Here is a 56,582-nt window from a genome sequence, read left to right on the forward strand (position 1 = left end):
CAGAGCCCCTGTTTGCTAACGCAAACAGGGGCTTTGTTTTGGGCGGTCGAAAAGCGCAGGTGCAAGCGTGCTGGCAACGAACGCCAGCAAAACGCGCATTCTCCGAATAACGCGAACGCTCTGGTATCGAACGAAAGCCCAACCTTCTCCCCGAGATCGCCAATATCAGCGAACGCTCCGTCAGCCCATTATTCGCGCCGCATGCCGCAACCGCCCCTTGACCAGTGGGTCAATCCCGGCCGACAAATTTGCACAGTTATTTCTGAACCAGACCATTAGAATAGGCACCTAACCTTTTTTAGAGTTCGAGCCCTAACTATGCCCGATCCGGTTGATACCCCAGCGGTGTCGGATTTACCCTTGGACGATCTGGTGGCATGCCATGAGTGCGACTTGCTGATGCGCAAGCCCACGCTCGCTCGAGGCGAAAAGGCTCAATGCCCACGCTGCGGTTACGAGCTCTATGCTCACCGCTACAATGTCGTTGAGCGAAGCCTCGCCTTGGTAATTGCCGCGTTATTGCTGTACATCCCTGCGAACTTTTTACCCATCATGCAGCTCAATCTACTCGGGCAGTCCTCAGAGGACACCGTTTGGAGCGGCGTTGTAGGTCTGTTCGATACCGGCATGCAAGGCGTCGCCGCAGTGGTGTTTCTGTGCAGCATGGGCATCCCATTGCTCAAATTGCTCTGCCAATTGGCTGTGCTGCTGAGCATTCGCTGGAAGATCGGCCGCAGCTATGGGTTGTTGCTCTACCGCATTTACCATCACTTGAAAGACTGGGGAATGTTGGAGGTCTACCTGATGGGCGTGCTCGTGGCGATCGTCAAACTCGCCGACATGGCCTCCATCACGGTCGGTCTGGGGCTTATCTGTTTCGTCAGTTTATTAATGGTTCAGGTGCTGCTTGAGGTGGTGATGTCGCCCCACCAGATCTGGCAAGCGTTGTCAGGAGAGGATGATCATGCGGGCGATTGATGCAGGCATTCTGATTTGTACCGAATGCCACGAGCTGAACAAGCAAGAGGCCGACACCGATGAGCAGCTCTGCACCCGTTGCGGTGCGCTGATCCACGCCCGTCGTCCCAACAGCCTTACGCGTACCTGGGCGTTACTGATCACGGCGGCGATCCTGTATATCCCCGCCAACCTGTTACCAATCATGACCGTTAACTCCCTTGGCCAGGGCGATCCAAGTACCATCATGGCCGGCGTGATCCAGTTGGTGCAGCACGGCATGTTCCCCATTGCTGCTGTGGTGTTTATTGCCAGTATTCTTGTACCGACATTCAAGCTGGTGGGCATTGGCCTGCTGCTGTTCTCGGTGCAGCGTCGCCAGCCGCTGTCCGCGCAACAACGCATTATCATGTACCGCTTTATCGAATTCATTGGCCGCTGGTCCATGCTGGATATCTTCGTGATCGCCATCCTGGTAGCGGTTGTTAACTTTGGGCGACTTGCCAGTGTCGAGGCTAATCTCGGTGCTGCAGCGTTCGCCAGTGTGGTGATCTTGACGATGCTTGCCGCAGTAACTTTTGATCCCCGACTGATTTGGGACAACACGGAGTCGGACGACGACCATGAGTGATTTGCCAAAAGCTAAAACCCGCCCGGCCTCCAACTGGTCGGCCATTTGGGTGTTGCCCCTGATTGCCCTGATCATCGGTGGTTGGCTGGGATGGCGTGCCTATTCCCAACAAGGCATCGAGATCCAGGTGCGCTTTGAAAGCGGCGAGGGCATCCAGGCCAACAAGACCGAAGTGGTTTACAAAGGCATGCCCGTGGGCAAGGTCAAGACCCTGGCCCTGGACGACGAGGGCAACAATCGCGGGGTGATCGCCACCATCGAGATGAACAAGGATGTGGAGCAATACCTCAAGACCAACACCCGTTTCTGGCTGGTCAAACCCAGTGTCAGCCTCGCCGGTATCACCGGCCTGGAAACCCTGGTCTCGGGTAACTACATTGCGGCCAGCCCTGGCGACGGCGAGCCGTCCCGCAAATTCAAGGCCCTTTCCGAAGAGCCGCCTTTATCCGACGCCAAGCCCGGCTTGCACCTGACCATCAAGGCTGATCGCCTGGGCTCGCTCAACCGTGGCAGCCCGGTGTTCTACAAGCAGATTCAGGTTGGCCAGGTCAAAAGCTACTTGTTGTCCGAAGACCAGAGTACGGTCGAGATCAAGGTCTACATCGAGCCCACTTACGCCAGCCTGGTGCGCAAACACACGCGCTTTTGGAACGCCAGCGGCATCAGCATCGACGCCAACCTCTCCGGCGTGAAGGTGCGCAGCGAGTCTCTCTCGAGCATCGTTGCCGGCGGCATCGCTTTCGCTACACCCGAGAACCGCAAGGACAGCCCTCCCACCGATCCAAGCCTGCCGTTTCGCTTATACGAAGACTTCGACGCAGCGGCGGCCGGTCTCAAGGTCAAGGTCAAACTCACCGACTTCGAAGGTCTGCAGGCCGGGCGCACACCGGTCATGTACAAAGGTATTCAGGTCGGTAGCCTGAAAACCCTGAAGATTGACCCCGACCTGTCCAGCGCTAATGCCGAGCTGACCCTCGACCCGCTTGCCGAAGACTACCTGGTGCAAGACACCCAGTTCTGGGTGGTCAAACCGTCCATCTCGCTTGCGGGTATCACCGGCCTGGAAGCGCTGGTCAAAGGTAACTACATCGCCATTCGCCCTGGCGACAAAGGCAGTGCGCCGCAGCGCGAATTCGTCGCTCGGGCCAAGGCACCACCGTTGGACTTGCGTTCCCCCGGCCTGCACATGGTGTTGTTCACCGACAGCCTCGGCTCGCTGGATGTCGGCAGCCCGATCCTCTACAAACAGGTCAAGGTGGGTTCGGTACAGAGCTACCAGTTCTCGCGCAAGAACAAGCAATTGGTGATCGGTGTTCACATCGAGAAGGAATACGAAAACCTGGTTAACGGTTCGACGCGCTTCTGGAATGCCAGCGGCGTCACGCTGACGGGCGGGCTCACCGGGGGCATCCAGGTCAAGAGTGAATCCCTGGCCAGCTTGATGGCCGGCGGTATTGCCTTCGAGACCCCGGAACCGAACGTGCCGCTGAAAAAACGTATCCCGCGCTTCCGTCTGTTTGCTGATCGCGAAGCCGCCAATCAACACGGCACGCTGGTGACCATCAAGGTCGATCGCGCCGACGGCCTGCGCCCCGGCACCGCGGTACGCTTCAAAGGCCTGGACGTGGGCAAGATCGAGAGCGTCGACCTCAGTGCAGATATGCAGTCGGTGTTGCTCAGCGCGCGCATCACCCAAGTGGCCGATCGGATCGCCCGCGCCGGCAGCCAGTTCTGGGTGGTCAAGCCTGAATTGGGCCTGATGAAAACCTCGAACCTGGAAACCCTGGTCACGGGCCAGTACATCGAGGTGCAGCCATCCGCGAAAAACGCCGGCCCACAAAAGAGTTTCGTTGCGTTGGACAAGCCACCGGAGGCGGCCCGTCAGGAGGAAGGCCTGAGCCTGGTACTCAGCGCGGCACGCCGTGGCTCGTTGAAGGAAGGCGTTCCGGTCACCTACCGTGAGGTCACCGTCGGCAAAGTCACCGGCTACGAGCTGGGTCAGACCGCCGACCGCGTGCTGATCCATATCTTGATCGAGCCCAAGTACGCGCCACTGGTGCGCAGCGGCAGCCGCTTCTGGAACACCAGCGGTTTCGGTCTCGACTTCGGCCTGTTCAAGGGCGCGACGGTGCGCACTGAATCCCTGGAGACGCTGGTCGCCGGCGGTATCGCTTTCGCCACGCCAGACGGCGAGCGTATGGGCAATGCCGCCCGGCCGCAGCAGACCTTCCCGCTGTTCGACAAGTTTGAAGATGAATGGCTGACCTGGGCGCCTAAGATTTCGCTCGGCAAATAAACCGAGGCGCGGCCATCGCGGGCAAGCCCGGCTCCCACATTCAAGCGCATTTATCCTGTAGAAATGCGCTCACCTGTGGGAGCGGGCTTGCCCGCGAAGAGGCCATCACAGGCGAAAAAAAAGGCCCCTGGGTGCTCACCCAGGGGCCTTTTTTAATTTCAGCTCAGTGGATCAAACCTCATCCAGCTCCGGCTCATCCGCCTGCACATTCACGGTCGCCTTCACCGCATCGTGACGACGGATGTACTTCCAGTCCGCCTCATCAATGTAGATGCCGTTCGGTCCACTGCCACCTTCCAGGTCAATCGCCACCTGGGCGGACACCTGCGGCTTCACACTGGCCAGAATCGGCACAAAACCCAGCTGCAAACTGGTTTCCAGCAGCGCCGCCTGGTTCTTCTCATCGATGTCCGCTGCCTCATCGAGGTAATACGGCAAACGCACACGCCCGGCCTGATCACGGTCCATCAAGTGCAGCAACAAGTACATGTTGGTCAGCGCCTTGATGGTCATGGTGGTGCCGTTGGATGCCGCGCCGTCGATGTCGGTGTGAATCACCGGCTGGCCATGCACCTTGGTGATCTCGAACGCCAGCTCGAACAGGTCCTTGAGGCCCAACTGGTTATGGTTGGCGGCTACCAGGCGCGCCAGGTACTCCTTGGCCTCCTCGTTCTTGTTGTCCTGTTCGGCGCTCTGGCTGAGGTCAAACACCGACAACGTCTCGCCTTCTTCATATTGACCGGCACTGTGGATGATCTGGTCGATATGCTTGAGGGCTTCCTTGTTCGGCGCCAGCACAATGCGGAAGCTTTGCAGGTTGGACACCTGACGCTTGTTGATCTCGCGGTTGAACAAGGCCAACTGGTGTTCCAGGCTGTCGTAGTCGCTGCGGATATTGCGCAGGGTGCGCGCAATATCGGTGACGGCTGCACGGCGCGCCTTGCCCAAGGTCAGGGCTTCGTCAGTGCGGTGCGCATACGCGTTGATCAGCAGTTGCAGGCGACGTTCGACGTCATCCTCGCTGTCAAACTTGGCCACGCCTTTAAGGCGAACCTGCGCATACAAGGCTTCGATCTGGCCATCGGCGCGCAGTAAACCCTGCCAGCTGTCCTGATAGTCATTGAGCAGCGGCAGCAGGTTATCCATGGAGTCGTCGACCGGGTCCATGAACGGCGTGCCGAACGGCAAGTCCGCCGGCAACAGCTGGCGACGGCGCAGTGCGTCATCCAGGGTGCGTTGCTTGGCTTCCATGTCGCCAATCTGGCGCCCAACCAATTGCAGCTTGGCCGACAGTTGCTGCACACGCTCGGTGAAGGCGTCGCTGGAGCGCTTCAACTCATCCTGGGCGGCTTCCATTTGCGCCAGGTTTTCCAGCTTCTCGCCTTCTTCAGCGCTCAGGGTCTGAGCACGACGGAAGTCTTCCAGTGCCTTCTGCGCATCCAGCACTTGCTGGTACAGCGCTTCAGTCTGGGTCTTGCTCGCTGCGCGGTCGGAGGCCACGGCTTGCTGGGTCTTGAGTTGCTTGAGTTCTTTTTCCAGGCGCTCTTTCTGGTCGCGCAATGCCGCGCGGTCCGCCAGGGCCTGCAACGCCGGTGGCTCGATGTGCGAGATGTCGATGGACAGCCCCGGCACTTCGAAGCGCTCGCCTTTGAAGCCGTCGAGGATCTGCTCCAGGGATTTGACCCACTGGCCGTCCTCATCCAGCGTGATGCCGTGCTCGCCCAATGGCAGGCTGAACAACGAGCTGTTGAACAGGCGCATCAGACGCTCGACATCCTGCTGCGAAAACTCTTCGCGCAGTTTGGCGTAGCTGCTGTTGTCCGCGTGGTCGAGCTGCTGCTTGACCGACTTCAAGCGTTTTTCCAGATCGCGCAAGCGCTCGTCCAAATCCTCGGCGCTGAACTGCCGCGACTGCGCCAGGGCGCCCGCCAATTCATCGTGAGCATCCTTGGCCGCCAGCAGCTGCTGCTCCAGCACCTTGACGTCATCCACCAGGGCGAAGCGATGCTTGAGCACCGACAGCTCGCCCAGCCAACGCTGGATGCCGCTGATTTCGCGCTCCAGGCGCATCAGCTCCTGGGTGCCACCGCGCTGATCGTTTTGCAGCGCGTCCTGCTCATTGCGGTAATGCTCGGCCTGGATCGTCAGCTCTTCCTTGCGCGCACTGGCGTAGTCCGACCAGGTGCCCAGCAACGAATCCAGCAAGGGCGACAGGCGATGCAGTTTGCCGCGCAGAACATCGCGCTGCCGAACGCCATTGGCCAACGCCTCAACCAATGGGCCTGCGGCCACCAGCGAGTTGTAATCCTGCTCCATGCGTCGTACATCGCGGAAGGCTTCTTCGCACGCCGCGATGTAGTCCACGCTGCCGGAACGCAGGCTGTGTTCGAAGGCATCCAGGAACAATTGCTTGAGCTTGGCGGCGGTGATTTCGCGCATGTGCAGCAGGTTGATAAACAGTGCGCGGAAGGTCTTCAGGCTCTGCTCGCTGGTAGAGCGCAGTGGAATCAGGGTCAGGTCCAGCGGGATCGACGTGTGGCCGCCCACCAGCAAGCGGCGCAGTTCGTCCGGCTTGAGCTCGTAGGCTTTCAGGCCTTCGCGCTCAAGGTTGGTGAACAGCTCTTTCTGACGCAGGCAGGTGTCGTTTTTCTGGTAATGCGCCAGGTCCAGCTTGCCGGCATAGGCAAAGAACTGGTGCCCGAAACCACCGCCGGGGCCACGCCCGACCACGCCGATCACGTGCGGGCCGTGGGGCAGCGAGACTTCCACGAGGATGTAGCTGGTGTCGGTGGCAAAGTAGAAGCGCCGCGATTGCTCCAGGGTGTACTTGCCGAAACTCATGTCCGACATGCGCGCCAGAATCGGGAACTGCAGGGCGTTGATCGAGGCGGATTTACCCAGGTTGTTCGCGCCGTACACCGACAGCGGTTCTTCCAGCGGGAACAGGCCCAAACTGTAACCGGCGGTGTTCAATAGGGCGAAGCGGCGGATGCCGTAGCGTTCCTTGCTCATGCGTCGGTCTCCTGTTCTTCGGCAATGGCGCGGGCCAGGGCGTCTTCTTCGCTTTCTTCGTCAAAGTCGCTCAAGTCCAGCGGATCGTCGGTCTTGAGCAGTTTTTCATCGCTGTCTTCGTCGATGATCACCGGCACCGGCAAGGGCAGCACGCTGTGCACACTGGCGGCGAGGTCGCGGTCCTGCTGCACCGACAGGCACACGTCGAGGAAACGGTGCATCGGCGGCAGGAAGCGATACACGCCGTTGTCTTCGCTGGCAAAACCCAATTGGGTCATACGGCGCATGATTTTTTCTTCAAGTTCTTCCTGGGTCTGCACTTCGGCCTGGATAAACAGGTCGCGGTACTTCTCCAGCAACGACGGCAATTCGTCACGGCCCAGGCTGCCGCCGTCGAGCACGGCGATCGGGTCGCGACCCTGGTCGGCCAGGTGCTCGACAAGGATGAAGGTGAACAGCGCCAGGCGCTGGGCGGTCTTGTTCACTTGCGCGCTGGCTATCGCCGAGTCCGGCACAAAGTAATAGAAGCCGCGTGTATCGCACACCAGTTCAAAACCCAGCGCCTTGAACAGCGTGCGGTACTGGTCCTGGAAGTTTGACAGTTGCGCGTACAGCTCCGGGTCGCGGCGGCTGACGTGGTAACCCTTGAACAGCTCGCGAAAGATCGGCGCCAGCTGGGACAGTTCGGATAGATCAAGATGCATGAGGTGTACTCGCAGAATTCTCGGCCATATCAGCGCCGGCCGGGAGCAGGGCGAATGAGCGCAGGCTGACCTGGTGCTCGTGTGTGTGGTAGTCGCGGCGTTCCAGACGTTCGCGCTTGAAGCGTTTTTCGCGGGACAGGCGTGAGAACCAGTACAACAATTCGTCGGTGGCGCCGTCCGGTTCCTGCTCCAGCAGCCAGGTCATCAGGTCTGGCATCGGCAGCGCGTCTTCGCAGCGCTCGAGCATTTCCTTGACCGTGCGCGGTGCACGCTGGGCGTCGCCCTTGTGGGATTTGTGCGCCTTGGGGAAACGCGCCGGTTTCGGCTCGAAATTCGCCAGCGCGTACACATAGGCCTCGACCTGGCTGGCACTGCCGAGGAAGGTGCTTTGCGGCCGCGTGAACATCGGCATCGCCGCTTGCGGCACGGCGTCCAGGCCTTTACGGCGGATGGCCGACAAGGCCAGCGCGGCGCCACGGGTCACGGCGTTGTGCCGGCGCGCTTCTTCACGCAGCGGCAGCAGCAATTCGCGCGCATGACGCAAGGTCAGTTGGGCGCTGGTCTGCATTTCGAGGATGCGCGCGTGGGTGCGCAGCAGCATGTCGTCATCGACCAGGTGGCCGAGGCGTTGTTGCTCGGTGAGCATGCGCAACAGCACGTTTTCGACCTTGCGCACGCCTTGCTCGAAGGCGCCGTCGGCGTTTACCAGTTGGATCATCGGCTCGACGTATTCGTCCCAGGTCGCCAGCACTTCGGCGTAACGCTGGCGCAACGGGATCTGCCGGTCGCTGGTCTTGGCGCGGTCGGCCACGGCGGCGAGGGCTTGCTCGTCGTTGGCGAGTTTTTTCAATACATCGCGTACGCGCATGTCCAGCAGGCGCAGCTGGCGGGCCAGGTCGTGGCCATCGCGGATGTCGAAAGCGTCCTGAATGTAGCCGGCCAGGCGCTCGAGGTGGCGCAGGTAGGCTTCGATTTCCAGGCACAGGCCAAGCCGGTGCTCCTTGCGAAGATAGGCCAGGAAGTCGTGGATCTGTGCGTTGAGCTCGAAACGGTTCGGGCTTTTGGCGACAGGCACCAGGATATCCAGGCGAATCCACACGTCCAGCAGGCTGGTGATGTCCTGGGGCGTGCTGTCCAGTTGTTGGGCGGCCAGTTGCGCGCGCAGTTCGCCAAGGCTCAAGGTGCCTTGGTCGAAGTGTTCGCACAGTGGCTCAAGTAAGGCCCAGTGTTCGGCGAGGGCGCGCAGGACGCGCTTGGGTTCGATCATGGGAATGGCCGGCTGGTTGGCGATTAAAAGTCGCGATTGTACTGCATCAGGCGCGGGATTTATCCACAGCCGGTCAGTGCGCAGTGGGCGATTGTTACCGAACAGCGGTAGAATCCCCGCTCTTTAGTTATCCACAAGTGGCCGAGCTGTGCTTATCGAGTCCCGACGTCGCGCTTACTTGACCGCCATGCAGGTGGTCAACTGGCTGCCCCGCACCGAACTGCCGTTTGCCGCCCCGTCGCGGCCCGAGCTGCTGCAGGCGCTTGAGCCTTATGAGGCGTTCGACGTGTCGGGGGAAGAGGCGGCTGCGCCGGTGGCCGTGGTCAAGCCCACACCCGAATCGCGCCCTGTCGTCGAGCGGGCGAAGGTCGAAGTGCCGCGCCCGGCACCAATGGCCAAGCCAGTGGTGGCCGAAACGGTTGCGCCGGTGGCCAAGGCGCCCGTGGTGCCGCCGCCGCGCTTTGCCCTGCAATTGCTGCGCGCCGGGCGTTGCCTGCTATTGGTGGAGTTACCCACAGGCGAGCGTTTCCAGACCCGCGACCCGGCTTACATGCTGCTCAAAGACATGCTGCGCGCTGCCGGCTTGCCCGACAGCCCGCAAATCGTCGGCGACCCGGTGCGCTGGCCGCTGCTGGTGCGTGGCAACATGGACCAGGGCCCGGAAGCCGCGCGGGATTTTGTGCAAGGTTTTGTTTCGGCTCGCCTCGAAGACGAGCCGTGCGTGTGCCTGTGGCTGATCGGCCTGCCCGCCGTGCGGTTTGCCGGCGAGGCGAATGCCGAGGCCTGGTACCGTGAACTGCAGGTCGAAGGCCTTGGGTCGGTGTGGGCCCTGCCGGGCCTGGAATTATTAATGGAAGAGCCACAGCGTAAGGCTGATGTATGGCAAGCCATGCGCCGGCTGATGGCGCGCTGGAAAAGTACCGATGAGTGAAGCTTTGTCTTTCCGCCCAATGACCGAGGCGGACCTCGACGCTGTACTGAAGATTGAATACGCGGCGTTCAGCCATCCCTGGACCCGCGGGATTTTTCTCGACGGCTTGGGCAAGTACCAGATCTGGTTGATGTTTGAAGGTGAGCAGCAGGTAGGCCACGGTGTGGTGCAGATCATCCTCGATGAGGCGCATCTGCTGAACATTACCGTCAAGCCGGAAAACCAGGGCCGGGGTTTGGGCCTGGCGTTGCTGGAACACTTGATGTCCCGCGCCTATGCCGCCAATGCCCGGGAATGCTTCCTGGAAGTGCGCGACAGCAATACGGGGGCGTTTCGCCTGTATGAGCGTTACGGCTTCAATGAGATCGGCCGTCGGCGCGATTACTACCCTGCGGTAGGTGGCCGCGAAGATGCCGTCGTGATGGCCTGCACGCTGGTCGATTGAACCCAAAACTCCCTGTGCAAGCAGGCCTCTGTGGGAGCTGGCTTGCCTGCGATAGCATCACCACGGTGTCACTGAGACACTGAGGCGCCTTTATCGCGGGCAAGCCCGGCTCCCACAGAAGGCGGTGCTTACTGTTGGGGCCGTGTTGTGTCAGCGGTTACCGTCGACCGGATCGATATCGGCCAGCTCAGCCTCATCCATCCCATTGCCGCCACCAATCTCATCTTCATCGACGATGCTCAGATCGTAATCCGCCGGATTATCCTCGCCTTCCTCCCGCGCATCCCGCGCACCGTCCTCATGGATCAGTGTTTCCGGGCTCATATCATCATCAGTCGGCTCATGGTCCGCCGTCGATGCGCCAGTCATGCCCGCTTCGCGCACCCGTTCGTCGGGCATCAATTGCTCGCGCTCTGCCGACGGAATCTCATCACCGATTTCCGCGGTCGGTTCTTCCTCGTCAAAATCCAGCTCGCGTATCGAGCCCATGCGGTCTTCGTTGTCGTCAATCGGTTCCGGCTGCGTAGCGCCGTAGGGACGTCGTGATTCAGTCATGGCTAATCCTCATACTGTGGGGCTTATAGTGTGTGGACAGGCACGGCGCCCTAAAGATTCAAGCTAATTACGGCTTGGCGTGACCCGGACGAGCGGTTGTGTGTCACACAGCTGCGCATCATTCCTGAGGCTTTCCCTGATGAACGAACTACAAGACCTGCTTGATAACAACGAACGCTGGGCGGACGCGATCAAACAGGAAGATCCCGAATTCTTCGCCAAGCTTGCCCGCCAGCAAACCCCGGAATACCTGTGGATCGGTTGCTCCGACGCCCGCGTACCGGCCAATGAGATCGTCGGCATGTTGCCGGGTGATCTGTTCGTGCACCGCAACGTCGCCAACGTGGTGCTGCACACCGACCTCAATTGCCTGTCGGTGATCCAGTACGCAGTCGACGTGCTCAAGGTCAAACACATCCTCGTCACCGGCCACTATGGCTGCGGCGGTGTGCGCGCGTCGATGCAGGACCGCCAGTTCGGCCTGATCGACGGCTGGCTGCGCACTATTCGTGATCTCTATTACGAAAACCGTGACCTGCTGGCGCAGCTGCCGACCGAAGAAGAGCGCGTCGATCGCCTTTGCGAGCTGAATGTGATTCAGCAGGTGGCCAACGTCGGCCACACCAGCATTGTGCAAAACGCCTGGCACCGTGGGCAGAGCCTGTCGATTCATGGCTGCATCTATGGCATCAAGGATGGCCGCTGGAAGAGCTTGAACACCACCATCAGTGGGTTTGAGCAGTTGCCGCCGCAATACCGCCTGCGCCCGTTGGGCGAAGCTTAAGGTCTTTTGCGTTCACGCCATCGGGCCATGAACGCCTGACCTTCGCTGTTTAACGGCTCCTGGCTGCCGGTGATCCAGCCCCTGCAGTTCAGCTCGCCGCACAGGCAAGCGAACTGCTGGGGCAGCGCGTCCTCGGTACTGGCGTAATCCAGCGTCAGCAAGGTGCCGGCGGCGATGGGCTGTACGGTCCAGAGCTCCAGGTCTGTGGTGTCGAAAAACACATTCGGGTCGCAGGAGTGCAACAACAGGCCGCAGAACCAGCAGTCATACAAGTGGATACGGGGCGACAGCTGCAGCGTATGCGGGCGCCGCTCACCCACGGCATAGCCGGAAACCTTGGCGATGCGCACACGGCTGTCAAAGGCGATGCGCGCCTTGACCCCGGCGGGTAATCCGTTAGCGTCCTGAATGGGCTGGAATTGCTCGGTCGACGGATAGCCCGGTTCAAAAAGCAGGGTTTTGAAGGGGTAAAGGCAGTCCTTTGTGCTGGTTTTAGCCTTATCCATGGCTTGAGTTTTCATAACTCTCCTGGCCTAGGCTGCATCGACCTACTGAGTTGTCTGACTGCCAGTCTTGCAGCGAATGTGTGCGGCCCCAGACTCGCCCAAGTTGAATTCGATTTCTACTGTCAAATCTGACAGTAGAAACCGTTCTGTTTGTGCGCTTTATAGCGCTGGCGCGGTAAGAGATGCTGCCGGCACGACGCCCTTCAACTGTTTCAACTGGGCCTTGATCGCAGGCGTGGCGCATTTGGCGTTGGCCTGTTCCGGGGTCAGGTTGCGTACCGAGGTGTAGAACAACTCACAGGTCTGCTCCTTGCGCGTGACCTGCCAGGTGTTCATGCACGCCTTTAGCAACACATTTGGATCGCTGGCGGGCTTCTGTCCCATGCCGGCTTGCCAGCAGGCAGCGCTCAAATCCTGGCCCATCACCTTCAAACCGGCTTCGTCGGCTTTTTGTTCATTGCCGTCGTAGGTGGCAGGGTCTGCCGCATACCAGATGTAGCTGGGGTGGTTGGCGCCCAGCACCGACACGGGTTTGCCCTCGGTGGGGCTGATCTGCGCCAGGCCCAACACCGCCACCGTCTGACCGTATTGTTGTTTGATCCAGCTGCGCACCGGCGCACCGAACGCCACCATCGGTAATGAGCCGTTGGCGTGCAGGCTCAGTTCCTTGACCATGCGGGTCTGATAGTCGGTGAAATAGCTGTAAACCGTTTCCAGGTCCTTGCCCGCGTTGGACGGCGCGGCGATGGGGGCGATATCGATGATGGTCTGGTAGGCCGGGGTTTCGGTGGCCGGGATGCCGTTGTCGGTGAGCAACGTGGCCCAGCGATCCGTGGTGGCCGATTCCAGGTAATCCTGGGCCTGGGTCAGCGAGTAATCCGGCGGGAAGTGCAGCAGCTCGATGCTTTTGCGGTTTTCCAGCGCCATGCCCAGCGGCAGGAACAGGTACCAGTTGTAGGCCCATTTGCCGTCGCTGTTGAGTTTGCTGGCGCCTTGGTAGGCCAGGTCAGCGGTGTTGAGCAGCGTGGTGAGGGGCTGGCCGTAGTGGTCGGGTACGCCGCTGAAGGTCGCCACGACCTCGCCGTCATGGGTTTTCACGCTGACCTTGGCGCGGCTGTACCCGTCGCGCTGCAAGCTCTGGTTCAGGTAGTGCTCGGCGGTCTGCTCCAGCGTCCATGGCCGAAAGCAGATCACGTTGCAGTTATTGGGAAACGCGAACACTTGGGTGACGCGTTGCGTGCTGCCCAGTGGTACTTCGATATCGGCGTGTACGAGCGCACTGGCCAGCAGTGCGACCAAGGTGAAGGACAGCCTGGTCGGTTTGAACATAGTTGGTTCCTTGTCAGCGAAAGCCCGTCTGCGCGGGGTGAAAGCCCACCTGCACACAGTAGCGGCTGACCAGGAAAACCGCGTGCTAAATCGCCAGGCGTGTCGTTATTGGATAAGAAAACCTACAGTTTGAATTGCAATGCATTGCTCAAATCGCCCATGGGCGTCTGGCCGCGGGAAATCATCGCGTCATCGCGCTGCTTGAGGCCGTCCAGTTTCTCCAGCTGGAACACCCTGGTGATCAAACGCAGGATCGATGCCGTGTCGTAAACCGTGTGGTCCACGGTGCCTTTGCGCGCAAACGGCGACACCACCAGCGCCGGAACCCGCGTGCCCGGGCCCCAGCGGTCGCCCTTGGGCGGTGCCACGTGGTCCCACCAGCCGCCGTTCTCGTCGACGGTCACCACCACCACCATGTTTTTCCACTGAGGGCTTTCCTGCAGCACTTTCAAGGCGCGAACGATGTGGCGATCGCCCGAGGCTACGTCGGCGTAACCGGCGTGCATGTTCAGGTTGCCCTGAGGCTTGTAGAAGCTCACGGCCGGCAGCTTGCCGGCCTGGGCGTCGGCGAAGAATTTATTGGTGCTCGCCTCATCACCCAAGCCGCCATCGCGCAGGCGTTTATCACGCTCGGCACGGTTTTCTGGCCCTTGTTGCTTGAAGTAGTTGAACGGCTGGTGGTGATACTGAAAGTTGGGGATTTTCGGAATGCCGCCCGAATCCTTGAATTGGTCGAGGGTGGCTTGCCACGCACCGGCGTACCAGGCCCAGTCGATGTTCTTTTTCGACAGCTTGTCGCCGATGTGTTCGTGGGTCTGCGGCACCAGCACGTTGGGCAGGTCGGGTTTGGAGTAATCCGGGTTGTCCGGGTCGCGAATCCAGGTCGGCCAGTACGGCGGGGCGAGGGTGTTCACGCCGTAGCCGTCCGGTGTCAGTGCGCTGGGGCCAAACTGCGGTGGGCCGGTCATGGCGCTGGCGGGTGACTTGTCCAGCGGCTTGAGACGCGGGTCGGCTGGGTCATCGCTTTGCAGCGTGGCAATCTGCGCTTTGGCCACTGATTGTGCGGCGTTCGGATAAAACGGCGCCGTGGCGCTGATCAGGTATTGGTGGTTAAGAAACGAGCCACCAAATGCACCCTGAAAGAAGTTGTCGCACAGCACAAACTCCTTGGCCACATCCCACAGGCGCAAGGAATAACGGCTCTGGGCGTAATGGCCCATCACCAGGCCACCGGAATCGCCCCAGGCCACAAAGTTGTCGTTCTTGCCGCCGTTGATCTGCATCTGGTTCTGGTAGAACACGTGCCACAAATCGCGCGTGACCAGGCTCAAAGGCAGGTCTTCGGCGTTCGGGCCTTTGAGGGCGAACGGTGCGTTGGGCAGGTTTTCCTGGAATTGCACTTCGCTGGGGTAGGTCACCCCGTCGACACTTTGCGGGCCGACTTGCAACACACCGCCCCAGGTTGGCGGCAGGCTGGTCAGCAGGCTGCCGTCGCGGTCGCGTTGCTGGGCATCGGCGCCGGAGAGCGCCGACAGTGGTTTTTCCACGCCAGGGAAATCAGCAAACAAATTGTTGAAGCTGCGGTTTTCGGCATAGATCACCACCACGGTTTTCACCTGGTCGTGCAAGGCCTTGTCCAGCTCTTGAGGTGTGAGCGGTCGCGTCACCGGTGTGGTCGGTGTTTCACCGGTGTTGCCGCAGGCACTCAAGGTCGCGCCGACCCCCAGCACTGCCGCGCCCCCCAGGAAACGCCGGCGGCTGGTGTCCACCGGCGGTTGGGCGATGGAATCGGGAGAAGGGCGGTCTTCGTGCTCGTCACTCATTGCTGGGAGTCCCTGCGCGGTGGTTGTTTCAAGATATTTCGCAGGACGGTAGCAATGCAATGTGACGAAAAGAAGACAGTCGGGTTAAAGCCTCAGGTCGAAATGTGGCAGCGGGCTTGCTCGCGAAAGCGCTGTGTCAGTCAACCGTTTCCGTCACTGACCCGCGGGCATTTTCGCGAGCAAGCCCGCTTCCACCCTGACCGTGTTAGGGCATGACGGGCGGCAAATACTTCAACGTCGTCCCCAACGCCCACAGCAGGAACAACACCAGCGGCGTATGCACCAGCAACTGCACAAACGAAAAGCCGATCAAATCCCGCGCCTTGAGCCCCAACACGCCCAGCAGCGGCAGCATATAAAACGGGTTGATCAGGTTCGGCAGCGCCTCGGCCGCGTTGTAGATCTGCACTGCCCAGCCCAGGTGGTATTGCAGGTCGTTGGCCACTTGCATCACGTAAGGCGCTTCGATGATCCACTTGCCGCCGCCCGACGGAATAAAGAAGCCCAGCACCGCCGAGTACACGCCCATCAACAGCGCATAGGTGTCGTGTGAAGCAATAGAGGTGAAAAAGGTTGAGATATGGTGCGCCAGGGTTTGGCCGTCGCCGCCCTTGACCACCGTCATCAGCGCCGCGATGGAGCCATACAGCGGAAACTGGATCAGCACGCCGGTGGTGGTCGGTACGGCGCGCGCCACCGCATCAAGGAAGCTGCGCGGGCGCCAGTGCAGCAGTGCGCCGACCATGATGAACAGGAAGTTGTAGGTGTTGAGCCCCGATATCGCACTGATCGCCGGCTTGGTCGAAAACTCATGGAACAGCCAACCGGCCGCCAGCAACGCCAGCAGAATAGTCAGCAGCGGGCTATGTTCCAGCCATTCGCCCGGGCGGGTGGGCGCTTGAAGCTTGGGCAGGTTGAACGCCGGGTCGACGCCGCAGGCCTTTGCATCACGGGCGCTGTTCGGGCCGGGCGCGGTGGCGTAGGCGATGATCAGCGAGACCACGATCAGCGCCAGTAACATCACCCCGGATTGCCACAGGAAAATCGTGTCGGTGAACGGGATCACCCCCGTAATCGACAGGATCGATGGCGGCAAGCTGGCCGGGTTGGCCTGCAACTGCGCGGCCGACGACGACAGCCCCAGCGCCCACACCGCGCCCAGGCCCAGGTAGGCCGCAGCGCCGGCTGCGCGGTAATCCATGCGTAAATCCGTGCGGCGGGCCAGTGCGCGCACCAGCAACCCGCCGAACACCAGCGACAAGCCCCAGTTGAGCAGGGACGCGACCATGGAAATCAATGCGACCCAGGCCACTGCCGAACGGCCGTTTTTGGGGATACGTGCCAGGCGGTCAATCAATCTCACCGCCGGTGGCGAACTGGCCACCACGTAACCGCCGATCACCACGAAGGCCATCTGCATGGTGAACGGGATCAGGCTCCAGAACCCGTCACCAAAGGCTTTGGCGGCTTCGGTGGGTGCGGCGCCCATGCCCAGGGTCGCCACGGCGACGATGATCACCGCGAGGGCGGCAAACACCCAGGAATCCGGAAACCAGCGTTCGGCGAAGTTGGAGCAGCGCAGGGCAAATCTGGCATAGCGGCTTTCTTCGATAGCATCGGCCACGAGTCATTCCTCTTGTATTTATTATGGTGTTGGCAGTTTTACGGCATGTTCCGCTACGGCCATTGATATGGGAATGCAGTTATCTTCATCGATCCATGAGTAAAACAAATATATCTGCCGTGATTGCCATCACCGGACTCAACTCATAACCTGCACGCCATTTTGTTTGTCTGCCGAGCTTGCACATGACTGCCACCTTTTCCCCACGGGCGCAGCGTTTTTCCCGCTCCGACTACAAAACCCTGGGCCTGGCCGCCCTCGGCGGCGCCCTGGAAATCTACGATTTCATCATCTTCGTATTCTTTGCGCTGACCCTCAGCCAACTGTTTTTCCCGCCCGAAATGCCCGAGTGGCTGCGCCTGCTGCAAAGCTTCGGCATCTTCGTGACCGGCTACCTGGCGCGCCCGCTCGGCGGCATCCTGATGGCGCACTTCGCCGATCACCTGGGTCGCAAACGCGTGTTCAGCCTGAGCATCCTGATGATGGCGCTGCCGTGCCTGCTGATCGGGATCATGCCGACCTACGCGCAAATCGGCTATTTCGCGCCGCTGATCCTGCTGGTGCTGCGCGTGCTGCAAGGCGCCGCAGTGGGCGGCGAAGTACCCAGCGCCTGGACCTTCGTCGCCGAGCACGCACCGCGTCACCACCGCGGCTACGCGCTGGGTTTCCTGCAAGCCGGCCTGACCTTCGGCTACCTGCTGGGCGCACTCACTGCCACGCTGCTGGCGCAAGTCTTCACCCCAGCCGAAATCCTCGATTACGCCTGGCGCTTTCCGTTCCTGCTCGGTGGCGTATTCGGCGTGATCGGCGTGTGGCTGCGCCGCTGGCTCAGCGAAACTCCGGTGTTCCTCGACATGCAGGCCCGCCGCCAGGCGGCCGCCGAACTGCCGCTGCGCACCGTGCTGCGCGACCATCGCGCCGTGCTGCTGCCGGCGATGATCCTCACCTGCGTACTCACCTCGGCCGTGGTGGTGCTGGTCGTCATCACCCCGACCCTGATGCAAAAAACCTTCGGCATGAGCCCCAGCCACACTTTCGCCTTGAGCGCGCTGGGCATCGTTTTTCTGAATATCGGCTGCGTCCTCGCCGGCCTGCTGGTGGACCGTATCGGCGCCTGGCGCGCGGTGCTGGTCTACAGCCTGTTGCTGCCAGTCGGGATTGCGCTGCTGTACGCGAGCCTTATCAACGGCGGCCTCTGGCTGGGCGCGGCGTACGCCGTGGCGGGCTTGAGCTGCGGCGTGGTGGGCGCGGTGCCGTCGGTGATGGTGGGCCTGTTTCCAGCGCACGTGCGAGTGTCGGGGATTTCCTTCACCTACAACATTGCCTACGCGTTGTGGGCGAGTACTACGCCGTTGCTGCTGATCGCGCTGATGCCCACGCGCCCGTGGATTTGCGTGGGCTATTGCGTGGTGATGGGCGCGGTCGGGGTGGCGAGTGTGGCGCTGTTTGGCAAGCGCCACCCAGTAAACGCTGTTACAAATGGCACTTAGGGCCATTAATTGACGGTTAGGAAGGTCGCTCCTATAGTCACGCCCAATCTTGACGAGCACACTTACCTCTATGTCTCAGGTCGCCTATGTCAACCCTGCAATCCTGTCCTGGTCTCGCCAGCGAGCAGGGCTATCTGAAGCGCAGGTTGCCAAAGGTCTCATGGTCAAATTGGACCGGCTGAAGGAGTGGGAAGGCGGCCAGAGTCTTCCCACCTTCTCCCAGGCGCAAAAGTGGGCTGCGATTGTGCACGTGCCTTTCGGCTATCTCTTTCTCAGGGCTCCTCCACCAGAGCATTTGCCTCTTCCAGACCTGCGTACTGTGGGTGGCGTTTTTCCAGATGAGCCCAGCTTGAACCTGATGGACACAGTGAGAGACGTGCTCCGTAAGCAAGACTGGTACTTGGAGTACTTGCAGGATCACGAACGAGCCCCGTTGCCCTTTGTTGGACATTTCAATAGCCACTCGCCGATCAAAGACGTTGTTGCAGATATTCGTCGCGTACTTGGCGTGACGGATGCATTTGCTCGAATGGGTTACGAAGACTATGTGAGGGCTTTGGTGAGTGGTGCGGAAGAGGCCGGAATTCTCGTCATGCGAAGTGGTGTTGCCTTGGGCAACACCCACAGGAAACTCGATGTCAGTGAGTTTCGAGGTTTTGCGATCAGCAATCCGATGGCCCCGGTGGTTTTCATCAACAGTGCGGACGCGCCCACGGCGCGGCTTTTTACATTGATGCATGAACTGGCGCATATATGGATTGGTAGCACGGGCGTGTCTGGTGGCAGCAGTCAAAGCGCCCGTCAGGAAGAGGCCTTCTGCAATGCGGTGGCTGGAGAGTTTCTAGCGCCGGAACTCATTTTCCGAGCGCATTGGGTTGCCGATGTTCACTGGGAAGAAAACCTGGGGCCTTTGGCCGGACGCTTTCGTGTCAGCGCATTGGTGATTGCACGGCGCGCCCGTGATCTTGGCTACATCAGTAATGATCAATACGGCGCTTACTACCGCCGGATCTTGCAGGAGTATCGAGATAAAGACGGCAGTGGAGGCGACTACTACCGCACAGCAGCTATCAGGAACAGCACTCGGTTTAGCAAGGCCGTTCTCGCAGAAGCACAGAGCGGGCGAATTTTGTTGCGGGACGCAGGAAAATTGCTGGGTGTGCAGCCAGCTAAGCTGAAGACTTATGGGATGAAACTATCGGCATGAAGCATCTATTGGATTCGAATACATTAATCGAGGCCAAGAACCGTTATTACGGGATGACGATCTGCCCAGGCTATTGGGCATGGATACTTCAGCAGCATCAGGCCTTGGAAATTGCCAGTATTGTTCCAGTCAGAGACGAACTAGCCAAAGGCAACGATGAGTTGACGCTGTGGGTAAAGGGTAATGCTGGACTGTTTGAAGACTCGAGTGATCAACAGACCCAAGTGGCCTTTGGGAATATTGTCTCAAGAATTGCCGAGCAAGTACCGGTGATGAAGGCCGGAGCACTGGAAGAGTTTCTTGAAGGGGCAGATGCTTGGCTAATCGCCAAGGCGATGACGACGGGGGCTGTGGTTGTCACACATGAAGTCTACAACCCTGACATCAAGCGCAAATACACCATTCCCAACGTGTGTGCTCTGTTTGGCGTTCCGTACATGAACACCTTCGAGTTGCTCAGTAAGCTCGACGCTCGTTTCGTTTTACATCACTGACAACGTGAAGGGGAGCGCGCCCCCCCCCCCGTTACAAGATCTTCAGGTCAGAAAGTGCCAGAGCAACAGCGTACCGACCAGGCCGACCACGGAAACGATGGTTTGCAGCACCGACCACACCCAGATCGTCTGCTTCAATTGCAAGCCAAAGTACTCGCGCACCATCCAGAACCCGGCGTCGTTGACGTGGCAGAAGAACACCGAGCCGGCGCCAATCGCCAGCGCCACCAGTGAACTCTGCGTCGCCGCCAAACCCGCCATCATTGGCGCGAGAATGCCCGCCGTGGTTGTCGTGGCGACGGTCGCCGAACCGGTGGCCTGGCGCAGGGCCACGGCAATCAACCAGGCCAGCAGCAGATACGGCATGTGCGCGCCTTCGGCGACTTTACTGATGGTCTGGCTGACGCCGGCGTCCAGCAATGTTTGCTTGAGGCCGCCGCCGGCGCCGATGGTCAACAGCAACACGGCGATGGGCGCGAGGGCTTTGCGCAGCGTGTTGCCGACCTCGGCGCGTGGCATGCCGGCGGCCCAGCCCAGGCAGATCACGGCGGCGATGACAGCCAGGCCGAGGGCAATCAGCGGTTCACCGAGGAACTTCAAGGTCAGTGTCAGCGGGTTTTCCGGCGCCATCGCGACTTTGGCCAGGGTACTGCCGAGCATCAAAATCACCGGCAACAAAATGATCAGCAACGACACCCCGAAACTCGGCTGGCGCGGTGCCTTGGGCGGTGCGCTGAACAGCGCGCCGATGTCGGCCGGTTCATCCACCTGCATGCGCTTGGACAGCCAGTTGCCATACAGCGGCCCCGCGAGAATCACCGCTGGCACCGCCAGGCAGAAGCCCAGCAACATGGTCATGCCCAAGTCGGCGTGCAATGCGCTCACCGCAATCAGCGGCCCCGGGTGCGGTGGCATCAGGGCGTGCAGGGTGGTCATGCCCGCCAGCGCCGGAATGGCGATTTTCAGCAGCGGCTGATTCGAACGTTTGGCCATTACGAAGATGATCGGCACCATCATCACCAGCCCGACTTCGAAGAACAGCGGCAGGCCGATCACCATCGCCACCAATGCCATCACCCAAGGCAACGACTTGCCTTTGCCCAGCCCGAGCAAGGTGGTGGCGATACGGTCGGCGGCGCCGGATTCGGCCATTAATGCACCGAGCATCGAGCCCAGAGCAATGATGATCCCGGCCTCACCGAGGATCGCCCCGGCGCCTTTGCTGAAGGCCTTGGCGACCTCTTCCGGCGGCAGCCCCGCGCCGACGCCGGCGATAAACGTACCGATCAGAATCGATAAAAATGGCGGCAGCTTGGTCGCGCTGATCAACACAATGATGCTGGCGATGGCCAGCAGAACGCAGAACATGAGACGGGTGTCGTGAACCATCCACGCGGCAGTCGATAACTCCAAAACGGGACTCCTTATCGAACAGGTTGGCTAATTTGTTTCTTTTTGTTTCCTGCTCGAAAAGCATACCTGATAGAACTGTTGCAGCGCGTCCATGTGCGATTTTGGTGCGCGCGATATAACGAAGAGCTGTCCCGCGGATGACAAATTTGCAACCCCTGCGCGGGGATCTGGCCTATAGCTCTATGATCAACGAACCCCACTTATCGAGGAATTTTCATGAGCGCAGGACATAACCACGGTCAGGTACGCGCCGGTCACGAGCGTCTTCTATGGATCGCCCTGGGGCTGACCAGCAGCTTCATGATTGCTGAGGTGATCGGCGCGTTTATCACCGGCAGCCTGGCGCTGTTGTCCGATGCCGCGCACATGATGACCGACGCCCTGGCGCTGGCGATTTCTCTGGTGGCCATCCAGGTCGCCAAGCGCGCGGCCGACCGCAAGCGCACTTTTGGCTACGCGCGTTTCGAGATCCTCGCGGCGGCGTTCAATGCGCTGCTGTTGTTTGGCGTGGCGTTTTACATTCTGTATGAGGCCTATCAACGGCTGCAGGCACCGGCTGAGATCCAGTCCACCGGCATGCTGGTGATTGCGTTTTTGGGGCTGATCGTCAACCTGATCTCGATGAAACTGCTCAGTGCCGCCAGTGGTGAAAGCCTGAATGTGAAGGGCGCTTATCTGGAGGTGTGGAGCGACATGCTCGGTTCCATCGGCGTGATGATCGCGGCGGTGGTGATCATGTTCACCGGGTGGGGCTGGGTTGACTCGGTGGTGGCGGCGGCGATTGGTTTCTGGGTGTTGCCGCGCACCTGGACGCTGCTCAAGGAAAGCATGAACGTGCTGCTGCAAGGCGTGCCGGACGGCATCGATATCGATCAGGTCGAGCAGGCCATTCGGGGTGTGCCGGGGGTCAAGGACGTGCACGACCTGCATATCTGGGCCCTGACCAGTGGCAAAAATGTGCTGAGCACGCACTTGGTGGCGGATGCTGCGCTGAACACGGAACAAAAAATCCTTAGCCAGGTGACGGAATTGCTGCACGAACAGTTCGATATTTCCCACGCCACGATTCAGGTGGAAGGCGAAGGTTTTGTGCACGACGAGCATGACGAGGTGCATGCCTGAGCTCGGCTAACGGATTTGTAATGTTGCGCCCACGGCCCTGATAAGTACCGAAAGCTACATTGCCCCCCGCTGGGAAATCTCAGCGACTTCATGGGCGTGGAACTTTCGTTATGGCACTTTCCGTTAGAACACTTTTGGGGGCAGCAGCGTTGTGGGTGGCCGCAGGTGCTGCCCAGGCGCAGACCCTCTCTCTGGATGCAGCCCTGCAAGCCGCCTTCGCCAACAACCCTGACCTGGCCGCTGCGCAGTGGGACATCGACATTGCCCAGGGCGGTCGCCAGCAGGCCGGCTTGATCCCCAACCCGGTGGCGTCCTGGGATGCCGAAGACACCCGCCGCAACACGCGCACTACTACCCTAAAACTCAGCCAGACCCTGGAACTCGGCGGCAAACGGGGCGCGCGCATTGACGTGGCGACGCGCGCCCAGGACGCCGCCGCGCTGACCCTGGAGCAGCGTCGCAATGGCCTGCGCGCCGACGTAATCGACAGTTACTACAGTGCTTTGCGTGCCCAGCAGCGCCTCGACTTGGCGCAACGCTCGATGGCCCTGGCCGAGCGTGGCCTGGTGGTCGCCAAAGGTCGCGTCACCGCCGGCAAGTCATCGCCGGTGGAAACCACGCGCGCGCAGGTGCAGGTGTCGCAGATCCGCCTGGAATTGAACCGCGCGCAAGTCGGCCTCAGCGATGCCTATCGGCGCCTTGCCGCCAGCACCGGCAGCGCCACGCCTGACTTTGAGGACGTGGCCGCGCAAAGCCAATCCGCACCGCCTTTGCCGGCCGCCGCGCAATTGCTGGCGCGGCTTGAGCAAACCACCGAACTGCGCCTGGCCGACCTGCACATTATTCAAAGCGAAGCCAGCGTAGGCCTGGAAAAGGCCCAGCGGATTCCCGACCTCGATGTGTCCATCGGCAGCCAGTACGACGCCAGCGTGCGTGAACGCGTGAACCTGGTGGGCGTGTCGATGCCGATCCCGCTGTTCAACCGCAACCAGGGCAATGTGCTCGCCGCCAGCCGCCGTGCCGATCAGGCCCGCGATTTGCGCAACGCGGTCGAACTGCGCCTGCGCACCGAAACCCGCCAGGCCCTGGACCTGTGGCAAACCGCCGATACCGAAGTGCGCGCGTTCAACCAACACATCCTGCCCGCCGCCCAGAGCGCGGTGGACAGCGCCACCCGTGGCTTCGAGATGGGCAAGTTCAACTTCCTCGACGTGCTCGACGCTCAGCGCACCTTGATCGCAGCCCGCACCCAATACCTGGTGGCGACCGCTCAGGCGACCGACGCCTGGGTGCGCATCGAACGGATTTACGGCGACCTCGCCCGGTTTTGATTTTTTCTGGAGTCTTTTATGAAGCATAAACACGGTGTGGCGCTCGCCGTCGCCCTGGGCCTGATGCTGTCTGGTTTTGCACGGGCCGAAGAGGAAGAAGAAGGCAAACTCGAACTCACCGAGCAGCAGATCCAGGCGGCCGGTATTCAGCTCGCCCAAGCCCAACCGCGCGCGATCAGCACGCTGCTGACGCTGCCGGGAGAAGTGCGTTTCGACGAGGACCGGACCTCACACATCGTGCCGCGTGCGGCCGGTGTGGTGGAGGCGGTAAAGGTCAACCTTGGCCAGTCGGTGAAAAAAGGCGAGTTGTTGGCCGTGATCGCCAGCCAGCAGATTTCCGACCAGCGCAGCGAGTTGGCCGCCAGCGAGCGACGCGTCGAGTTGGCGCGCACCACCTTTGAGCGCGAGCGCCAGCTGTGGAAGGACGAAATCTCCGCCGAGCAGGACTACCTGCTGGCGCGCCAGACCTTGCAGGAAGCGGAAATCGCGCTGACCAACGCGCGTCAGAAGATGACGGCACTCAGCGGCAGCGCCGTACTGGCCGGCGGTAATCGCTACGAGCTGCGCGCGCCATTCGCCGGTGTGGTGGTGGAAAAACACTTGGGCGTGGGCGAAGTGGTCGGCGAAACCAGCAACGCCTTCACGCTCTCGGATTTGTCCCAGGTGTGGGTCACCTTCGGCGTGTTTCCCAAGGACTTGAACAAGGTGCGCGTCGGTAAACCGGTGAAGGTCAGCTCCTTGGAAATGGGCACTGAAGTTCAAGGCACGGTGGCCTATGTCGGCAACCTGCTCGGCGAGCAGACGCGCACCGCTACCGTGCGCGTGACCGTGCCCAACCCCGACGATGCCTGGCGCCCAGGGTTGTTTGTGACTGTGCAACTGGCCACCGACACCTACCAGGCCAAGGTCACCGTGCCGCAAACCGCCATCCAGACCGTCGAGGACAAACCCTCGGTATTCGTGCGCACGGCGGACGGTTTCATCACCCGCCACCTCGAACTGGGCGTGAGTGAAAACGGCTACGTCGAAGTGCGCCAGGGCCTTGAAGCCGGCGCGCAAGTAGCGACCGAAGGCAGCTTCATCCTCAAGTCCGAACTGGGTAAAGGCTCGGCCGAGCACGCCCATTGATCCTGCGAGTGATTCCCCATGTTTGAGCGCCTTATCCAATTCGCCATCGAGCAGCGCATCATCGTGTTGCTGGCGGTGCTGTTGATGGCCGGTGTCGGCATCGCCAGTTATCAGAAGTTGCCCATCGACGCGGTGCCCGACATCACCAATGTGCAGGTGCAGATCAACTCGGCGGCGGCCGGCTTTTCGCCGTTGGAAACCGAGCAGCGCATTACCTTTCCCATCGAAACCGCCATGGCCGGCCTGCCGGGTTTGCAGCAGACGCGTTCGTTGTCGCGCTCCGGCCTGTCCCAGGTCTCGGTGATCTTCAAAGACGGCACTGACCTGTTCTTCGCCCGCCAATTGGTCAACGAGCGCCTGCAGGTGGCCCGCGAGCAATTGCCCACTGGCATCGAAACCGCGATGGGGCCGATTTCCACTGGTCTCGGGGAAATTTTCCTGTGGACCGTCGAAGCCGAAGACGGCGCGCTCAAGGAAGACGGCACGCCTTACTCGCCGACCGACCTGCGCGTGATCCAGGACTGGATCATCAAGCCACAGCTGCGCAACGTGCCGGGCGTGGCCGAGATCAACACCATCGGCGGCTTTGCCAAGGAATACCAGATCGCCCCGGACCCAAAACGCTTGGCGGCCTACAACCTGACGCTGACCGATTTGGTCACCGCGCTTGAGCGCAACAACGCCAACGTCGGCGCCGGTTACATCGAGCGCAGCGGCGAGCAGCTGTTGATTCGCGCACCGGGGCAAGTGGCGTCGATCGATGACATTGCCAACATCGTGATCACCACGTCGGACGGCACGCCGATCCGCGTGCGCAATGTGGCGCAAGTCGACATCGGCCGTGAGCTGCGCACCGGCGCCGCCACGGAAAATGGCCGTGAAGTGGTGCTGGGCACGGTGTTCATGCTGATCGGTGAAAACAGCCGCACCGTGTCCCAGGCGGTGGCGAAAAAACTCGAAGAGATCAACCGTTCGCTGCCCCAGGGCGTGGTCGCCGTTACCGTTTATGACCGCACCAACCTGGTCGAAAAAGCCATCGCCACCGTGAAGAAAAACCTCTTCGAAGGCGCGCTGCTGGTGGTCGCGGTGCTGTTTCTGTTCCTGGGTAATATCCGCGCGGCGTTGATCACCGCGATGGTGATTCCGCTGGCGATGCTGTTCACCTTTACCGGCATGTTTACCAACAAAGTCAGTGCCAACCTGATGAGCCTTGGCGCGCTGGACTTCGGGATTATTGTCGACGGCGCGGTGGTGATCGTCGAAAACGCCATTCGCCGGCTGGCCCATGCGCAGCAGCGCCATGGCCGCTTGCTCACCCGCAGCGAGCGCCTGCATGAGGTGTTCGCTGCGGCCAAGCAAGCGCGGCGCGCACTGATCTTCGGGCAACTGATCATCATGGTGGTGTACCTGCCGATCTTCGCCCTCACCGGAGTGGCCGGGAAGATGTTCCACCCCATGGCGTTCACCGTGGTCATCGCTTTGCTCGGCGCGATGATTCTGTCGGTGACCTTTGTGCCGGCCGCGATTGCGCTGTTTGTCACCGGCAAGGTCAAGGAAGAGGAAAACCTGGTGATGCGCACGGCGCGTCGGGCCTATGCGCCGGTGCTGGATTGGGTCATGGCGCGTCGCCCGCTGATGTTTGGCCTGGCGGTGCTGACCATCGTCGCTTCGGGCGTGGTGGCCAGCCGCATGGGCAGCGAATTTATCCCCAGCCTCAGTGAAGGCGACTTCGCTCAACAGGCTCTGCGTGTGCCTGGTACCAGCTTGACGCAATCGGTGCAGATGCAGCAGCAGCTGGAGAAAACCTTGATGGCCCAGGTGCCGGAAATCGAGCGAGTCTTTGCGCGCACCGGTACCGCGGAAATCGCTTCCGATCCGATGCCGCCGAATATTTCCGACAGCTATGTGATGCTCAAGCCCAAGGACCAGTGGCCTGATCCAGCGAAATCCCGCGAGGCGCTGATCGAAGATATCCAGCGTGCCAGTGCGATTGTGCCGGGCAGTGCGTATGAACTGTCGCAGCCGATCCAGCTGCGCTTCAACGAGCTGATTTCCGGGGTGCGCAGTGACGTGGCGGTGAAGGTGTTTGGCGACGACATGGCAGTGCTCAACAAGACCGCCGCAGAGATCGCCGAGACCTTGCAAACGCTTGATGGCGCCTCGGAAGTGAAGGTGGAGCAGACCTCTGGCCTGCCGGTGCTGACCATCAATATTGATCGCGACAAGGCCGCGCGGTTTGGCCTGAACGTGGGCGACGTGCAGGACACCATCGCTGTCGCCGTGGGTGGACGCCAAGCCGGCACGCTGTACGAAGGTGACCGCCGCTTCGACATGGTCGTGCGTTTATCCGATGCGCTGCGCACCGATATCGAGGGCTTGTCGCGGCTGTTGATCCCGGTGCCGGCGCTGGCCAGCAACGCCTCGGGCCAGTTGGGTTTTATTGCCTTGTCCCAGGTCGCCAGCCTGGACCTGGTACTGGGCCCGAACCAGATCAGCCGCGAGAACGGCAAGCGCCTGGTGATTGTCAGCGCCAACGTGCGCGGGCGTGATATCGGTTCGTTCGTCGAACAGGCCGAGTCTGCCATCAGCACTCAGGTGAAGGTCCCGGCGGGTTACTGGACCACCTGGGGCGGCCAGTTCGAACAGCTGAAGGAAGCCTCCGAGCGCTTGCGTATTGTTGTGCCGGTGGCGTTGCTGCTGGTGTTCGGGCTGTTGTTCATGATGTTCAACAACCTCAAGGATGGCTTGCTGGTGTTTACCGGGATTCCGTTCGCGTTGACCGGTGGGATCATGGCGCTGTGGCTGCGCGATATTCCGTTGTCGATCTCGGCGGGGGTGGGGTTTATTGCGTTGTCCGGTGTGGCAGTGCTTAACGGGCTGGTGATGATTGCCTTCATCCGCAACCTTCGCGAGGAAGGGCGTTCACTGTCGGTGGCGATCCACGAAGGGGCGCTCACACGTTTACGCCCGGTGTTGATGACCGCGCTGGTGGCGTCCCTGGGGTTTATCCCCATGGCCTTGGCCACCGGCACCGGCGCCGAAGTACAGCGCCCGTTGGCGACGGTGGTGATCGGCGGGATTATTTCCTCTACGTTGCTGACCTTGCTGGTGCTGCCGGCGTTGTATCAGTGGGCGCACCGCAAGGAGGAATGACGCGGGTGGGGTGAGCAGGCATGTTGTGGCGAGCGGGCTTACTGTGGCGAGCGGGCTTGCCCCGCGTTGGGTGGCGAAGCCGCCCCAAATCTTTCGCCACGGTATATCAGGGATACCGAGGTGGCCTTGATGGGGGCTGCTGCGCAGCCCAACGCGGGGCAAGCCCGCTCGCCACAACAACCCCGCTTGCCACAACAAGTCCCCTTGGCACAGCAAGTGCGCTTGGTACAACAAGCCCGCTGACCCTCAAGGGGCTTACACCCGAGGAAACACCAGGCGAAACACGGTGAAAGCGCCGGGCGAACTGCGCACGTCGGTTTGCCCCTGGTGCAGGGTCATGATCGATCGCACGATGGCCAGTCCCAGGCCGGTGCCGCCCTCGGTGCGCGCGCGGCTGCTGTCGACACGGTAGAACCGTTCGAACAGGTGCGGCAGGTGGTGCACTTCAATCCCCGGGCCTGGGTTGCTGACAGACAACGACACGCTGTTGCCGTAAGCCTCCACCCGCAACGCGATATGCGCGCCCGCCGGGCTATGGCGGATTGCATTGGACAGCAGGTTGGAGAGGGCGCGTTGAATCATCAGGCGATCGCCCTGCACCTGGGCCTCGCCACTGAGGGTCAGGGTCAGTTGTTTGTCTTCGGCACTCAGGGCAAATAAATCCATGACCCGATGAGCTTCGTCCGCCAGCGATACCGCGGTAAACGAAGCTCGCGCTGCCGGGTGGCTGACCTGGGCCAGAAACAACATGTCGGAAACGATGCGTGCCAGGCGCTCCAGCTCTTCGGTGTTGGATTCCAGCACTGCTTTGTATTCGTCCGGTGGGCGTTGGCGCGACAACGTGAGCTGGGCTTTGCCCATCAGGTTGGTCAGCGGTGCACGCAATTCGTGAGCAAGGTCGTCAGAGAATTGCGAGAGTTGCTGCACTCCGGCGTCCAGGCGGTTGAGCATCACATTGAAGCCTTGCGCCAACTCGCCCAGCTCCTTGGGCAGGTTGTCGACGGACAAGCGATGGGTCAGGTCCTGGGTGGTGACTTTGGCCGCCACATGGCTGAACTGCTTCAACGGAGCAAGCCCGCGTTGCACCAGCCACCAGGCCCCCATGCCGATCAGTATCAACAACATGGGCAAGGCGATCACGGTGGCGCGCAGGTAGGCACTGAGCAGCGCCTGATCGTCCCTGCGGTCCAGCGACAACAGCACGCGTACGCGTTCGCCGCTGGCCAGGCGCATCAGGCTGGAGGCGCTGAGCACCTGGTTGCCATTGCTGTCGGCCCAATTGAGGTAGCCGAGTGTTTCTCGCGGTGTGAAGTTTGTCAGCAGCGGCTCCTGAGGCTTGGCACCGATGCTCAGCAGCACCGTTTCATCGGGCGCGGTGCCGACTATAGTGAGGTAAAAATTGTCATGGCCGATCACCAGGTCCATCAGCGAATGCGGACGTGCCCGGATGGCGTGGGCGTCGAGGCCTTGAGACAGGCTGTGCTGGATCTGTTCCATCTTGCTTTCCAGGCCTTTGCGCGCCAGTTTTTCCAGTTCGTGGGTCAGGGCCAGGTACGCCAACGTCGCCAGCAATAGCACCAGGCCGGCGCCCATGAGGCTGACCGTCAACCCCAGACGCATCGACAGGCTGCCGGTTTTCATGGCCGTGCTTCCAGCACGTAACCCACGCCGCGAATGGTGTGGATCAGCTTGACCTCGCTCTGATCGTCCACCTTGGCCCGCAGGCGGCTGATGGAAACTTCCACGACGTTGGTGTCACAGTCGAAATTCATGTCCCACACCAGCGAAATAATCTGCGTGCGGGTCAGCACTTCACCGGTCTGGCGCATCAGCACCTGCAGCAGTGCGAACTCCTTGGTGGTCAAGTCAATGCGCCGTGTGCCGCGGTACGCGCGATGGCGGCGCGGGTCCAGTTCCAGGTCCGACACGCTGAACACTTCCGGCTGTGGGATGTGCTCGCTGCGCCGCAGCAGGGTGCGTACCCGCGCCAGCAATTCGGGAAACTCGAAGGGTTTGACCAGGTAATCATCGGCGCCCATGTCCAGGCCCTTGATCTTGTCGGCCAGCCGGCCGCGGGCGGTCAGCATCATCACGCGCTGGGTGCCGTTGCGGCGCAATTGCTCCAGCACTTCCCAGCCATCCTTGCCCGGCAGGTTGACGTCAAGAATCACCAACTCATAGGCGTGCTGCTCAGCCAGGTGCAGGCCATCAATGCCATTGGACGCGCAGTCCACGACGTAGCCACTTTCATTCAGGCCTTGCTGCAGGTAGTCAGCGGTTTTTTGCTCGTCCTCAACCACAAGGATACGCATGGGGATTTACCTTTTACTGAAAGAGAAGGGTTCCATTTCCCTATGGAATCAGGTGTGTTGTGAGTAGGAAAATTCTGAAGTGTGAAGCAGCTTCAGGGTCAACTGCGGCAATGGGTCGCGACCAAGCCTGCGCCCAAAAAAAACGCCCCAGAGGGGCGTTAAAAAATCATCTCTTTCCAAAGGAGCTAAAAAAAAGCTTCAGAGACGAATGTTGCTCGGTACTGACAAGTTGAAGCGAGTATAGGAAGTTCAACTTAACGGGAAGCTGGGGCCAATGTTACAGTTTTGATAGATAGCAATTTGTGAACAGATGTTAGTCAAGCGCGAACGAATGTAAGCACTCAACTGGGCGATTGTTCAAAGTGCGACCAATGGGTATTCCGCAATCAGGCGAACTTCTTCCAGGTCCGACTCAAACGCACTGGAGCGCACGGTGGCCTGGCGCAAGCGCAATGACAAATCCTTCAGGCTGCCACTTTGCACCACGTACTTGGCCTCGACATCCCGCTCCCAGCGGCGTTGATCGGTCAGCGGGTTGCCGGTTGCATCGCGGCGCATGTACACCGCGTTGGCATGGCTGTAATCGGCGCCGGTGCCTTTGGCATAACGGGTCATGAACGACAGGCCAGGTATACCGAACGCCTGCATGTCGAGGTCGTAACGGGCCATCCACGAACGCTCCCTGGGCGAATTGAAGTCGCTGTACTGGATCGAGTTATTGAGGAAAATCGAGTCCGATTGGCGCAGGTAATCGAAGTCGTCATCGCCGTTGTTGCGCTGGTGCGAGAGGGCCACGCTGTGGGCCCCGACCTTTACCCCGAGCCTGGCACTCCAGATGTTGTTGTCGAATTTGCCCAGCAGCTTTTTGCCTTCGTCCACGGCCTTGTAATAGTTGAAATCGCCGAATAACGACACGTCGTCGGTCAGTGGGTAACTGGCGGCACTGCCGACGTAGTACTGGTCCCAGGCGTCCTTCAGGCGGCTGCTGTAGAGGCTCACGTTCAGGTGTTTGTTGACGGCGTACTCTGCGCCGAAATAGCCGATCCAGGGAGAGTCGACCTTGCCCGCGTAAAAGGTCGCAAAGCCCTTGTTCATCCCGCTTTCGCTTGGCTGGCTCATGCCGCTCAGGCGTCCGCCTTGCAGGCTCAAGCCCTCAAGGCTGGTGTTCTGCGCGGTGACGCCGCGAAAGCTTTCCGGCAATAACCGCGAATCGCCGTAGGCCACCACCGGTGTGAGCGGGAACACATCGCCGGACTTGATAACCGTGTCCAGCACGCGCAATTTCGCCGCGCCGCCGACTTTGCTGTAGCTGCCTTCGGGCTGATTGTCGCTGTCCACCGGCAGCACGCCGAACGAACCCTTGCCGCCGCTGCGACCGCTGCCCGAGTCGAGTTTCAGGCCGTACATGGCAAACGCATCCAGGCCAAAGCCTACGGTGCCTTGAGTAAAACCGGATTCGAATTTGCCGATCAAACCCTGCGCCCAGGCTTCGGAATAGCCATTGCCGGTCGGGCTGGACTGGCCCTTGCGGTCATCGCGATTGAAGTAAAAGTTGCGCGCCAGCACGGTTACGTTGCTGCCTTGGATAAAACCTTCGGGCGTGTCTTCCACCGCCACGGCTGCCAGAGGCAGTGCGGCAATCAATGAAAAGGGAAGGGTGTAGTAAGCAATGTTCATGTTTCGCTCCTGGGTGTTGGCAGTTTTCAGCTTCTTATAGGTAGGGACGTTTTTATTGATCTGGCCCGGGCTGATAGTTGCAAACAGGGGATAACGGTCAGGTGGCGCGAACATTACAATTCTGGAAGCTCAAAGCGATCTAACAGATAAGTAATCTTTTGGTGAACATGGCGACAGGGTTGGTTGATTAGTCTCGTGACTGAACTTATCAACCGAGGAACCTGTAATGACATTTTATAAAATTGGCTTGGGTGTATTAGCTGCAGTCCTGTCACTGGGGGCGATGGCCGAAGGCGGAGGCGACCGCACGTTTGCGTTGATGATGGAGCGTAATCAAAAAGCCATGGCGGCTTACGCGGAAAAAAACGGCCAGCCAGCACCCCAGGTACAGGCGTATCGCTATGGCATGGCGCTGGATATTGCCAAGGTCGTCAACGTTACGCCGCCGATCAGTTCGTGCAATGCCGTGCCTTCACGCATGACCTATGAAGACTCCAGCGGCAAGCTCAATACGGTGGAATACAAGGTGATGGGTGTTTGCCGAAACAACGGCAGTTAATGGATCCAAAAAACAGTTGGGCACGCCACAAGAAAGCGCTTCAGAAAACCTCGTCAGCGCCGATGCAGGTCAGATCCATCTCCCCCAAATGACCATCGGTGCCCCATGTTCAACACCCGTTTGAAGCAGGAGCTGTCGGCTCTTCGCGAAGAGTTGTCCAGCTTGCAACAGGTCAAGGAGAGCCTGGAAAGCGAAATGCTGTGCCTGACGCTGGACGCCAAAGGCCGGGTGGAGTGGGCGAATGCCAACTTCCTGCAAGAGCTGTCGTACCAGGCCTCCAACGTCGTGGGGCGGCACATGGAAGAGCTGGTGCCTGCGCACCTGCGCCAGGACGAATTCCAGCAGCGTTTTCACAATGCCCTGGTGCGCGGCGAACACTTCGCCGGCACCGTGCGCCTGATGCGTGGCAACGGCAAAGAGGCCTGGTTGCGCTCGATCCTGCAGCCCGTGCGCAGTTCTGACGGGCGCATCAAGCATTTTTCGATTTACTCCAGCGACCTCACCCGCACCATCGAGGGATCACGCGAGCATGAGAACCTGATCACCGCGCTGGTGCGTTCCACTGCGGTGATCGAGTTCGACCTCGGCGGCCATGTGCTGACCGCGAACGACCGGTTCCTCGGTGGCATGGGCTACAGCCTGGCGCAGATCCAGGGCAAACATCACCGTATGTTCTGCGAGCCGGAGGAATACAACAGCGCCGAGTACCAGCATTTCTGGAAACGTTTGAACGCCGGCGAGTTTGTTGCGGCGCGCTTCAAACGTGTCGACAGCCATGGCCGTGTGGTGTGGCTGGAGGCGACCTACAACCCGGTGCTGGACGCCAATGACCGCCTCTACAAAGTGGTCAAATTCGCCACGGTGATCACCGACCAGGTTAACCAGGAGCAGGCCGTGGCGGAGGCCGCAAACATTGCCTACAGCACCTCGCTGCAAACCGACCACAGTGCCCAGCGCGGCACCACTGTCGTGACGCAGGCGGTGGATGTCATGCGTGATCTGGCCAGGCACATGCAGCAGGCCGGTGATGGCATCGAGGCGCTGAACGCCCAGTCCCAAGTGATCGGCACCATCGTCAAGACCATCAGCGGCATCGCCGAGCAAACCAACTTGCTGGCGCTCAACGCAGCGATCGAAGCAGCGCGGGCCGGCGAGCAGGGCCGTGGCTTTGCGGTGGTGGCTGATGAAGTGCGGCAATTGGCCTCGCGTACCAGCAAGGCCACCGATGAAATTGTCGGCGTGGTGCGTCAGAACCAGGAAATGGCCCGCGATGCGGTGTCCGTGATGAACGAGGGCCGTCTGCAGGCCGAGCAAGGCTTGGCCCTGGCGGCCGAGGCGGGCGCGGTGATTGTGGAAATCCAGGACGGTGCACAAAAGGTGGTGAGCGCTGTCGGGCAGTTTGCCAATCAGCTGTCGAGCTGACCCGTAGGGCTTGTGCTTGAGGTATCGTAGGTTTTTTCTTGCTTGAAGAGCCGTTCCTCCATGAGCCCTACCCACCGTCGCCCCGTACCGTTGTCCAAGGCCTACCGTTTGCTCAATCACGGGCCGACCGTATTGGTGAGCGCGGCCCACGCTGGCAAGCGCAATATCATGGCCGCTGCCTGGGCCATGCCGCTTGATTTCGAACCGCCGAAGGTCGCCGTGGTGCTCGACAAGGCCACCTGGACCCGCCAACTGCTGGAAGCCGCCGGCACCTTTGTGCTGCAGGTGCCTTGTGTGGCCCAGGCCGATCTGGTGCAGACGGTCGGCAACACCACGGGCGCAGACACCGACAAATTCGCCACCTATGGCTTGCAGACATTCAACGGTGAACACACCGAAGCGCCGCTGCTGGACGGTTGCGTAGCGTGGCTGGAATGCCGCCTGTTGCCCGAGCCCCATAACCAACAGACCTACGATTTATTCCTCGGCGAAGTTGTCGCGGCCTATGCCGACGCGCGCGTGTTCAGCGACGGGCACTGGCACTTCGAAGGCCATGACGAATTGCGCACCTTGCACCATATCGCGGGCGGGAATTTCCTGAGCATCGGCGAGCCGGTGGTCGGGCGCCAGCTGTAGGCCTTACCAGCGGGCGTTTGCCAGTGCATCGGCAAACGCCATCAGCTTGGGCGAATACTGCCGGGACGGCGGATAGACCAGTGAGATCGCGCGACTGCGCCCGGTAACGTCTTCCAGCAACGGCACCAGGCGCCCGGCGGCCACGTCGTCGCGCACCGCAAAATCCATCACCTGGGCGATGCCGAAACCACCCACCGCGCCGTCTACCAGCGCATCGCCAATGTCGAAAATAAGCCGCCCTTCGACGCTCACGTCCTGCACTTTGCCCTCCTTCATGAATTGCCAATCGACCATGCGCCCGCTGCGCAAGTTACGCACAGTGAGGCAGCTGTGGTCCTTGAGTTCGTCCACCGTTTGCGGCGTGCCCCAACGCGCCAGATAAGCGGGCGAGGCCACCGTGACCCAGCGCAACGGCGGCAGGGCACGGGCGATCAGGCGTTGATCCTGGATTTCGCCCGTGCGCAGCAATGCGTCGAAACCTTCGTCGACGATATCCACCAGGCGGTCAGTCATCACCGCTTCGATGCGCAATTGGGGATAGCGCAATGTCAGTTCGCCGATCACCGGCATCACCACCTTGCGACCGAACAACGACGGTGTGCTGATTTTCAACAGGCCGGAGGGGCTGCTGCGCCGGTCGAGCATCAGCTTTTCGGTTTCAGCCAGTTCTGCCAGTAACGGCGCGCTGCGCTCGTACAGCATCTGGCCATCGGGCGTGAGGCTCACGCTGCGCGTGTTGCGTTGCAGCAGGCGCACGCCCAGCTGGCTTTCCAGGCGCGAGATTGCGCGGGACAGCCCGGACTGCGTCAGCCCCAATTCCCCGGCCGCGCGGGTAAAACTGCGCGTTTCGGCCACGCGGACCAAGAGTCGAACGGCGTTCAGATCCATGATTAAAGTCATTACTGAAAGAGTGATAGCGCTATTTATCATCTGTCAGGCATGAAAGAAACTGGCACCTCTTATTTTCGGACTGGACGCTGTGATGTCTTCCTCTCGACCCTCTGGCTGGATGCTTTTATTGCTGGCCACCGCACAACTGATCATCGCCCTGGATGCCACCATTGTGTTTGTCGCGCTGCCGCAGATTGGCGCGCACCTGGATTTTTCCGCGCAGCAATTGCAATGGGTGGTGAGCGTCTACAGCGTGGCGTTTGGTGGCTTTCTATTACTGGGTGGCAGGGCGACGGACCTGCTTGGCAAGCGCCGTTTTTACCGGCTGGGCCAGTCGCTGTATGCGCTGGCTTCCCTGGCGGCGGTGCTCGGCGGCAGCGCGGTGTTGCTGGTGCTGGCGCGGGCGGTGCAAGGCGTGGGCGGGGCGTTGTTGTTCCCGGCCACGTTAGCGTTGATCAACACGCACTACGCCGAAGGGCCTGCACGCAATCGAGCATTTGCGGTGTGGAGCGCAGCCTCGGCGGCGGGGCTGGCACTTGGCGCATTACTGGGCGGCGTGCTGACTCAGGCGTGGGGGTGGGAGGCGGTGTTTTTGGTGAATGTGCCGTTGGCGGGCGGCTGCGCGTGGGCGGCGCGTTACTGGATTCCAGCCGATGGCGAGCGTGTGCGTGGGCGCAAATTCGACATCGGCGGCGCCTTGACTGTGACTGTCGGCGGCACGCTGCTGGTGTTCGCGCTGGTGCAAGGCCCCGAGTGGGGCTGGTCGGCGCCGCAGACGCTGGCCTGCATCGCCTTGGCGCTGGCGTTGCTTGGGGTGTTCGCCTGGATCGAGCATCGCGGCAGCGATCCACTGATGCCGCTGCGCTTGTTCGCCTACCGCGAACTGCGCATGGCGATGGTGCTCACGGCGGTGTTCATGAGCAGCTTTGGCGTGCAGTACTACTTCCTGGCGCTGTATTACCAGCAGGTCTATGGCTACAGCGTATTGCAAGCCGGCTTAGCGTTTTTACCGGCGACTCTGGTGTGCACGTTCGGCATCTGGTTGGCAGAGCGTTCGCTGGCCAGGCTGGGGTTGCGCAACACCTTGGTCAGCGGGCAACTGGCGGGCGCGGTGGGCATTGCACTGGTGTGTTGGGCATTGCCGACGGGCGTGGGGTTTTGGTCGCTGTTGCCGGGAATCTTCATTTTGAGCATCGGACAGGGCATGACCTGGACAGCGATGTGGGTGGCGGCAGGGCTGGGTATTCGGCCAGGGGAGCAGGGCGTGGCGGCGGGGATAGCGTCTACCAGCCAGCAGATCGGCGGCGCGTTGGGCCTGGCGGTGCTGGTGTCGGTGGCGAATGCGGGCGGTATTGAGCTGGCGCTGTGGTGGAGCGCGGCAATTGCCTTGGTGGGCGCGGTGGTGGCGCTGCGGCTCAAAACGCAAGCGCCCGAGCCGAATACGATAGTGGAAACAACATAGAACCAATGTGGGAGCGGGCTTGCTCGCGAAGGCGGTGGATCAGTCACTCATAAGTCGACTGACACTGCGCTTTCGCGAGCAAGCCCGCTCCCACATTGATTGCGTTTCACATCAGCGCCCGAGCATCTTCACCCAGCGCGATGGCGGCATGCCGTAGGTGCTGCGAAATTGTCGGGTCATATGACTCTGGTCGGTGAAACCGGCGGTCAGCGCCGCGTCCACCAGCGATTGGCCCTGGGCCAGCAAGCCGCGCACCAGGTCCAACCGTCGCATGGTCAGGTACCGATAGGGACTGGTGCCGAACAACAAGCGAAAATCCCGCGACAGCGCCCACCGATCACGTCCGCAATGGTCGGCCATTTCATCCAGGGTGATGCTGCGGCCCAAGGCGCTGTGGATAAATTCCCGCGCGCGCTCGGCGGCGACGTAATCGAAGGATTTACGGCTGATGATCACCCCCGAGGCAGCGCTCAGGGCTTGCGCCAGGTCGTACAGCGCGTCCTGTTCCTGCATCGGGTCAATCGGGCAGTCCAGGCTTTGCAGCAACACTTCGCTGGCGCGGAACAGCCGCGGGTCAGTCGACAGGCCGTTGTGGATAAACGGCAACGGCCGGCCGCCGAGAATCTGCTGGATCAGCGCCGGCTCCACATAAATCATGCGGTACTTGAAGCCTTCCACACTGCTGGCGCGGCCGTCATGGGATTCGTCAGGGTGAATCACCATGGTCGTACCCGGCAGGCTGTGCGTCATGCAGCCACGGTAGTGGTAGCTCTGCACGCCAAACAAGGTGCGCCCGATGGCGTAGGTGTCATGGCGATGCGGGTCGAATGCAAAGCCGGCGAAATACGCTTCGATGCGGTCCAGCCCGCTGGCGTGCGGGGCGCGGTGCAACCAATCGAGGGTGGAAGTGGGTTGGCCCATGGTGACTTGTCACAAATAGAGGTGGGAAACACGTTAACCCAGTCTGGCATGTCGTGTCTGTCGAGGTCTTGAACGATTGTGCGTACTTGAGAGGAAGCATTTGGCAGCGTAAATGTTGAATTAGGTTAATAAATGATTGTTTTGCGATAATTAATCTATTATTTTTGCGACCTCACTTACTGATCGAGGTTACTTATGAATACCCAACGTCTGGCTCAGCTCAGCCAGCGCATGTCGCTGCTTACCCTCCTGCTGATGGTCGTCATGCTGGTGCTCAACACCGGTGTCTGGCTGTTTCCGGTGCTGGGTTCTTCCGCCGATGGCCTGGGCCTGAGCTTTTCCTTGAGTAACCGGATCCAGGACAGCGGCGTGCAAATTGCGCTGCTCCCTTGGTGGCAAAAACTCGGCGGGATCATTTTTTCCAGCATCCCGCTGGTGGCCTTGGTGTCGGGCTTGAACCATCTGCGCCAGCTGTTTCGCAACTACGCGCGGGGCGAGTATTTCTCCAGCGCGGCGGCGCAGCATCTGGGCAAAGTCGGTCGAGCTGTTGCATTGTGGGTACTGCTGGACTTTTTATGCGAGCCGTTGCTCGGCCTCTGGGTCTCGATGAACCAGCCGCTGGGCCAGCGATTTTTCACCTTGAGTCTGACCCCGCCGAGCTTCGTCGCGTTGTTTCTCGCTGCGTGCATTGCGGTAATCGCGCGTATCCTGTGGCAGGCCAGCGAAGTGGACTCTGAAAACCGCACTTTTGTTTGAGATCGAAATGCCCATTGTGATTGAACTGGACGTTATGCTTGCCCGGCGCAAGGTCAAATCCAAAGACCTGGCAGCCGCCATCGGGATTACCGAACAGAACCTGTCGTTGCTCAAGCAAGGCAAGGTCAAGGGCATACGGCTGGGTACGCTGGATGCGATCTGTACCTACCTGGACTGCCAGCCTGGCGACCTGTTGGTGCACACCCCTGAACCTGCGGGCGAATAGGTTTAACCACTTAAGAACAAGAGGGATCGTCCAATGCTGTTCTCAGACTTGCCGTACGTTGCGCCGCTGCTGTCGCTGGGGCTGCTTTGGACCGTCGCGGTGGTGACGCCGGGCCCGAACTTCTTCAATACCGCCCAACTGGCGGCGAGCTGTTCGCGTCGGCATGGGGTGGTGGCGTCTGCCGGGGTGGCCACGGGCACGGTGATCTGGGGGCTGGCGGGCGGTTTGGGCATCAAGTCGCTGTTCACTGCGGCGCCCATGCTCTATCTGGCATTCAAGATCATCGGTGGCTGCTACCTGATCTACCTGGGGCTGAAACTGTTCAAGCGTTCGGCGCCAACCGCGAGCCAGACCGTGTTGCCCGACGAACCCAAGCGCTCGCTGCTCTCCGCCTGGCGCTTCGGTCTGCTGGGCAACTTGTCCAACCCCAAGGCCGCGCTGTTCGTCGCCACGGCCTTCGCGTCGACCATGCCGCCTTCACCGTCGCCGACATTGTTGGCCCTGGCGGTGATTACCATGGCCACCTTGTCGTTCAGTTGGTACACCAGTGTGGCCCTGGTGTTTTCCAGTGAGCGCATGGCCAACCTCTACAGCCGTTCACGCAAGTGGCTCGACCGGTTTGCCGGCGGGTGCTACCTGTTGTTCGGCGCACATCTGGTAGCGAATCGCTGACCGCTCATGGTAAGAAGCCTTACTTTCAACAGTGAGGCCGAGTCATGAGCAAGGTGCGGGTAGGTATTATTTTTGGTGGCCGTTCGGCCGAGCACGAGGTCTCGCTGCAGTCGGCGCGCAACATCGTCGATGCACTGGACCGCTCGCGCTTCGAGCCGGTTCTGATCGGCATCGACAAGGCCGGCCACTGGCACCTGAACGAAACCTCGAACTTCCTGATCAACCAGGAAAACCCGGCCCTGATCGCCCTCAACCAGTCCAACCGCGAACTGGCGGTGGTGCCGGGCAAGACCAGCCAGCAAGTGGTGGAAACCTCCGGGCAGAGCCTGCTGGAACACATCGATGTGATCTTCCCTATCGTCCACGGCACCCTTGGCGAAGACGGCTGCCTGCAAGGCCTGCTGCGCATGGCGGACCTGCCTTTCGTAGGCTCCGACGTGCTCGGCTCGGCGGTGTGCATGGACAAGGACATCAGCAAACGCCTGCTGCGCGATGCCGGTATTGCCGTTACCCCGTTCATCACCCTGACGCGTCGCAACGCGGCGCGCAGCGGTTTTGATACAGCAGTGAACAAGCTTGGCTTGCCGATGTTCGTCAAACCCGCCAACCAGGGCTCCTCGGTGGGTGTGAGTAAAGTCGGCAACGAGGCTGAGTACCATGCCGCGGTCGAACTGGCCTTGGGCTTTGATGAAAAAGTGCTGGTGGAGTCCGCTGTCCAGGGGCGTGAAATTGAATGCGCCGTGTTGGGCAACGATGACCCTGTCGCCAGCGGCTGCGGCGAGATCGTGGTGGGCAGCGGTTTCTATTCCTACGACAGTAAATACATCGACGCCCAGGCCGCCCAAGTGGTGGTGCCGGCTGATATCAGCCTTGAGGCCAGTGAGCGTATTCGCCAACTCGCCATTGAAGCGTTTGAGGTACTGGGCTGCGCCGGGTTGGCGCGAGTCGACGTGTTCCTCACCGACGACGGCGAAGTGCTGATCAACGAAATCAACTCACTGCCCGGCTTCACCCGCATCAGCATGTACCCCAAGCTGTGGCAGGCGGCGGGCATGAGTTACAGCGAATTGGTAAGCCGCTTGATTGAGCTGGCGCTGGAGCGACATGCGGGGCGCAAGGGGCTGAAGATCAGCCGCTGATAATCGTTGGGGCCGGACGAACTCTGTGGCGAGCGGGCTTGCCCCGCGTTGGGCTGCGAAGCAGCCCCGTCAGGCTCACCCCATTGTGTCAGACAGAAATGAGTTGGGTGGTTTTGGGGCTGCTTCGCAGCCCAACGCGGGGCAAGCCCGCTCGCCACAACAAGCCCGCTCGCCACGACGAGCTTGCTCCTCAGGTTTTGCGGGCGATCCACGAATAGATCAGCGTCTTTGGCTCTTCAGGGTGGTGGGTTCTCCTGCGGTAGCTGGCGAAGGTCGGTGATGTGCAATACGTGCACACCTCGCTGACGTCGATCTGCTCACGCTTAAGGCCCGCCGCCTGCAACAGCATCACCCCGTAAACACTCAAGTCGAACCACGCACTTCCCGCTTGCCGCGCGTGGGGCGGTGCAATCTGCGGTGACAGCTGTGGCGTCGGTTGCTCGAAGTGCCATGGCGCCTGAGCGTCACGCCACACGTGCCCCTGGTCCGCCTGAAATTGCGCGATAAATTCGGCGCTCACTTCATAACAACACGGCTTGATCGACGGCCCGATAGCCACTCGCAACTGGTCAACGGCAATGCCCTCGGCAGCCAATTGTTTCACCGCATTGGCGATGATTCCCCCTTGCAGGCCCTTCCAGCCGCCATGCACGGCGGCCACCCGTTCACCACTGTGTGCGGCGATCAGAATGGGCAGGCAATCAGCGGTGATCACGGCGATTGGCTGAGGCGCGCGCGTGAACACGCCGTCTGCCTCAATGGTATTGGTCACCTGCTGCGCCTGCCATTCAATCACCGAAGCACTGTGCACCTGCTTGCAGATGAACACCTCGTGCGGCCGCAATGGATCATTGATCGAACAAAAACCGTGGTCGACGCCGGGGATGGCGCCGAGATTGTTTGCCTGTTGCAAGGGGCTCTCTCCGCTCAATAAAGTCAGTCGCCGATCGCTTCGCCTTCGCGCCGAGGGTCGGCGCCGCCGCTCAGCGACGCTTTACCCTGGGCGTCTCGCGTGCGCACGATGGCCTGGATGCCGCTGGTCATATCAATCTCGCTCAGTGCATGGCCTTTGTCCCTCAGCGCCTGCTTCAACTCGGGGCTGAACATCCCAGCCTCAAGCTCGGTGGCGCCGTTACGGCTACCAAAGTTGGGCAAGCTGATGGCCGCTTGCGGGTCGAGGTTCCAGTCGAGCATCGCCACCAGGGATTTGCTCACGTACTCGATGATCTGCGAACCGCCTGGCGATCCGACGGTGGCCAGCAACTCGCCGCTCTTGCGATCGAACACCAGCGTCGGCGCCATGGCCGAGCGCGGACGTTTGCCCGGCTCGACGCGGTTGGCCACCGGCTGGCCGTTTTCTGCGGGGATGAACGAGAAGTCAGTCATCTGGTTGTTCAGCAAAAAGCCCTGAACCATCACGTGCGAACCAAACGCCGCTTCCACCGTGGTGGTCATCGACACGGCGCCGCCCAGGTCATCCACCGCCACCACCTGCGAGGTCGAAATGCGCAACGGCGAGCGGTCCGGCGCGTACGCCACCTGGATGCCCGCAGGCGTGCCCGGCTTGGCGATGCCCATGCTGCGGTCGCCGATCAGTGTGGCGCGTTTGGCCAGGTAGTCCGGGGCGACCAGGCCTGCGGTCGGCACCGGCACGAAGTCGGCGTCGGCCACGTACAAACCACGGTCGGCGAAGGCCAGGCGACCGGCTTCGGCGAGCAGGTGCACGGCTTCAGGTGTGGGCTCAAGGCCGGCAGGCGATGTGCTTTTCACCGGCTTCATCGGGGCGATGGCCAAGCGCGGGTCGCGGGTTTCCAACGCCTGCAACGTACCGAGGATCTGCGCGACAGCAATCCCGCCCGATGACGGCGGTGGCATGCCGCACACCTGATAGCGCTTGTAGTCGGTGCACAGTGGCGTGCGCTCCTTGGCGGTGTAGCCTTTGAGGTCCGCCTGCGACAGGCTGCCCGCGTTGCGGTTGCCCTGGACCTTGCGCGCGATCTCATCGGCAATCGGCCCCTGGTACAACGCGTCCGGCCCTTCCTTGGCGATGCGCTTGAACACGCTGGCCAGCGCCGGGTTTTTCAACAGCGTGCCGGCAGCTTTAGGCGTGCCGTCGGCATTCAGAAAATACGCCGCCATCTCGGGCGATTGCGCGATGTAACGGTCGGCAGCGATCAGCGCGTGCAGGCGCGGGGAAATCGCGAAGCCTTGCTCGGACAGGCGAATCGCCGGTTCAAACAGCTTGGCCCATTGCAGGTGGCCGATCTTTTTGTGTGCCATCTCCAGCGCTCGCAACACGCCTGGCGTGCCAACCGAACGCCCACCAATCTGCGCCTCGGCAAAGGCCATCGGCGTGCCGTCCGCTTTAAGGAACAAGCGTTCGGTGGCGCCCGCGGGCGCCGTTTCGCGGCCGTCATACGCGTGCACGTTTTTGCCATCCCACAGCATGATGAACGCGCCGCCGCCGATGCCGGATGATTGCGGCTCCACCAGGGTCAACACCGCCTGCATCGCAATCGCGGCGTCAATGGCCGAGCCGCCCTGGCGCAGCATCTCGCGCCCGGCTTCGGCAGCCAGCGGGTTGGCGGCGGCGGCCATATGGCGCTCGGCGTGGCGGGTGGTGAGGTCGGTGCGATAACCCGAACCCAGCTCCGGCGCGGGCGGTTGTTCATTGACGGCGGTATGGCAGCCAGCCAGGGCGAGGGCGGCGGCAATCATTGACAGTTGACGGCGGGAAATCGAAAACACGCGCTGAACTCCGTTCATTTTGAGAATGATCTGTTGTCCTTGGGTTACGGCTTTTTACAGGTATATCGTGCCTTGCAGGTAGAGCACCGCGTGGCCGGAGATAATCACGCGGTCGTCCTTGAGCTCGCAACGCAGTTGCCCACGGCGCTTGCCGCCCTGTTCAGCAGTCAACTGCGACTTACCCAACCGCTCGGCCCAGAAGGGCGCCAGCGAGGTGTGCGCGGAACCGGTGACCGGGTCTTCATTGACGCCCACGTTGGGGCCGAACCAACGGGATACAAAATCAAACCGCGTGCTTTTGGCCGTCACCGCAATCCCGCGTTTGGGCAGGCCCTTGAGCCGCGCGAAGTCCGGCGTCAGGGCGGCGACTTGAGCTTCGTCGTCGACCAGCACGAGGTAGTCGTCGGTGGCAAACACCTGGGCATGCTCAATCCCCAATGCGCTCAACATGCCGCTTGGCGGCTCGCAGCGCTGGGGTTGTTTGGCCGGGAAATCCATCGCCAGTTCGTCGCCATTGCGCGTCACGCGAAGCTCGCCGCTGCGGGTGGCAAAACGCAATACGTCGGGTGCATCCGCCAATTGGTGAATCAACACCCAGGCTGCGGCCAGGGTGGCATGCCCGCACAGGTCCACTTCGACCTCTGGGGTGAACCAGCGCAACTCGTAGAAATCGCCACGGGGGACGAAGTAGGCGGTTTCGGAGAGGTTGTTTTCAGCCGCGATGTTCTGCAGTTGTTCGTCGGGCAGCCACTCGGTGAGCGGACAGACTGCCGCCGGGTTGCCGCCAAAGGGGTGTTGGCTGAAAGCATCGACTTGATAGATATCCAGTTTCATCGAGGGCACTCCGAGTAGGGAGGCTGGACACTAACAGTGGGTCTTTAAGGCGTCAAAATACAGATACGGAGTTTTTTTGAGCGCATGCTTCTTGCTCATCCCAGGCGCAGCACCATCGCCCCGGCGGCAATCACGCACGCGGCCACGATGCGCACGCGCGTCAGGCGCTCTTTAAGCACCCAGGCCGAGATCACCACGCCAAACAGGATCGACGTTTCGCGCAGGGCCGAAACGGTCGCGATGGGGGCTGCGGTCATGGCCCATAGCGCCAGGCCATATGAGGCGATCGTGCCCACGCCGCCGACGAGGCCCAAGCGCCAGTTACGCGCGAGGTAATCACAGAACAGCGCGCGCCGGGAAGCTAACGCCCACGTCGCCAGCGGGACGCCGGTCAGCAGGAAAATCCACAGCGTGTAGGCCACTGGCGCGCCGGATTTGCGCACGCCCAGGCCATCGATAAGGGTGTAGCCGGCGATCACGCCGGCGTTGATCAGCGCCAGCACCAGGCCTTTTCTTTGCCCTGAAGAAGGCGCCAGGGCCATGCTCAAAATGCCCAGTGAGATCACCGCAATGCCAAGCCAGGCGGATGTCGACAGTGGCTCGGCCAACACAAACACGCTTACCGTCGCGACCAGCAGCGGCGCTGTGCCGCGCATGATCGGGTAGGTCTGGCTCATGTCGGCAATGCGGTAAGTCGAGGCCACCAGCACGAAATACAGCACCTGGAGAATCACCGACGCGCCGATGAACGGCCAGCTCTCTCTTGCCGGCAGCACCAGAAACGGGGTGGCGGCCAACGCGATCAACGAGGCGACGGAGGCGATCATGCAGGTGGTCAACAGCTTGTCGGCGCCGCCTTTGACCACGGCGTTCCAGGTGGCGTGGAGCGCGGCGCCCAAGAGGATGATGGCGAATACGCTGAGGCTCATCAGTTGCTCTGCGCATGGTTGATCAGTGACGTCAGCACGTGGTCCGCCCACACGCCGTTAATCTTGAGATAAGCCCGCGCTTGACCCTCGCGCTCAAACCCCAGCCGTTCCAGCAGGCGTGCACTGCGTGCATTTTCGGGGCGGTAGTTGGCCATGATTCGATGCAGTTTCATGGCATCGAACACATAGGCAATCGCAGCCTTCAGCGCTTCGTGCATCAGCCCCTGGCCCTGAGCCGATTCATCCAGCGCGTAGCCCAGGTGGCAGGCTTGAAATGCACCGCGCACGATATTGGTGAAATTGCACGCGCCGATGATCTGACCGTCGCGCCGTATCAGCAGGTGCAGCGCTTCGCCGCTGGCGGTTTTCTCGGCCATGGTTTCGAGGCGTTGGGTGATGGCATCGAGTGCAAAGAAGTCATCGTCGCGCGTGGGCTCCCAGGGTCGCAGGTAAGCGCGGTTTTGCAGCAGATAGGTGTGCAGGGCCTGAGCGTGAGACGGCTGGGCGGCTTGCAGTATCAGCCGTTCGGTGGCAATGCCGTGGGTGGGGAAGTGCGGGTTCACGAATCGCCTCCTTGTGGTTGGGGGCGAGTATGCCTGAGGGCTTTTATTCAGGCATAAAAAAACGGCCTACCTTTCGGTAAGCCGTTTTTAGTACTTGGTGGCTACACAGGGACTTGAACCCCGGACCCCAGCATTATGAATGCTATGCTCTAACCAACTGAGCTATGTAGCCAAGTGGCGCGCATTATTCGCGTAGAACGGGAATGCGTCAAGCACTTTTATCGAAATTTTTTCTACGCTTTCAATTGTTTAACCGGAATCGTCAGTTCTGGCGACGAGTGGCTTGTCATTCGTCCGCCTGTCGGGCCGTGTGTGGGCGCAGGCTTTCAAATAAGCGATCAATCACGGTCGTGGTGATTTTCTGCAGATGCCCTAGGGCGTTGATCGTGACGCTGCAAGAGGGCGCCGCAGTCGAGAACGGTAGCGCAAGCGCTGAGCATCAGGTGGGAAAGGCAGGGCTGGGCGTATTCGCCGCTGAGGTGGTTATGGCGCTGAGGCAGTCGGTAGGGAGTGGGGTGTTCGGGCGGTTGGTGAACGCGTCGCGGTGAATGAAAGTAGCAAAATTCGGTTGGGCAGATATCCCTGCCGCCCAACGATTACCCGCTAGAGGGCCTTACGGTTGCGACGGGTTATGCGTGACGCGCTTGAGGTGTTCGCGCGCGCGTGACAAGCGCGAGCGAACGGTGCCGATGGGTATGTCCAACACGTCGGCGGTGTCCTGGTAGCTGCCGTCGGTCTCCAGTGAGGCGTACAACGTCTTGCGCATTTCTGTGGGCAGGTGGTCGATGGCGGTCAGGGTTTTCTCCAGTCGGCGGTTGATCTCGAACTGCCAATCCAGGTTCTTGGTTTCCTCCTGCCCATGCCACAGCGATTCATCGAATTCGCAGTGCACAGGCTTGGCGTACAGGCGGCGGAAGTGGTTGCGTACCAGGTTCTGAGCAATCCCGCACATCCAGGTACTGAGGCTCGCCTGACCACTGAAGCGCTCCCTGTTGCGCCAGGCTTCCAGGTAAGTCAGTTGCAGTATGTCGTCTGCATCTTCGGGGTTGAGTACGCGTTTATGAATAAAACGCCGGAGTTTTTTCTGTTGGTCGTCCGTCAGTTGGAGCATGAATTGAGGCGAGCTGCCAACCAGGTGCGCTAAAGCTTCAATTGGGATATTCACGTTTTTTTCCTCAGGGTAGACGCTATCGAAATAAGTTCGATGGAAACCCCTTTAGCACTGGGTGTGCCAAATGAAAAAATCTCGTAACTAGCTGATTATTAAGGGTAAATATCTTGAAATGGAGAAGTATTGCGCAGTAGTTTGCAAAAAGCGCCGAGGCTTTGTGCCGGTCTTGTCAAACGTCTCGATAGCCGCGTTCTGATGGAACCGTATCGGCAGGCATTGCCACATAGGGACACACTCTTCCCGTCTTGGCATGCTTATGAAAGTCGAATCCCCTAAAGATGCGCCCTCTGCCCAGCGCCTGGATCAATCCGCCGTTGCGCCTGTTTCCACGCCCGCACCCGCGAAGGTTGATGAGCTTGCTTCGCTCTTCGACCAGGAAGTGATTGCCAACAACCGCGCTCAGCGCTCGGTGTCGATTCGCGTGCCCCCCACCGAACAGCTTGCGCAACTTTATGAGCAGTTGGGCCATCCTGCTCAGGAGTCCCTGGCGACTATTTCGCGGCGGTTCAGGCAGCAATTGCAGCAGCATCCCAGTGTCGACAAGCTGGTAGAGCTCGCCGAGGGCGACCCCGCACGTGCCTACGTGGTGCTCAAGCATCTGGAAGCCCAGGCGGACAATGATGTGCGCCCCACCGAAGCTGCATTGGCGCGGGATGCTATTGGCATGCTGGCGGTGGGCTTTAAAGGGGAGATCCAGGCGGGCCTCAAATTCGCCACGGCGTTGATGGAGGCCGGTGGTGATCCGCAGGAGCGCCAGGCGCTGCGCGCGCTTTATTACGCCAGCGTGGCCACGCGCCAATCCCTGGCGACGATGATGCAGGCGCTGTTGGGCGTATACGGCGGCGATACGTTTTCCGTCAGGCTCATCAGCATGCGTAAAGCCTTGGCTGACGACATCGCGGTCCTGGTTTCGTCAATGACCACGCCGCGATTGCGCACGTTGTTGCTGGCCCTGCAAAGCTGTGGGCAACTGAGCACCGTGTTGGCCGGTTGCCACGCGTTGATCCAGCGCCTGGGCATCGGCTACGACGCCGTCAGTCTTTTGCAGCGCCTGCTGGGGTATGCCGGCAGCGGCATCGATGCGGGCGAAATCCTGCGACTTGGGCATGATCTGGGCAGTGGCCCGAGCCCCCGGCAAGTGATTGTTCTCAACGCGCTTTACCCTCTGGTCCGGCAGTTGCCTTTGGCCTTGTGGCCTGACAGTCGAACCCGCCAGGGCGCGCTGGACAGCTTTTTGGCCGTGATGGGGGAACTGGAGCGGATCGAGCGCGGCCCGATCAAGTTTGCCGGCGACCTGGGGGCGTCGGCGTGACTGCACTGTCAGCCATCAACGCTGTACTGCTCAAAATGGCACAACGTGCCGAAGTCCTGGGCGCAGTGGTGATCCTGGGCATCGTGTTTATTTTTATCGTGCCGTTGCCCACCTGGCTGGTGGACATTCTGATCGCACTCAACATTTGCATATCCTGTCTGTTGATCGTGCTCGCGCTGTATTTGCCAGGCCCCTTGGCGTTCTCGTCGTTCCCATCGATTTTGCTGCTGACCACCATGTTCCGTCTGGCGCTGTCGATCGCCACGACGCGCTTGATTCTGCTGGAACAGGACGCCGGTGACATCGTCGAGGCCTTCGGCAACTTCGTCGTGGGCGGCAATCTGGCGGTGGGGATGGTGATCTTTCTGATCCTGACCCTGGTCAACTTCCTGGTCATCACCAAGGGTTCGGAACGGGTCGCCGAGGTGGCGGCACGGTTCAGCCTGGATGCGATGCCGGGTAAACAGATGTCCATCGACAGTGACCTGCGTGCCGGGCTGATCGACGGCACGCAAGCGCGGGACAAACGTGAGCAGTTGTCCCGCGAGAGCCAGCTGTTCGGTGCCATGGACGGTGCGATGAAATTCGTCAAGGGCGATGCCGTCGCCGGTTTGATCATCGTTGTGGTCAACCTGTTGGGTGGTTTCACCACGGGCATGTTTCAACACGACTTGAGCGCCGCCGAGTCGATACGGCTGTATTCGGTGCTGACCATCGGCGACGGCCTGATTGCACAGATTCCGGCGCTGCTGATCTCCCTGACCGCCGGCATGATCATCACCCGCGTGGCTCCGGATGGGCGCAAGGGGATCAGTAACATGGGCGCCGAAATTGCCCGGCAAATGACCAGCGAACCCAAGAGCTGGATGATTGCGTCGGTGGGGATGCTTGCGTTTGCAGCGGTGCCTGGCATGCCCACTCTGGTGTTTATCCTGATTTCGATGGTCACCGGCGGCCTGGGTTATTACTTGATGCGCCAGCGTCAACGACAAGAACAGCCCGCCGCCGAAGCCGCGGACGCCGTGCGCCCGGAGCAAAACGGTGATGAAGACTTGCGCGGGTTTGATCCGTCGCGACCTTACTTGCTGCAGTTTTCCCCGGTTCTGCGCGGAACCCCCGAGGTCACCGAGCTTATCCACGGGATACGCCAGGCCCGAAACACACTGGTGGCCAATATCGGTTTGACCTTGCCGCCGTTTGAAGTCGAACTGGATGACGCCCTGGCCGCCGATGAGATGCGCTTTTGTGTGCATGAAGTGCCGATGGTCAAGGCCTCGGTCGTTAACCATTTGGCCGTGGACCGCAAGGCGCTGGCGGTTGAACCCGAGCACGCAATACCCGGCAAGGCCGACCGCGATGAACAGGATTGGGTGTGGTTGGCGCCTGATGATCCGCTGCTCGATGACCCGCAGCTGGAACGCTTCACCGCAACGAGCCTGATCATCGAGCGCATGAGGCAAGCGATGATGCTCAGCGGGCCGCAGTTCCTGGGGATCCAGGAGAGTAAATCGATCCTCAGTTGGCTTGAGCACAACCAGCCGGAACTGGTGCAGGAACTGCAACGCATCATGCCGCTCTCGCGGTTTTCGGCGGTCCTGCAACGCCTGGCCAGCGAAGGCGTGCCGCTGCGTGCCGTGCGGCTGATTGTCGAGTCGCTGATCGAGTACGGTCAGCATGAGCGCGAGCCCGAAGCGCTGGCTGACTACGCGCGCATTGCCCTCAAGGCGCAGATTTTCCACCAGTACAGCGAGGAAGACGGCCTGCACGCCTGGCTGTTGTCGCCCCATACCGAAAACATCCTGCGCGAGGCGTTGCGTCAGACGCAGACCGGGGTTTTCTTTGCGCTTGATAACGAAAGCAGCGCCGCGTTGATCAACCTTCTCAACCAGGCCTTCACCTTACGCGCCAAAAGCAAAAGTGTGATGTTGGTGGCACAAGACCTGCGCAGTCCCTTGCGCACCCTGCTTCTGGAAGAGTTCAACCATGTGCCGGTGCTGTCCTTCGCCGAGTTGGGAAGCACCTCCAAGGTGAAAGTGCTGGGGCGTTTTGACCTGACCCAGGATGAGCTGGCGCGCGGTGCGCTGGCATGAATCGCCAGTCAGCTTCAACGCGTCGGAGCGCTCGATAATGTTTGAGTTACGGGTGCTCAATGGTCTGCGCCAGGGCGCCGCGTTGCCGCTTTTTGGCGAGCAGTGGAGCATCGGCGCTCACCCTGACGCTGACCTGATGCTGAATGATCCAGGCATCGCCGAGCAGCACGCGCGGTTGCGGCTGATCAACGCAAACTGGTCAGTGCAGGCCGAAGCCGGGCTGCTGCACGGTGATGAAGGGCAGGTGCTGGCCCAGATTGCGAGCCTGGCGCTGAACGTACCGTTTTCAGTCGGGGCTGTGCGGCTGTGTGTCACCTGGGCCGATCAGCCCTGGCCCGAGGCGCCCGCCCCAGCGGCCCCGGCCCCTGAAGCGCCGCGGGCGCTGCAACTTTCGTCCATCTCGCACGCGCAGCAAAAGCGCCTGATCAGCGTGGCGCTGGTGGTTGCGATCATCGTCGTGGTGGTGGGCATCGCGTCCACGGGTGAGCGTGAGGCCCAGGCCTCATTGATGCCTCCTGTGGTGGTCAAGCACGAGTTGGCGACGCCGTTTGAGGTGCGCCAGCAGTTGCTGAAGATGCTCAATGAACGCGAATTGAGCCAACGGGTCAGCCTGCAAGTGATCAATGGCCAGGTCGCGCTCAACGGCGACGTGTCGCAGGACGATGTGGAGCTGGTGTCGCGCATGCTCAGCCGTTTTGTCGAGCTGTTCGACAGCGCGGTGCCGGTGATCAGCCGTGTGCGTGTCAGCGACGGCGCGCTGCCATTCAAGATTGTGCAGATCGTCGGCGGCCCCAATGGCCATGTCGTCCTGGAAGGGGGCAGCCGGGTGTTTGTCGGCGATGAAGTGGACGGCCTGCGCCTGGTGCTGATCGACAACAGCAAAGTGGTGTTCGATGGTGCGCGGCGTTATGAGGTGCGCTGGTGAACGAAGAACTGAACGCACGTCTGGATGCCTGGCAGCAGCGTCAGGCCCAGGCGCTGGCCAACCTGATGCCGGTGACCCTGCGCGGTCGGGTTCAGCGCGTCAACGGCATGTTGTTGCAATGCCGGTTGCCGAGCGCGCGTATTGGCGACTTGTGCCAGGTCGAGAAATCTGCCGACGACTACATGCTGGCGGAAATCATCGGCTTCGATCAGCAGGATGCCGTGCTCAGTGCCTTGGGCAACCTTGAAGGGGTGCGCGTGGGCGCCAGTGTGCAGCGTCTGGGTGTCTCGCATCGAGTGCGCGTCAGTGATGCGTTGCTCGGCCAGGTGCTGGATGGGTTCGGCCGGCCGATCACGGGCGTTGGCCCCAATGCCTTCGCCGAGTCCGACAGCCCGGATGCGAGCATGGTGCTGTGTGAGGCGCCGTTGCCGACCGAACGGCCGAGGATCCATCGGGCCCTGGCGACCGGGGTGCGCTCGATCGATGGTCTGTTGACGCTTGGCGAAGGCCAGCGCGTGGGCCTGTTTGCCGGTGCTGGCTGTGGCAAGACCACGTTGCTGGCGGAGATTGCCCGTAATGTCGAGTGCGATGTGATTGTGTTCGGCCTGATCGGTGAGCGCGGCCGGGAACTGCGCGAATTTCTCGACCATGAACTGGATGATCAATTGCGCGCCAAGGCCGTGCTGGTGTGCGCGACATCCGACCGCTCAAGCATGGAGCGCGCCCGCGCAGCGTTCACCGCAACGGCGCTGGCTGAGGGCTATCGACGCCAAGGCAAGCGGGTGTTGCTGCTGATCGACTCCTTGACGCGTTTCGCCCGCGCGCAGCGAGAAATCGGCCTGGCCGCCGGCGAGCCCTTGGGGCGCGGGGGCTTGCCGCCTTCGGTGTACAGCTTGCTGCCGCGTTTGGTGGAACGCGCCGGGTTGACCCGCGACGGCGTCATCACCGCAATCTACACCGTACTGATCGAACAGGACTCCATGAGTGACCCCGTGGCCGACGAGGTTCGCTCGCTGCTGGACGGCCATATTGTGCTGTCGCGCAAGCTGGCCGAGCGCGGTCACTACCCGGCGGTCGATGTGCTGGCCAGCCTGTCGCGAATTCTGAGCAATGTCGCCACGCCTGAGCACATCCAGGCGGGGACCGGGCTGCGCCGTTTGTTGTCGGCGTATCAGCAGATCGAACTGATGCTCAAACTGGGTGAATACCAGGCCGGCAATGATGCCCTGACCGACCTGGCGGTGGACAGCCGTGCCGCGGTGGATGGCTTTTTGCGCCAGGACTTGCGTGAGCCTTCACCGATGGCGGCGACCCTGGATCAGCTGACGGAGCTGACCGCCTATGTTCCTTTCTGAATTGGAAACCCTGAGGCGTCTGCGCAAACACCGCGCGGACCGGGCCGAGCGCGCATTGGGTGAGGCTAAAAGGCATCAGCGCGCACTGCAGTTGCACGTTGAGCAAGCGCAGCAGCGCCTTGAGGACACTCGCCTGCAGGAGGCCGAGGAAGCGGCGCAGCTATTGAGCAAGCATCAAGGGCACGTGCTCTCGTTTCAGGAGCTCAAGTCGTGGAATACCCAGGAGCGCTCATTGTCCGCCAGCACGCAGCGTGAAGAGGCGCAGTTACAGGCGTTACAGGGGCAGCAGGAACAGCAAGTGGTGCATATCGACAGCATGCAAAAGCAGGCCAGCCAGTATTTGCGCGAGGTCGAAAAACTCTCGGAATTATCCCAGTTACTGGTGCAGGAGCGTCATGAAACGATTGCCTGTGAGCAGGTCTGAGCGGCCGCGCATTCGCGAGCCCAGGGAAGACCGTGAGAGAGGCGTTGAGGCCGTGGTGCCGTGGGTTCATGTGCAGGTATTCGCGCAACTGTTTGCCAAGGACGACGGCCAGGGCGGTTACGTTTCCAGCCTGCCTGCGCAACGTGTGGCGACGGATAAATTGATGATTGAGGCATTGGCGGGGCAGTTGGCGCTTCGCGTTCAAGGCGCCACGCAATGGCCGTTGCTGGCGGTGCTTTACCTGCCACGGCTGGGGCGAATCAACGCCAGTGTGCAGCGGCAGTCGGGCGCGTGGAACATTGAGTTGGACGCCGAAGAACCGCGCACGGCGCATTGGCTCGCCACGGTGCAAAAACGCTATCAGAACAGGCTGTCCGAGGCGTTGGGCCAGCCTGTCGATATCCACATCAACAGCACGGGGTCCGCATGATCATGTTGGCGGTGACACCGCCCCTGGTTGAGGCGGCAAGGGTTGCGGCGTTGCAGCGGCTGGGACGCGGATTACGCATGCCGTTTCAGGTTGGTGATCAGCAGGGCGCGTTTGTGCTCGAGCCCGGCCGCGCGCCTGAAGGGCGAAGCCCGGTGTGTTTCGAGAGTGCCGTCGGTGTGCTGGGGTTCTCGGAACCCGAGGCGATGTTCAGCCTGATGGGCGAATGCCCGGTCACCCTGGCAGAAGCCAGCAATGACTCGACGTCGTGGTTCTGGGAATTGTTCCAGCATCACCTCAGCCCCCAAGTGGTGGCGTTGTTCGGTTATCTGCGCTTGCTGCCTGCACCCAAAACGCCGGGCTTTGGTTGCCGCTTCACCGTGCTGTTGGGAGCCTCCAAGGTCGACGGTTACCTGTGGCTGGCCCCGCAGAGCTTGCTGGCGATGTGTGCGGCGGGCGCTTGGCGGTCCACGGCCAGCTCATTACCCGCATCGTTTCCCTTGGCAATCGCCGTGACCGTGGGCCGTTTGAGCTTGCCTGTCGGGCAGTTGCGCAGCGTGCGTGCGGGTGACGTGCTGATGCTTGAACACGCCTTTTTTGATGTGCAGGGCCGTGGCCACTTGCCGATCGGGCGTCGCCGTCTGCAAGGGCGTATTGACGATGAATCCGGGCCGTTGTGCCTGAACCTTATTGCGATTGAGGAAGCGTCCATGGACGAGAACTTTGTAATAGAAGAATACCCGGGGCCTGAACAGGATCAGCCGGTGGAGGATATCTTTGGCCGTGAGCCCTTTGATGAATTGAGTATGGCGCTGACGGTGCGCTGTGGTGTCCTGAGCCTGACCCTGGGCGAACTGCGCAATCTTGCTCCCGGAGCGGTGCTGGGCATTACCGGGTACGCCCCGGGCATGGCCGGCCTGTATTACGGCGAGCGGCCCATTGGCCAGGGGCAACTGGTGGAAGTGGATGGGCGACTTGGCTTGCAAGTGTCTCGCGTGGTGTTTTCGCGATGATATTCCAGGGCGTCGACCCGGTTGTCCTGGCGCTGTTTTTCGGGGCGTTGTCGTTGCTGCCGATGCTGTTGATCATCTGCACCGCGTTCTTGAAGATCGTCATTGTGCTGATGATTACCCGCAACGCTATCGGCGTGCAGCAGGTGCCCCCGAGCATGGCGATCAATGGCATCGCGTTGGCCGCTACGCTGTTTATCATGGCCCCGGTGGGTTACCAGGTCGCCGAAAACCTCAAGGGCGCGCCCCTGGACATGAGCACCGTGCAGACCCTTCAACAGACGGGTCTTGTGGCCATACAGCCGCTGCGCGCGTTTATGAAACGCAACACCGATCCGGATGTGTTGACCCACATGCACGAAAACACCGCGCGCATGTGGCCGCCTGAAATGGCGCAAAGCACCCAGCGCGATGACCTGATCCTGTTGGTCCCCTCCTTTGTGCTGTCGCAGTTGCAGGCCGGGTTCGAGATCGGCTTCCTCATCTACATTCCGTTCATCGTCATCGATCTGATTGTGTCCAACCTGCTGTTGGCGCTGGGGATGCAGATGGTCTCGCCCATGACCATTTCCCTGCCGCTCAAACTGCTGTTGTTCGTCATGGTCTCCGGATGGTCGCGATTGCTCGACAGCCTTTTCCTTTCCTACCTTTGAGTGCCCCATGGAACCGATCGTACTGTTCAAGCAGGGCATGCTGCTGGTGGTGGTGTTGTCGGCACCGCCGCTGATTGTGGCGGTGATCGTCGGCGTGCTGACGTCGTTGGTGCAAGCGCTGATGCAGATACAGGATCAGACCCTGCCCTTTGGCATCAAGCTGGTTGCGGTGGGCATCACGCTGATATTGACGGGGCGCTGGATTGGCGTGGAGCTGATTCAACTGATCAACCTGATGTTCGACATGATCGCTCGCTCGGCACTGAACTGAGGGCATGCACGTGCTGCTTTATCTTGAATATCTACCCAGCCTGCTGGTGGCCATGGCGCGTATCTATCCCTGCGCGATCCTGGTGCCGGCGTTCTGTTTCCAGCATCTGCGCGGCATGCCCCGGCATGTAATCGTGATGGTCATGGCGTTCATTCCGGCTCCCGGCATCCATGCGGTACTGGCGGGCCAGGACTATTCGGCGCTGATGATCATCGGGCTGATGCTCAAGGAGGTCACCCTGGGCATTTTGCTCGGGGTTTTGCTGGCCATGCCTTTCTGGATGTTCGAGTCGGTTGGCGCGCTGCTGGATAACCAGCGTGGCGCCCTGGCGGGTGGCCAGCTCAACCCGTCATTGGGGCCGGATGCAACGCCCGTGGGGCATCTGTTCAAACAGCTGGTGATTTACTTGCTGATCGCCGTCCTGGGCTTGAGCGTGCTTACCCAAGTGATCTGGGACAGTTACCTGCTATGGCCGGCCACCGCTTGGGTGCCGCTGCCGGCAGTCAATGGTTTCAGTATTTTCCTGGGCCTGGTCGGCGATACCTTTACCCACATGATGCTCTACGCTGCGCCGTTCATTGCGGTGCTGATGTTTCTGGAGTTCGGCATCGCGCTGTTGGGGGTCTACAGCCAGCAGTTGCAGGTGAGCACGCTGGCGCCGCCGGTCAAATGCCTGGCGGGTATCGGGATTCTGTTGCTGTACTTTGCGTTGCTGCAGGACCTGATCGTCGGACGCTTGAATGTGCTCGGCGATCTTAAACACTCGCTCGGGCTGATGTTCCAGGTCTCGACGCCATGAGTGACTCCGGTGAAAAGAAGCACCCGGCCTCAGCCAAGAAACTGCGCGATCAGCGCAAGAAGGGCCAGGTTTCCCAAAGCCAGGATGTCAGCAAGCTGCTGGCGTTGACGGCCATCAGCGAGGTGGCGTTGTTCACCGCCGAAACCAGTTTGCAGCGCTTTCAGCAACTGATGGTGTTGCCAATGTCGAGTATGGC

At 60.8% G+C, this 56,582-nt stretch carries 51 protein-coding genes, 1 tRNA gene and 2 pseudogenes (1 of these 54 running past the window's edge); 33 read left to right on the plus strand and 21 right to left on the minus strand.

Annotated elements, in window-relative coordinates; genetic code table 11:
- Positions 1-318 precede the first annotated feature (318 nt).
- From FPT15_RS24890 to FPT15_RS24900, 3 genes are read left to right on the plus strand one after another with little or no spacing between them, the layout of a single operon-like run.
- Positions 319-978: a paraquat-inducible protein A gene (locus tag FPT15_RS24890; RefSeq protein ID WP_145165466.1), complete on the plus strand. Its 660-nt coding sequence runs from the start codon at positions 319-321 to the stop codon at positions 976-978.
- Entirely contained in the window at positions 965-1,588 is a 624-nt protein-coding gene (locus FPT15_RS24895) for a paraquat-inducible protein A (RefSeq protein WP_145165468.1), read from the plus strand. Before FPT15_RS24890 ends, FPT15_RS24895 begins: the two co-directional genes overlap by 14 nt.
- The gene (locus FPT15_RS24900) at positions 1,581-3,884 is read left to right on the plus strand and encodes a PqiB family protein (protein WP_106578504.1); all 2,304 of its coding nucleotides are present in this window, start codon (positions 1,581-1,583) and stop codon (positions 3,882-3,884) included. Before FPT15_RS24895 ends, FPT15_RS24900 begins: the two co-directional genes overlap by 8 nt.
- A 171-nt stretch (positions 3,885-4,055) precedes the next feature.
- On the opposite strand, the gene mksF is transcribed toward FPT15_RS24900, so the two are convergent.
- Genes mksF through mksB form a run of 3 tightly spaced genes read right to left on the minus strand, consistent with a single transcriptional unit; the run spans position 4,056 to position 8,867 of the window.
- A complete protein-coding gene (mksF, locus tag FPT15_RS24905; RefSeq protein ID WP_145165470.1) occupies positions 4,056-6,896 on the minus strand; it encodes an Mks condensin complex protein MksF in 2,841 nt (946 codons plus the stop codon).
- Entirely contained in the window at positions 6,893-7,600 is a 708-nt protein-coding gene (gene mksE / locus FPT15_RS24910) for an Mks condensin complex protein MksE (RefSeq protein ID WP_145165472.1), read from the minus strand. Before mksE ends, mksF begins: the two co-directional genes overlap by 4 nt.
- On the minus strand, positions 7,590-8,867 hold the full coding sequence (gene mksB / locus FPT15_RS24915) for an Mks condensin complex protein MksB (RefSeq protein ID WP_145165474.1): 1,278 nt from the start codon (positions 8,865-8,867) through the stop codon (positions 7,590-7,592). Before mksB ends, mksE begins: the two co-directional genes overlap by 11 nt.
- Positions 8,868-9,054: 187 nt before the next feature.
- On the opposite strand from mksB, the gene FPT15_RS24920 reads away from it, so the two are divergent.
- Together FPT15_RS24920 and rimI are read left to right on the plus strand one after the other, a co-directional pair.
- A complete protein-coding gene (locus tag FPT15_RS24920; RefSeq protein WP_145165603.1) occupies positions 9,055-9,798 on the plus strand; it encodes an energy transducer TonB in 744 nt (247 codons plus the stop codon).
- Positions 9,791-10,243 carry a ribosomal protein S18-alanine N-acetyltransferase gene (gene rimI / locus FPT15_RS24925; RefSeq protein ID WP_003188286.1) on the plus strand — a complete coding sequence of 151 codons (453 nt, stop codon included), beginning with the start codon at positions 9,791-9,793 and terminating at the stop codon, positions 10,241-10,243. The genes FPT15_RS24920 and rimI overlap by 8 nt, the downstream gene beginning before the upstream one ends.
- Before the next feature lie 150 nt (positions 10,244-10,393).
- On the opposite strand, the gene FPT15_RS24930 is transcribed toward rimI, so the two are convergent.
- Complete coding sequence (locus tag FPT15_RS24930) at positions 10,394-10,798, minus strand: serine kinase/phosphatase (protein WP_145165476.1); 405 nt, start codon at positions 10,796-10,798, stop codon at positions 10,394-10,396.
- A 139-nt stretch (positions 10,799-10,937) separates the two neighbouring features.
- Between FPT15_RS24930 and can the strand changes: the two genes are divergently transcribed.
- On the plus strand, positions 10,938-11,582 hold the full coding sequence (gene can, locus FPT15_RS24935) for a carbonate dehydratase (protein WP_010213394.1): 645 nt from the start codon (positions 10,938-10,940) through the stop codon (positions 11,580-11,582).
- On the opposite strand, the gene FPT15_RS24940 is transcribed toward can, so the two are convergent.
- The 4 genes from FPT15_RS24940 to FPT15_RS24955 form a co-directional block, all read right to left on the minus strand.
- Positions 11,579-12,103, minus strand: coding sequence for an SET domain-containing protein-lysine N-methyltransferase (locus FPT15_RS24940; RefSeq protein WP_145165478.1), 525 nt, complete (start codon positions 12,101-12,103; stop codon positions 11,579-11,581). The genes can and FPT15_RS24940 overlap by 4 nt on opposite strands.
- Positions 12,104-12,247: 144 nt before the next feature.
- Positions 12,248-13,417, minus strand: coding sequence for a hypothetical protein (locus tag FPT15_RS24945; RefSeq protein ID WP_145165480.1), 1,170 nt, complete (start codon positions 13,415-13,417; stop codon positions 12,248-12,250).
- 122 nt (positions 13,418-13,539) lie between these two features.
- The gene (gene acpA, locus FPT15_RS24950; protein ID WP_145165482.1) at positions 13,540-15,240 is read right to left on the minus strand and encodes an acid phosphatase; all 1,701 of its coding nucleotides are present in this window, start codon (positions 15,238-15,240) and stop codon (positions 13,540-13,542) included.
- A 205-nt stretch (positions 15,241-15,445) separates the two neighbouring features.
- The gene (locus FPT15_RS24955) at positions 15,446-16,864 is read right to left on the minus strand and encodes a short-chain fatty acid transporter (RefSeq protein ID WP_145165484.1); all 1,419 of its coding nucleotides are present in this window, start codon (positions 16,862-16,864) and stop codon (positions 15,446-15,448) included.
- A 185-nt stretch (positions 16,865-17,049) separates the two neighbouring features.
- On the opposite strand from FPT15_RS24955, the gene FPT15_RS24960 reads away from it, so the two are divergent.
- The 3 genes from FPT15_RS24960 (at position 17,050) to FPT15_RS24970 (ending at position 20,055) form a co-directional block, all read left to right on the plus strand.
- Positions 17,050-18,354, plus strand: a complete 1,305-nt coding sequence (locus FPT15_RS24960) for an MFS transporter (protein ID WP_145165486.1) — start codon at positions 17,050-17,052, stop codon at positions 18,352-18,354.
- Positions 18,355-18,424: 70 nt separating this feature from the next.
- Positions 18,425-19,561: an XRE family transcriptional regulator gene (locus tag FPT15_RS24965; protein WP_145165488.1), complete on the plus strand. Its 1,137-nt coding sequence runs from the start codon at positions 18,425-18,427 to the stop codon at positions 19,559-19,561.
- On the plus strand, positions 19,558-20,055 hold the full coding sequence (locus FPT15_RS24970; RefSeq protein WP_145165490.1) for a DUF4411 family protein: 498 nt from the start codon (positions 19,558-19,560) through the stop codon (positions 20,053-20,055). The genes FPT15_RS24965 and FPT15_RS24970 overlap by 4 nt, the downstream gene beginning before the upstream one ends.
- A gap of 42 nt (positions 20,056-20,097) precedes the next feature.
- Here FPT15_RS24970 and FPT15_RS24975 read toward each other — a convergent pair whose 3' ends face one another.
- Positions 20,098-21,468, minus strand: coding sequence for a gluconate:H+ symporter (locus tag FPT15_RS24975; RefSeq protein ID WP_145165492.1), 1,371 nt, complete (start codon positions 21,466-21,468; stop codon positions 20,098-20,100).
- 216 nt (positions 21,469-21,684) lie between these two features.
- Here FPT15_RS24975 and FPT15_RS24980 point away from each other — a divergent pair, with 216 nt between their 5' ends.
- The 4 genes from FPT15_RS24980 to FPT15_RS24995 all read left to right on the plus strand — a co-directional run bounded on the left by FPT15_RS24980 (position 21,685) and on the right by FPT15_RS24995 (position 28,202).
- Positions 21,685-22,590, plus strand: coding sequence for a cation diffusion facilitator family transporter (locus FPT15_RS24980; RefSeq protein WP_106578516.1), 906 nt, complete (start codon positions 21,685-21,687; stop codon positions 22,588-22,590).
- A gap of 110 nt (positions 22,591-22,700) precedes the next feature.
- Positions 22,701-23,921 carry a TolC family protein gene (locus FPT15_RS24985; protein WP_145165494.1) on the plus strand — a complete coding sequence of 407 codons (1,221 nt, stop codon included), beginning with the start codon at positions 22,701-22,703 and terminating at the stop codon, positions 23,919-23,921.
- A gap of 18 nt (positions 23,922-23,939) precedes the next feature.
- A complete protein-coding gene (locus FPT15_RS24990) occupies positions 23,940-25,049 on the plus strand; it encodes an efflux RND transporter periplasmic adaptor subunit (protein ID WP_145165496.1) in 1,110 nt (369 codons plus the stop codon).
- A gap of 18 nt (positions 25,050-25,067) precedes the next feature.
- A complete protein-coding gene (locus FPT15_RS24995) occupies positions 25,068-28,202 on the plus strand; it encodes a CusA/CzcA family heavy metal efflux RND transporter (RefSeq protein ID WP_145165498.1) in 3,135 nt (1,044 codons plus the stop codon).
- A 255-nt stretch (positions 28,203-28,457) separates the two neighbouring features.
- Here FPT15_RS24995 and FPT15_RS25000 read toward each other — a convergent pair whose 3' ends face one another.
- The 3 genes from FPT15_RS25000 to FPT15_RS25010 form a co-directional block, all read right to left on the minus strand.
- Complete coding sequence (locus tag FPT15_RS25000) at positions 28,458-29,843, minus strand: heavy metal sensor histidine kinase (RefSeq protein ID WP_145165500.1); 1,386 nt, start codon at positions 29,841-29,843, stop codon at positions 28,458-28,460.
- Complete coding sequence (locus FPT15_RS25005; RefSeq protein ID WP_119736387.1) at positions 29,840-30,514, minus strand: response regulator transcription factor PcoR; 675 nt, start codon at positions 30,512-30,514, stop codon at positions 29,840-29,842. Before FPT15_RS25005 ends, FPT15_RS25000 begins: the two co-directional genes overlap by 4 nt.
- Before the next feature lie 357 nt (positions 30,515-30,871).
- The gene (locus FPT15_RS25010) at positions 30,872-32,191 is read right to left on the minus strand and encodes an OprD family porin (protein ID WP_145165501.1); all 1,320 of its coding nucleotides are present in this window, start codon (positions 32,189-32,191) and stop codon (positions 30,872-30,874) included.
- 226 nt (positions 32,192-32,417) lie between these two features.
- On the opposite strand from FPT15_RS25010, the gene FPT15_RS25015 reads away from it, so the two are divergent.
- From FPT15_RS25015 to FPT15_RS25025, 4 genes and pseudogenes are all read left to right on the plus strand, one after another.
- Positions 32,418-32,750, plus strand: coding sequence for a DUF2790 domain-containing protein (locus FPT15_RS25015; RefSeq protein WP_145165503.1), 333 nt, complete (start codon positions 32,418-32,420; stop codon positions 32,748-32,750).
- A gap of 195 nt (positions 32,751-32,945) precedes the next feature.
- A pseudogene (locus FPT15_RS30485) lies at positions 32,946-33,632 on the plus strand (PAS domain-containing protein); the annotation flags it as partial.
- Between the two features lie 108 nt (positions 33,633-33,740).
- A pseudogene (locus tag FPT15_RS30490) lies at positions 33,741-34,172 on the plus strand (methyl-accepting chemotaxis protein); the annotation flags it as partial.
- A 60-nt stretch (positions 34,173-34,232) separates the two neighbouring features.
- Positions 34,233-34,808, plus strand: a complete 576-nt coding sequence (locus FPT15_RS25025) for a flavin reductase family protein (RefSeq protein WP_145165507.1) — start codon at positions 34,233-34,235, stop codon at positions 34,806-34,808.
- A gap of 3 nt (positions 34,809-34,811) precedes the next feature.
- On the opposite strand, the gene FPT15_RS25030 is transcribed toward FPT15_RS25025, so the two are convergent.
- Positions 34,812-35,696: a LysR family transcriptional regulator gene (locus FPT15_RS25030; protein WP_145165509.1), complete on the minus strand. Its 885-nt coding sequence runs from the start codon at positions 35,694-35,696 to the stop codon at positions 34,812-34,814.
- A 121-nt stretch (positions 35,697-35,817) separates the two neighbouring features.
- Between FPT15_RS25030 and FPT15_RS25035 the strand changes: the two genes are divergently transcribed.
- Positions 35,818-37,161 carry an MFS transporter gene (locus tag FPT15_RS25035; RefSeq protein WP_178119747.1) on the plus strand — a complete coding sequence of 448 codons (1,344 nt, stop codon included), beginning with the start codon at positions 35,818-35,820 and terminating at the stop codon, positions 37,159-37,161.
- Between the two features lie 111 nt (positions 37,162-37,272).
- Here the strand turns inward: FPT15_RS25035 and FPT15_RS25040 are convergent, their stop codons facing one another.
- Positions 37,273-38,082 (minus strand): AraC family transcriptional regulator, encoded by an 810-nt coding sequence (locus FPT15_RS25040; protein ID WP_106578527.1) that lies wholly within the window; start codon positions 38,080-38,082, stop codon positions 37,273-37,275.
- 195 nt (positions 38,083-38,277) lie between these two features.
- On the opposite strand from FPT15_RS25040, the gene FPT15_RS25045 reads away from it, so the two are divergent.
- The 4 genes from FPT15_RS25045 to ddlA are packed head-to-tail and all read left to right on the plus strand — an operon-like array spanning position 38,278 to position 40,875.
- Complete coding sequence (locus FPT15_RS25045) at positions 38,278-38,838, plus strand: DUF2975 domain-containing protein (protein ID WP_145165513.1); 561 nt, start codon at positions 38,278-38,280, stop codon at positions 38,836-38,838.
- A gap of 7 nt (positions 38,839-38,845) precedes the next feature.
- Positions 38,846-39,064 carry a helix-turn-helix transcriptional regulator gene (locus tag FPT15_RS25050; RefSeq protein WP_145165515.1) on the plus strand — a complete coding sequence of 73 codons (219 nt, stop codon included), beginning with the start codon at positions 38,846-38,848 and terminating at the stop codon, positions 39,062-39,064.
- A gap of 33 nt (positions 39,065-39,097) precedes the next feature.
- On the plus strand, positions 39,098-39,736 hold the full coding sequence (locus FPT15_RS25055; RefSeq protein ID WP_145165517.1) for a LysE family transporter: 639 nt from the start codon (positions 39,098-39,100) through the stop codon (positions 39,734-39,736).
- A gap of 44 nt (positions 39,737-39,780) precedes the next feature.
- Positions 39,781-40,875 (plus strand): D-alanine--D-alanine ligase, encoded by a 1,095-nt coding sequence (gene ddlA / locus FPT15_RS25060; protein ID WP_145165519.1) that lies wholly within the window; start codon positions 39,781-39,783, stop codon positions 40,873-40,875.
- 190 nt (positions 40,876-41,065) lie between these two features.
- On the opposite strand, the gene pgeF is transcribed toward ddlA, so the two are convergent.
- The 7 genes from pgeF to FPT15_RS25095 form a co-directional block, all read right to left on the minus strand.
- Positions 41,066-41,788 carry a peptidoglycan editing factor PgeF gene (gene pgeF, locus FPT15_RS25065; RefSeq protein ID WP_145165521.1) on the minus strand — a complete coding sequence of 241 codons (723 nt, stop codon included), beginning with the start codon at positions 41,786-41,788 and terminating at the stop codon, positions 41,066-41,068.
- Between the two features lie 23 nt (positions 41,789-41,811).
- Entirely contained in the window at positions 41,812-43,641 is a 1,830-nt protein-coding gene (gene ggt / locus FPT15_RS25070) for a gamma-glutamyltransferase (protein ID WP_145165523.1), read from the minus strand.
- 36 nt (positions 43,642-43,677) lie between these two features.
- Complete coding sequence (locus FPT15_RS25075) at positions 43,678-44,457, minus strand: PhzF family phenazine biosynthesis protein (protein ID WP_145165525.1); 780 nt, start codon at positions 44,455-44,457, stop codon at positions 43,678-43,680.
- A 95-nt stretch (positions 44,458-44,552) separates the two neighbouring features.
- Positions 44,553-45,386 (minus strand): EamA family transporter, encoded by an 834-nt coding sequence (locus FPT15_RS25080; RefSeq protein WP_145165527.1) that lies wholly within the window; start codon positions 45,384-45,386, stop codon positions 44,553-44,555.
- Positions 45,386-45,949, minus strand: coding sequence for a GNAT family N-acetyltransferase (locus tag FPT15_RS25085; RefSeq protein ID WP_145165528.1), 564 nt, complete (start codon positions 45,947-45,949; stop codon positions 45,386-45,388). The genes FPT15_RS25080 and FPT15_RS25085 overlap by 1 nt, the downstream gene beginning before the upstream one ends.
- Before the next feature lie 95 nt (positions 45,950-46,044).
- Positions 46,045-46,121, minus strand: a tRNA-Met gene (locus FPT15_RS25090).
- A 441-nt stretch (positions 46,122-46,562) separates the two neighbouring features.
- Positions 46,563-47,114, minus strand: a complete 552-nt coding sequence (locus tag FPT15_RS25095) for an RNA polymerase sigma factor (RefSeq protein WP_106578536.1) — start codon at positions 47,112-47,114, stop codon at positions 46,563-46,565.
- Positions 47,115-47,376: 262 nt separating this feature from the next.
- Between FPT15_RS25095 and FPT15_RS25100 the strand changes: the two genes are divergently transcribed.
- The 11 genes in view from FPT15_RS25100 to sctU are tightly spaced (at most 37 nt apart) and all read left to right on the plus strand, a layout consistent with a single transcriptional unit that may run on beyond the window.
- Positions 47,377-48,432, plus strand: coding sequence for a TyeA family type III secretion system gatekeeper subunit (locus FPT15_RS25100; protein ID WP_178119746.1), 1,056 nt, complete (start codon positions 47,377-47,379; stop codon positions 48,430-48,432).
- Positions 48,429-50,522 carry a type III secretion system export apparatus subunit SctV gene (gene sctV, locus FPT15_RS25105; RefSeq protein ID WP_145165533.1) on the plus strand — a complete coding sequence of 698 codons (2,094 nt, stop codon included), beginning with the start codon at positions 48,429-48,431 and terminating at the stop codon, positions 50,520-50,522. Before FPT15_RS25100 ends, sctV begins: the two co-directional genes overlap by 4 nt.
- Positions 50,523-50,559: 37 nt before the next feature.
- Positions 50,560-51,447 (plus strand): FHA domain-containing protein, encoded by an 888-nt coding sequence (locus FPT15_RS25110; protein WP_145165535.1) that lies wholly within the window; start codon positions 50,560-50,562, stop codon positions 51,445-51,447.
- Positions 51,444-52,802 (plus strand): FliI/YscN family ATPase, encoded by a 1,359-nt coding sequence (locus tag FPT15_RS25115; protein ID WP_145165537.1) that lies wholly within the window; start codon positions 51,444-51,446, stop codon positions 52,800-52,802. Before FPT15_RS25110 ends, FPT15_RS25115 begins: the two co-directional genes overlap by 4 nt.
- Positions 52,789-53,226 carry a YscO family type III secretion system apparatus protein gene (locus FPT15_RS25120; RefSeq protein WP_106578541.1) on the plus strand — a complete coding sequence of 146 codons (438 nt, stop codon included), beginning with the start codon at positions 52,789-52,791 and terminating at the stop codon, positions 53,224-53,226. The genes FPT15_RS25115 and FPT15_RS25120 overlap by 14 nt, the downstream gene beginning before the upstream one ends.
- Positions 53,198-53,656: a type III secretion system HrpP C-terminal domain-containing protein gene (locus FPT15_RS25125; RefSeq protein WP_145165540.1), complete on the plus strand. Its 459-nt coding sequence runs from the start codon at positions 53,198-53,200 to the stop codon at positions 53,654-53,656. Before FPT15_RS25120 ends, FPT15_RS25125 begins: the two co-directional genes overlap by 29 nt.
- Entirely contained in the window at positions 53,653-54,666 is a 1,014-nt protein-coding gene (locus FPT15_RS25130) for a FliM/FliN family flagellar motor switch protein (protein ID WP_145165542.1), read from the plus strand. The genes FPT15_RS25125 and FPT15_RS25130 overlap by 4 nt, the downstream gene beginning before the upstream one ends.
- Positions 54,663-55,316 (plus strand): type III secretion system export apparatus subunit SctR, encoded by a 654-nt coding sequence (gene sctR, locus FPT15_RS25135; protein WP_145165544.1) that lies wholly within the window; start codon positions 54,663-54,665, stop codon positions 55,314-55,316. The genes FPT15_RS25130 and sctR overlap by 4 nt, the downstream gene beginning before the upstream one ends.
- A 7-nt stretch (positions 55,317-55,323) precedes the next feature.
- Positions 55,324-55,587: a type III secretion system export apparatus subunit SctS gene (sctS, locus tag FPT15_RS25140; protein ID WP_058411467.1), complete on the plus strand. Its 264-nt coding sequence runs from the start codon at positions 55,324-55,326 to the stop codon at positions 55,585-55,587.
- A 10-nt stretch (positions 55,588-55,597) separates the two neighbouring features.
- A complete protein-coding gene (sctT, locus tag FPT15_RS25145; RefSeq protein WP_145165604.1) occupies positions 55,598-56,386 on the plus strand; it encodes a type III secretion system export apparatus subunit SctT in 789 nt (262 codons plus the stop codon).
- A protein-coding gene (gene sctU / locus FPT15_RS25150; RefSeq protein WP_145165546.1) for a type III secretion system export apparatus subunit SctU crosses the window boundary here: on the plus strand, positions 56,383-56,582 show its beginning. The gene runs 898 nt beyond the window's last position; the window shows 200 of its 1,098 coding nt (coding positions 1-200); the start codon lies at positions 56,383-56,385; its stop codon lies beyond the right edge, outside the window. The genes sctT and sctU overlap by 4 nt, the downstream gene beginning before the upstream one ends.

The organism is Pseudomonas sp. RGB, from assembly GCF_007713445.1.
Classification (GTDB): domain Bacteria; phylum Pseudomonadota; class Gammaproteobacteria; order Pseudomonadales; family Pseudomonadaceae; genus Aquipseudomonas.

Bases quoted from the DNA above. Each gene is read 5' to 3' on its own strand.
- FPT15_RS24890 (WP_145165466.1), top strand. From the start codon at position 319: ATGCCCGATCCGGTTGATACCCCAGCGGTGTCGGATTTACCCTTGGAC.
- FPT15_RS24895 (WP_145165468.1), top strand. From the start codon at position 965: ATGCGGGCGATTGATGCAGGCATTCTGATTTGTACCGAATGCCACGAG.
- FPT15_RS24900 (WP_106578504.1), top strand. From the start codon at position 1,581: ATGAGTGATTTGCCAAAAGCTAAAACCCGCCCGGCCTCCAACTGGTCG.
- mksF (WP_145165470.1), bottom strand. From the start codon at position 6,896: ATGAGCAAGGAACGCTACGGCATCCGCCGCTTCGCCCTATTGAACACC.
- mksE (WP_145165472.1), bottom strand. From the start codon at position 7,600: ATGCATCTTGATCTATCCGAACTGTCCCAGCTGGCGCCGATCTTTCGC.
- mksB (WP_145165474.1), bottom strand. From the start codon at position 8,867: ATGATCGAACCCAAGCGCGTCCTGCGCGCCCTCGCCGAACACTGGGCC.
- FPT15_RS24920 (WP_145165603.1), top strand. From the start codon at position 9,055: ATGCAGGTGGTCAACTGGCTGCCCCGCACCGAACTGCCGTTTGCCGCC.
- rimI (WP_003188286.1), top strand. From the start codon at position 9,791: ATGAGTGAAGCTTTGTCTTTCCGCCCAATGACCGAGGCGGACCTCGAC.
- FPT15_RS24930 (WP_145165476.1), bottom strand. From the start codon at position 10,798: ATGACTGAATCACGACGTCCCTACGGCGCTACGCAGCCGGAACCGATT.
- can (WP_010213394.1), top strand. From the start codon at position 10,938: ATGAACGAACTACAAGACCTGCTTGATAACAACGAACGCTGGGCGGAC.
- FPT15_RS24940 (WP_145165478.1), bottom strand. From the start codon at position 12,103: ATGAAAACTCAAGCCATGGATAAGGCTAAAACCAGCACAAAGGACTGC.
- FPT15_RS24945 (WP_145165480.1), bottom strand. From the start codon at position 13,417: ATGTTCAAACCGACCAGGCTGTCCTTCACCTTGGTCGCACTGCTGGCC.
- acpA (WP_145165482.1), bottom strand. From the start codon at position 15,240: ATGAGTGACGAGCACGAAGACCGCCCTTCTCCCGATTCCATCGCCCAA.
- FPT15_RS24960 (WP_145165486.1), top strand. From the start codon at position 17,050: ATGACTGCCACCTTTTCCCCACGGGCGCAGCGTTTTTCCCGCTCCGAC.
- FPT15_RS24965 (WP_145165488.1), top strand. From the start codon at position 18,425: ATGTCTCAGGTCGCCTATGTCAACCCTGCAATCCTGTCCTGGTCTCGC.
- FPT15_RS24970 (WP_145165490.1), top strand. From the start codon at position 19,558: ATGAAGCATCTATTGGATTCGAATACATTAATCGAGGCCAAGAACCGT.
- FPT15_RS24980 (WP_106578516.1), top strand. From the start codon at position 21,685: ATGAGCGCAGGACATAACCACGGTCAGGTACGCGCCGGTCACGAGCGT.
- FPT15_RS24985 (WP_145165494.1), top strand. From the start codon at position 22,701: ATGGCACTTTCCGTTAGAACACTTTTGGGGGCAGCAGCGTTGTGGGTG.
- FPT15_RS24990 (WP_145165496.1), top strand. From the start codon at position 23,940: ATGAAGCATAAACACGGTGTGGCGCTCGCCGTCGCCCTGGGCCTGATG.
- FPT15_RS24995 (WP_145165498.1), top strand. From the start codon at position 25,068: ATGTTTGAGCGCCTTATCCAATTCGCCATCGAGCAGCGCATCATCGTG.
- FPT15_RS25000 (WP_145165500.1), bottom strand. From the start codon at position 29,843: ATGAAAACCGGCAGCCTGTCGATGCGTCTGGGGTTGACGGTCAGCCTC.
- FPT15_RS25005 (WP_119736387.1), bottom strand. From the start codon at position 30,514: ATGCGTATCCTTGTGGTTGAGGACGAGCAAAAAACCGCTGACTACCTG.
- FPT15_RS25010 (WP_145165501.1), bottom strand. From the start codon at position 32,191: ATGAACATTGCTTACTACACCCTTCCCTTTTCATTGATTGCCGCACTG.
- FPT15_RS25015 (WP_145165503.1), top strand. From the start codon at position 32,418: ATGACATTTTATAAAATTGGCTTGGGTGTATTAGCTGCAGTCCTGTCA.
- FPT15_RS25025 (WP_145165507.1), top strand. From the start codon at position 34,233: ATGAGCCCTACCCACCGTCGCCCCGTACCGTTGTCCAAGGCCTACCGT.
- FPT15_RS25030 (WP_145165509.1), bottom strand. From the start codon at position 35,696: ATGGATCTGAACGCCGTTCGACTCTTGGTCCGCGTGGCCGAAACGCGC.
- FPT15_RS25035 (WP_178119747.1), top strand. From the start codon at position 35,818: ATGCTTTTATTGCTGGCCACCGCACAACTGATCATCGCCCTGGATGCC.
- FPT15_RS25040 (WP_106578527.1), bottom strand. From the start codon at position 38,082: ATGGGCCAACCCACTTCCACCCTCGATTGGTTGCACCGCGCCCCGCAC.
- FPT15_RS25045 (WP_145165513.1), top strand. From the start codon at position 38,278: ATGAATACCCAACGTCTGGCTCAGCTCAGCCAGCGCATGTCGCTGCTT.
- FPT15_RS25050 (WP_145165515.1), top strand. From the start codon at position 38,846: ATGCCCATTGTGATTGAACTGGACGTTATGCTTGCCCGGCGCAAGGTC.
- FPT15_RS25055 (WP_145165517.1), top strand. From the start codon at position 39,098: ATGCTGTTCTCAGACTTGCCGTACGTTGCGCCGCTGCTGTCGCTGGGG.
- ddlA (WP_145165519.1), top strand. From the start codon at position 39,781: ATGAGCAAGGTGCGGGTAGGTATTATTTTTGGTGGCCGTTCGGCCGAG.
- ggt (WP_145165523.1), bottom strand. From the start codon at position 43,641: ATGAACGGAGTTCAGCGCGTGTTTTCGATTTCCCGCCGTCAACTGTCA.
- FPT15_RS25075 (WP_145165525.1), bottom strand. From the start codon at position 44,457: ATGAAACTGGATATCTATCAAGTCGATGCTTTCAGCCAACACCCCTTT.
- FPT15_RS25080 (WP_145165527.1), bottom strand. From the start codon at position 45,386: ATGAGCCTCAGCGTATTCGCCATCATCCTCTTGGGCGCCGCGCTCCAC.
- FPT15_RS25100 (WP_178119746.1), top strand. From the start codon at position 47,377: ATGAAAGTCGAATCCCCTAAAGATGCGCCCTCTGCCCAGCGCCTGGAT.
- FPT15_RS25110 (WP_145165535.1), top strand. From the start codon at position 50,560: ATGTTTGAGTTACGGGTGCTCAATGGTCTGCGCCAGGGCGCCGCGTTG.
- FPT15_RS25120 (WP_106578541.1), top strand. From the start codon at position 52,789: ATGTTCCTTTCTGAATTGGAAACCCTGAGGCGTCTGCGCAAACACCGC.
- FPT15_RS25125 (WP_145165540.1), top strand. From the start codon at position 53,198: ATGAAACGATTGCCTGTGAGCAGGTCTGAGCGGCCGCGCATTCGCGAG.
- FPT15_RS25130 (WP_145165542.1), top strand. From the start codon at position 53,653: ATGATCATGTTGGCGGTGACACCGCCCCTGGTTGAGGCGGCAAGGGTT.
- sctR (WP_145165544.1), top strand. From the start codon at position 54,663: ATGATATTCCAGGGCGTCGACCCGGTTGTCCTGGCGCTGTTTTTCGGG.
- sctS (WP_058411467.1), top strand. From the start codon at position 55,324: ATGGAACCGATCGTACTGTTCAAGCAGGGCATGCTGCTGGTGGTGGTG.